Genomic DNA, 57671 nt, shown 5'->3' on the forward strand with positions numbered 1-57671 from the left:
TCAAGCTGGAACTGCCTGCCTCGGGCGGTCTGTACCGCTTCGCCAACGTGACCTATCGCGGGGTGCAGATCGGCAAGGTGACGGCGGTCGACGTGTCCCGCACACACGCGACCGCGACCTTGTCGCTGGACACCTCACCGAAGATCCCCGCGGATCTCGTGGCTGAGGTGCGCAGCGTGTCCGCGGTCGGTGAACAGTACGTCGAACTGCTGCCGCGCACCGACTCGCCGCCGTACCTGCAGGACGGGTCGGTTATCTCGGTGGGGGACACCAGCATCGGCCAACCGGTCAGCCCGATGCTCGATCAGGTCAGCGCGCTGCTCAACAGCATCCCGAAAGACAGTTTGAGCACCCTGATCGACGAGTCGTTCGACGCGTTCGGCGGCGCGGGCTACGAGATGGGCTCGCTGGTCGACTCGTCGTCGACGATCGCGGCCGAGCTCAGGTCGGTGGCGCAGCCATCCGCGATCCTCGTCGAGGATTCGCGGCCCCTGCTGGACGCGCAAGCTCAGAGCACCGACGCGTTGCAGGTGTGGGCGCGAAGTCTGGCCGGTGTCACCGGCCAGGTGGTGAACAACGACGCGCAGATCCGCGCGCTGTTGCAGCAGGGGCCCGATGCGGCCGACGAGGTCTCACAGTTATTCGACCAGATCAAGCCGACCCTGCCGGTGCTGCTGGCCAACCTCACGACCTTCGGCCAGGTCGCGGTCACCTACCGGCCTTCCCTCGAACAGGTTCTCGTGTTGCTGCCACCGTTTGTGGCCAACACGTTGGCCTCATCGCCCGAGAACAACCCGACCGGTATCCCGTTGGGCGACTTCCGCATCCAGATCGCCGACCCCAACCCGTGCACGGTCGGGTTCCTACCGCCGTCGTCCTGGCGCAGCCCCGCAGACACCACCACGCTCGACACCCCGGACGGCATCTACTGCAAGCTGCCACAGGACTCGCCGATCGTCGTCCGGGGTGCGCGCAACGCGCCGTGCATGGGCGTGCCCGGTAAGCGCGCGCCCACGGTGGAGATCTGCTACAGCGACGAGCCTTATCGACCGCTCGCGATGCGCGAGCACACCCTGGGCCCGGCGCCGATCGACCCGAACCTCATCGCGCAGGGCGTTCCGCCCGATGACCGGGTGACGTTTCAGGAGAACATTCACGCTCCGATCGAGGGCACGCCGCCACCGCAGGGTCCGCCGCCGGCCGCGGTTCCCGCGGCGCCGAACTCCTTCGGCACCACGGGTTCCGAGCCAGCCCCGTCGGTGGCGATTGCCCATTACGACCCGCAGACCGGCCAGTTCGCCACCCCAGACGGCACGGTCGGCCGGCAGACCGACCTCGTCGACCCGCCGAAGAATTGGCAAGACCTGGTGTACAAGGCGCCACGATGAGGGGCCGGATGGTGATGAGTGTGGCGGCAGCGGTGGTGCTGTGTGCCGCCGGCACGGCAACTCCCGCACACGCCCATGACGACGTCGCGCTCAACGGCACCTACACCGCGTTCTCCGACGGCCGGTGGGCGAATACGAACGACTCGCGCCACGACGAGAAGAGCGTGCACCAGACGTGGACCATCACGTCGACGTGTACGACCTTCCAGGACTGTACTGGCCGGGTGGTCAGCGACCACGGGTGGAGCGGCGATCTGGTCTATCTGAGCGGGCGCTGGAAAGTCACCCACACCATCGAGAACTGGGAGCCCTGCATCGACGGCACGGCATACCCGGGACAGCAGAGCTTCATCTTCTGGGTCGACTACCCGAAGGTTCCCGGTCAGTACGTGGGCTGGGACAGGACCGAAGGGCCAAGTGGCGCCTGTGGTTTCAACAAGGTGCTCGACATCGAGATGCCGTTCACGCTCACCCGCGTGGATTGAACGCGTGCTGCGGGATCGTCAACGGCAGGTCGACCGCGCTGAGTAGTCCCGGCTGTGCGGCAACGACATACGGTACGGCGTTGACCACCCGCATCGCGGTGGCGACCATCGCGCCCGCGCCGGAGGTCATGTGCTCGATCGCGGCCTTTTTGCGGTCGCGGATCGTGGGCGTGAGCGTGCACTCGATGTCCGGTTGGCCGGTGATCACCACGCGGTAGGAGAGGTCGCCGTTTCCCTGCGGCCAGTCGGGGGCGACGTCGGGCGCCAGCCTGGTCACGTGCTCGATGACGATCGCCTCGACCCCGTCGACGATGCCGATGGCCCGCATCCGCAAGGCCCCGCACGTGCCGGCCTCGACGGTACCCATCGCAACCTCCAGCGTGCGGTTGGTCACCTGGCGGTCGAACTCCTCCCGCACCTCGGTGACCTCGGCGCCGAGCGCGTCGGCCATCATGCGGATCTGTCCCTGCCACTCGCCGGCGATCGCACCCGGCAACGCGATCCACGGTTCGTATTCGAGAGGTCGGCCGAAACCCATTGCATCGCTCATGATGTCGGCCACCCCGTAGTCGTCGTAAAGGGCGATCTCGTTGGCGTAGATTTTCTCGATCTGGCTCGACTGCGTCGACAGGACCAGCGGCAGGTAGTCGGCGGCGAACCCGGGTTCGATACCCGACGCGTACAGCGACACCTGACCTTCCTTCGCCGCGGCCGCGAGTTGATCGCGCCACTCGGCCGGTTCGTAAGCGCGGGGGTTGATCAGGTGGGTGGTGCTGGTCGTCACGACGTTGATGCCCGCGGACAGCAGTTTCACATAATCCGGGATCGCCAACGCGTCGCGCTCGGGTCCACTCGCCGCATAGATGACGCAGTCGGGCTCGAGCGCGATCAACGCATCGGCGTCGGTGGTGGCCTTGAGCCCGATCGGATCCCCGTTGGTCAGTTCGCCGGCGTCCCTACCGTCCTTGTCGGGCGAGTGCACCCACACGCCGACGAGCTCCAGATTGGGCCGTCGCTCGATCGCGCGGATGGCGATCGCGCCGATTCCGCCCGTCGACCAGACCACCACGCGGTACTTACCGTCTGTCATCACTCCTCCTTCGTGGGAGCGTCGAGGGGCTGCTGCGTACGAATATAGAGGTTTAGAATAGTATCCACTATTAAATCGAAAAGCAGAACAAAATTTAGGTTATAGTCGGTCGGCGTGACCACCCCCTGCCGGACGCGACGCTGATGTTCACGCTGCGGTTCGACATGCGGGCACCCCAGGCGGGCGCACCCGCCGCGGACCTCTATGCGGCGGCCATCGACATGTGTGCGTGGGCGGAGACGCGCGGAGCGGTGACCGATGATGTCGACGCGGCCTGGGCAGAGCTCGGCCCGTACCTGCTGCACGACGCGCTGACCGCGGCGTCCCGCCCGACATCGCCTGGCCCTACCACCAACGCGCCGTGGTCGCGTGCGAATGTGTGTGAACGACAGGAGGACTCGTGACATCACCGCTGCGAACCGTGGTCTGGTCCACCGGAGGCGTCGGATCGATTGCGATCGACGCGATCCGGCGCCGACCCGATCTCGAGCTCGTCGGGGTCTGGGTGCATTCCGACGAGAAGATCGGTAGGGACGCAGGGGAGTTGGCCGGAGGGGACCCGCTCGGGGTGGCCGCGACCAACGACGCCGACGCGCTCATCGCCATGGCGCCCGACTGTGTCGTGTACGCCGCCAGCGGGCCCGAACGTGATGCCGGCGCGGTGCCGGACTACCTCAAGCTGCTCGAGGCCGGGATCAACGTCGTGTCGACGACGTCGACGACCCTGATCTATCCGCCCGCGTACTACTCGCCCGACTGGCGCGACCAGTTGGAGAAGGCGGCCGCGGCGGGCAACGCCTCGTTCTACGCATCCGGCATCTTCCCGGGGTTCGGCTCGGACCAACTCGCGCTGCTTCTCGCGACCCAGTCGAAGACGATCCGGTGTCTGAAGGTCACCGAGGTCGCGCTCAACGACCACTATCCGGTGGCCGATGTGATGATGAACGGGATGGGCTTCGGCCACCCGCTCGACTTCGAACCGCTGATGAAGACGCCGGGTTTCATCGAAATGGCCTGGCAGGCCCCGATTCATTTGATGGCGGCGGGCCTGGGGGTCGAGGTCGAAGAGGTACGCGGCGCTTTCGACCGGCGTCTCACCGACCGCGACATCGAGGTCGCGTTCGGGACGATCAAGGCCGGCACATGCGGTGCGGTGAGCACCCGAGCCGCGGGTGTGGTCAACGGCCGAGAAGCCATCGTCGTCGAGCACATCATCCGCATGGCGCGCGACGTGGCGCCGGATTGGCAGGCATCGGAGTTCGACGCCACCTACCGCGTCGACATCGAAGGCGATCCCGACATCCACTGCGCGATGAACATGGGCGCCGCCGAAGGGCACGGCGCGGGCCACGCCGCGATGACCGCTACGGCGATGCGGGTGGTCAATGCGATCCCCTATGTGGTGGATGCCCCTGCCGGCCTGCTGAGCTCGCTGGACCTGCCGAACACGCTGCCGCGTCACGCATTCGACTGATCGGAGACTGTGGTGTTCTCGATCCGGTTCGATATGCGCGCACCTGAGTTCGGCGCCCCGAGCAGGGACCTCTATGCGGCGGCGATCGACATGTCGGCGTGGGCCGAGCAGCACGGCTGCCTGGCCGCGGTGCTGTGCGAGCATCACGGGTCCGAGGACGGCTATCTGCCCGCGCCGCTGATGCTGGCGTCGGCCATCGCGGCGCGGACCGAGCGGCTGATGCTCAACGTGGTGGTGATCCTGCCGTTCTACGACCCGGTTCGGTTGGCCGAAGACATCGCGGTGCTCGACATCATCAGCAACGGCCGGGCCTCATATGTGTTCGGGCTCGGCTACCGACCGGAGGAGTTCGAGCATTTCGGCATCGACCGGTCGCGCCGAGGCGCCTTGGCCGACGAGAAGCTGGCTCTGCTGCGCAGCCTGCTCACCGGTCGGGCCGTCGTTCACGACAACCGGCGCATTCTGGTGTCGCCGCCGCCGCACACTCCCGGCGGGCCGGCGCTGATGTGGGGCGGTGCGAGCCTGGCGGCGGCGCGCCGTGCCGGGCGCTACGGTCTTGGGCTGCTGGCGAACGGCAGCGTCACCGGTATGCAGGAAGCCTACGAAGCCGCGTGCCGCGAATACGGGCACGAACCCGCCGGGACGCTGCTTCCGCCGCCCGACACCCCGACGGTCACCTTCGTCGCCGATGATGTCGACGCCGCGTGGGATCAGATCGGCGAGCACCTGCTCCACGACGCCCAGATGTATGCCGAGTGGAACCCCGGTAACGACACCTCGGCTGGGATCTCGGCCGCTGACGATGTCGCACAACTGCGCAGCGACTTCACCTCGCACCGGATCATCGACGTTGCCGAGGCCACCGAAATCCTGTGTAACGGTGGACTCCTCAACCTCTCGCCGCTGTGTGGCGGCATACCGCCCGACGTCGCGTGGCCCTACCTGCAGCGCGTCGGCGAATTGGTCACGAATCGCACGACAACCAAAGGGAGCAACGAATGACCGGCGCGAGTACCGTCGACCTGTACTACGACCCCTTCGATTTCGCGATCGACGACGATCCGTACCCGGTGTGGAAGCGGATGCGCGACGAGGTGCCGCTCTATTACAACGAGAAGTACAACTTCTACGCATTGAGCCGCTACGACGATGTCGCGCAGGGGCTGCACGACTGGGACACCTACCGATCTGGCAAGGGCACCACGCTGGACGTCATCATGAGTGGCGTCGAGGTCCCGCCGGGGGTGATCCTGTTCGAGGACCCGCCACTTCATGACCTCCACCGGCGCGTGCTGTCGAGGGTGTTCACGCCTCGGCGGATGGAGGCCGTCGAGCCCCTGACGCGGCAGTTCTGTGTCCGGGCGCTCGATGCGCTGGCCGGATCCTCGCGTTTCGACGTGATCGGCGATTTCGGGGCGCTGATTCCGATGCGCACCATCGGTTACCTGCTGGGCATTCCGGAGGAGGGTCAACAGCAGATCCGTGACAACACCGATGCGTCGATCGGGCTGAAGGAGGCCAGCTTTCGGGCGGTTTCGGCGGCCACCTTCGAGAACGCCTATCAGCTGTTCGCCGACTACATCGAATGGCGGGCAGAGCACCCATCGGACGATCTGATGACGCAGCTGCTCAACGCCGAGGTCGAAGAGGACGGCAAGCTGCGACCCCTTTCGCGCATCGAGGTGTTGACCTACACCAGCATGATCGCCGGTGCCGGCAACGAGACCACCACCCGGCTGATCGGGTTCATCGCGCAGATGCTCGCCGAGCATCCCGATCAGCGGCGCGAACTCGTCGACGACTTCTCGTTGATCCCCCGGGCGATCGAGGAGGTGTTGCGCTATCAGGCGCCGTCGCCGGTGCAGGCCCGCCATGTCGCACGCGACACCGAAAGCCATGGGCAGAAGATCCCCGAGGGTTCGGTGATGTTGTTGCTCAACGGATCTGCCAACCGGGACGAGCGGCGCTACCCCGACGGCGAGAGCTTCGACATCCACCGCACCGGATCACACCTGTCGTTCGGTCAGGGCCTGCACTTCTGCCTCGGCTCGTCGCTGGCGCGGATGCAGGCCAGGGTGGCCCTCGAGGAGATGCTGAAACGGTGGCCGGAGTGGGACGTCGACTACCAGGAGGCCGCCATGGCGCACACGGCGAGCGTACGGGGCTGGGGCAAGCTGCCGATCACCGTCGGCTAGCCATCTTGCGCGCTGGGAGGGGGTGCTCCTAGCGTGCGGTGACCCCGCGCAGAAGCGTGTCGCGGACATGGATCTGCGACGCGCGGGTGCCGAGATCATGCAGCAGGTTCTCCGGAATCCACGAGACGCCGATGACGATCCGGGCCAGCATCTCGTTCGACGGACCGTCGATGGTGATCTCACCGGACCGAACCCCCGCGGCCAGCAGGGATTTCATCTGCCTGACGCGTTTGGTGAACAGCCACGCGATGTTGGGTGTGTCGGGTGGCGACTGTCGCATCCACGCGAGCTGGATCCGGAACTCGTCGCCGAAATGCGCCAGCGCGTTGGTGTGGATCCAGCTCAACGCGTCGAGCTTTTCGATCGCCGACGCCTCGGAACGCAGCACGTTGGTCCAGCCCACCTCGGCCACCTTCTCGCCGAACGACTGCATGATCGACGCCAACAGCTCCTCTTTGGAGCCGATCAAGCGGTACACCGTTCCGGTGCCCAGGCCAGCCGCCGAGGCGATATCGCGGATGGTGGTGACCTCGTAGCCTTTTCGGCCGAACTCGGCGCGTGCGACCGCGCGTACGTGTGCGGCCTTGTCGTTCGGTGCGGCGTTCTTCTCCTCGATCCACCACTTCACGGCGTCGTCGGCGGCGATGAACGCCGCAGAGCGGTCGAGATCGGCGTCGGCGGGCGGGACAGTCGCCAATCCCTCCAGCAGGATTCGGCACAACAGGGCCGCGGCCTTGTCGGCTCCCGCGCTGTGCCTGATGACATCGAGTCCGACCTGACGCATCGACTGGACGATACGGTCGGCGAGGATCGGCAGGTCGATGTCCGGCCGCAGATACCCGTTCCACCGGGCCGCCCGCAGCGTCTGCACCATCGCTTCGAGGATCGCCGCCGGGCGCTGCTGGGCCAGGGCGGCCAGTTCGGGGTTGGAAGTCGGCGCCTCGTAGAAGGTCATCTGCAGCGCCGCGCTGTGGGTCACGGCGCACTGGGCGATCGCCGCGCCCAACTCCACGATCCGGTCGAAGGCCGACAACGGCGCTGGATCGTCGAGCCGGTTAAGGGCCTGTTCGGCGATGCGATCCAGATCGTCGTGGTAACGCCGAAGCAACTCGACAAGGATCGCTTCCTTGGATTCGAAATGGTGGTAGAGGCTGCCCGGCAGAATGCCGGCGGCGTCAGCGATCTCCTGAAGTGATGTCCGCAGACCCGACGTGGCGATCAACGACGCCGCCGTCTGTAAGATTTCGGTTCTGCGGGTGCCGTCGTCGTAGGAGTGGCCGGCGTGTGCCGCGAGGTCAGGCTTCACGCGAGGACGCCCCACAACACCTCCCAGCTCAGCTCCAGTGCAACGGTTTGGTCGGACCGACCCAAAGTTTGGTCAAGGTTACCAGAGCGGGACCGCCGCAACCGTGCTCGCAACCGCGAATGCGCCGGTAGACGCGCTGCCCAACGCGGTCATGGTCCGATAGGGGCGCGGGTGACGGTCAGAGGGCGATCGTAGGAGGTGTCGGTGCGGTCGTGGGCGACGGTCATGATGTCGGCCAGAAACCCCATGGTCTCGTCGGTGATCAACGACGTCGACTCCGTATGCCACTCGACGATGCACACTCTGGCGACGATGGCCCAGCGGTCGTCGCGTCGCTCCAGCCGGTCGACGTAGCGGCCCCCGTTGACGGTCAAATGGTTCGACGGCTCGCGGTCGGTGCCGACGAACAGATAGTACGTTTCGGCGTGCGCCTGATCGCCCGCGATATCCGCGGTGTGGTTCAACAGGTAGTGCTGATAGCGGGTCTGCGTCCCGTGGTATGCGAACGCCCAATCGATGAACTCGTCGACCGGGCCCACGAAACCGATGTGTTCGTCGACCGCGTCGTCGTGGTAGGCCGAGCGCAGCAGGTCGCGGTCGCGGCGATCCATCCCGCGCGCGTAGCGCTGCATGCAGTCGAGGATGTCCGCGCGATCGCAGAGCTCCCGCAGTCTGGCGTTCACAACGGCGGCCCCGCCCAGGTGTCCACGGCGACCACTTCGGTTATCGGCCGCCGCGGCGCCGGACCGAACGTGACTCCGGGCCGCAGCCGAGCGACCGGCAACAGGCAGCCCTGCACGTAACTGTCGGGTATGGCCAACATCTCTCGGACCGCCTCCTCGTGAGCCAGGTGCAGCGTCGTCACGCAGGTTCCGTATCCGCGGGTGTGCAGGGCCAGCGCGAAGTTCCACACAGCAGGAAAGACCGAGCCGTACAGCGTCGCTTGAAAGAACGACTCGTCGCCGTCGATGCGGGGCAGATACGGTTCATAGCAGGGGATTACGAGCAGCGGAACCTTCGCCATGTTCTCCACCAGCCATTCGGTGGACGACATGATCTTGGCGCCCGGCATGTCGGCGGGCAGCAGGTCGGCGATCAACTGACCGCCGACCCTCTGCAGATAAGCGTCGCGGTAGAGCTCGGCGAGCCGAGCGCGGAGCCGCTCATCGGCGACGACGATCCAACGCCAGCTCTGTTGGTTGGACCCGTTGGCGGCCTGCATCCCGATCCGCAGGCACTCCTCGACAGCGGGCAGATCCACCGGCGCGTCGAGGTCGAGCGATCGTCGCGCCGACCGGGTGGTCGTCAGGAGCCGGTCGATGTCCATGGCGCGCTCCTTGTGCTCGGCGTTCGCGCCGATACCATAATCCGGAACAGATTTTTGGTCAATGATGCCAAACGCGTCAAACTCCCACCTGGTGGGCCGCTTCGGTGAAGAGTGACGTTCATCCGGTGACGCCGAGCCGCCGGGTCACCGCGAAGACCTCGTCGTAGATCGACCCGGGGATCGTGAACGGTTCTGTGGCCGCCACTTCCGCGAGGTGTGCGGCGATATCGTCGGCGGTCGGGTCGGCATCCGGATCGCCACCGCGGGGCGCCAGCCAACCCTCGCCCAACCCGACGAAGACCCTGGCGAATCGCCCCGCACAGGCCGAAAAGTTCTGATGGCTGAACTCGCAGGCTCGGCTGGCCAGGTACACCACGATCGGCGCGACCAGTTCCGGGCGAATCGCCGCGAAGAACCCGTTGTCCTCGAGGGCTTTCGGATCGCCGAGCGTCTCGGTGACCATCCTGGACAGCCCGAAGGGCAGCACGGTGTTGGCTCGGATCCCGTGCGGGTGGCCCTCGAGCGCAATCACATTGGTCAAGCCGACGATGCCCGCTTTGGCGGCGGCGTAATGCGCCTCCAGGTGCTGGCCGAACATTCCCGCCGACGAGGCGATGAACACGAACCGGCCATACCCCTGGGCCTTCATCACTCGGTATGCGGGCTGAGCAAGGTAGAAGGCGCCGTCGAGGTGGACCGAGAGCATGCGCCGCCAGTCCTCGGGCGTCAATTCGTCGAACGCGATCGCGTTGAAGATTCCGGCATTGCTGATCACGACGTCGAGCCGGCCGAACGCATCAACAGCGGTCCGCACGATCGCCGCACCGCCGGCGGGACTGTCGACCGAGTGATGGGATGCGACGGCCACACCGCCCGCGGCCGTGATTTCGTCGACCACCCGGTCGGCGACCGCGGTGTCCTCCCCGTCGCCGCCCATGCTCCCGCCGAGGTCGTTGACCACGACGGACGCACCGCGCCTTGCCAACTCGAGCGCGTAGACGCGCCCGAGGCCGCGACCCGCCCCCGTCACCACGGCGACTTGGCCGGTGAAATCGATCATCGCGCCTCCGGTCATTGACTGCGGTGCCGCCGGACTTTACGTTGGAACAGATATTTGGTCAACGAAACGGGGTGGCAGGGAACGTGCCCGCCGACAGCGCAGCCGGCGAAGACGCCGGTGACCCCAAGCGCCTGGCGTTGCTGGCCTCCGCGCTTGCGGGCCGCACAGTGGCCGTCGCGCCGACAGCCCCGGGCGAGGCGGCCTGGACCGACGGCATCACGGTGTACATCGACCCCACGGCGAGTGCGCCCAGCCAACTCCAGTCGGTGGCGGTGCAGGCGTCGCTGCTGGCCAGCGGCGGCCTGGAGCCCGACGTGGTGCGCAGGCTCGTCCGGCGTCCCGCACTGGCCCGGCGGTATCTCGCGGTCGAAGGCCAGCGGGCACTGTCGTCGAACGACGATCTACTGCCGTTCGGTGTGCGTTCACTGCTCGACCTCGACATGGCGGTGCGGGCCGATTCGGCGGCCGGGTCGCTCAAGGTCGCTGGAACTCAGCGTGACATCGCTGATCCGCCCGCAGACTTCGGCGTGATCAGGGCCCAGAAGCTATTGGCGACGCGCGCCGCTGTCGCACAGGCGGAGTCGGTCAGCGGGCACGCCGCGCGCCGTGAGACGAACAAAGCGCTTGCCAACCTCGATGATGACGGTGACGACAGCGCCGACGCCGAAGACGTGTTCGACCCGTTCTCGAGCCCTGTCGGCGGCGGCGGGGCACTCGGCAAGCTGCTGAAGCGGATGACGCGAAGCGTGCGCAGACTCTCCGACGGTGGCACACCGGGCGCCGATACGCCAACCCATCGCTCCCGCAAGGGTATTCGCGGAGCCGGTGCGGTGACCTCCACGGCGGCCGGTGCCGCGGACGCCGACGGCGTGCAACGCGCCGAGGGACGCACCTATCCCGAGTGGGACGTCGGCCGCCGCTGCTACCGGCCGGACTGGTGCACGGTGCAGGAAATCGATCCCCCGATCGAAAAGGGGCCCGTGCTGGCGCGGCCGGACGTGCACGCGCTGAGGCGACCGCTGACCCGGCTCGGCATCGGACTGGACCGATGCCACCGGCAGACCCAAGGCGATGATATCGACGTCGACGCCGCGGTGGAGGCGCGCGTGGAAACGCTGGCGGGTTCGACGCCCGACGAGGCCGTATACCTCGACAGCTTGCGCAGACGCCGTGATCTGGCGGTGCTGATCCTGCTCGATGTCTCGGGTTCCGCCTCGGAGGCGGGAACTTTCGGGCAGACCGTGCACGAGCAGCAGCGCGCGGCCGCCGCTGCGCTGACGATTGCGCTGCACGAACTCGGAGACCGTGTGGCGCTGTACGCGTTTCAGTCGCAGGGACGTTCAGCCGTGCACCTGGTGCCGGTCAAGCGGTTTGAGGACCACTTCGACGCGATGGTGATGCGGCGCCTGAGCAGTCTGACCCCGGGCGCCTACTCGCGGCTCGGCGCGGCCATCCGCCACGGCACGGCGGTGATGACGGAGAAGGCGGGCACCTCCCGCCGCCTGCTCGTCGTGCTGTCCGACGGTCTGGCCTACGACCACGGCTACGAACGGTTGTACGGGGCGGCCGATGTGCGACGGGCGCTGGGGGAGGCCCGGCGGGAAGGCATCGGCTGCCTGTGCCTGACGATCGGCGCCGCCACCGATTCCGGTGAACTGGCCAGAGTGTTCGGCAGCGCTGCGCATGCGTCCATCCCGAAACCCACGCAGCTGGCCGATGTGGTCGGCCCGTTGTTCCGCGCGGCGTTACGCACTGCCGACCTGCGTCGGCGCGTCGACCACCGCAAAAGCTTGAACCAAACATCTGTTCCGCGTTAGGGTCCGTGGAACGCGAGTGAGAGCGAAGGGAAAGCATGCAGGTGAAGCCGCCGCGCCCGTACTACGTGCCCGTCGCCAACGAGGAACAGGTGTTCAAGGCGGCCTACCAGCAGGGTCTCTCGATTGCCCTGAAGGGTCCGACCGGATGCGGTAAGACGCGCTTCGTCGAGGCGATGGCACACGATCTGGACCGGCCACTGGTCACCGTCTCCTGCCACGACGACCTGACCACCGCCGATCTCGTCGGCCGGTTCCTGCTGCGCGGCGGCGACACCGAGTGGGTCGACGGGCCATTGACCCGCGCAGTCCGCGACGGCGCGATCTGCTATCTGGACGAGGTCGTCGAGGCCCGCCAGGACACCACCGTCGTGCTGCATCCGCTGGCAGATCACCGGCGGCAACTGCCGATCGAGCGACTGGGCGTCACGCTGGACGCGGCACCGGGCTTCTGCCTGGTCGTCTCGTACAACCCGGGCTATCAAAGCGTGCTCAAAGATCTCAAAGACTCGACGCGCCAACGGATGGTCGCGATCGAATTCGGCTTCCCGACACCCGATGTGGAAGAGAAGATCGTGGCCAACGAAGCGGCGATCGACCATGACCGCGCCGCCGAGCTCGTACGGCTCGGACAGGCGATCCGACGGCTGGAGACCGGGGGACTCCGCGAGGTCGCCTCCACGCGAGTGCTGATCGCGGCAGGCCGGCTGATCTCCGAGGGGCTCACGCCACGGGATGCGGCGCGGGCGGCGATCGCCGGCCCGCTCACCGACGACCCGAGCGTGACCCGCGGCTTGATCGAGATGATCGACGCCTACCTGCTCGACCGGTCGCCGAACGATTGACCCTGGTGGCCGCCATCGCTACTGTCTGAACAAATATTAGGTCGAACGTCGACGGAGGTTGCATGTCCTACGAGAGCACCGCGGAACCGATCAAGTTCGGGTACCTCATGGACTTCAAGCTGCCCGAGGCGTATCCGCAGGAGATGAAGGAAGACCTGTCCAATCCCTTCGAGCTGGTATTCGCCGACGCGGTAGAGAACGGTGTGATCGACCGGCCGATCCAGATCATCTACAAGGAGGTCGAGGGGCTTCCGAAGGGTTCGGTCAAGGCCGTGATCGACGCGTACGGGGAACTGGTCGACGAGGGCTGTCTCGCGGTGTTCGGCCCGCACATCACCGACAACTGCGTGCCCACGCGGGAGGCCATCGAGGAACGGTTCCGGGTTCCCGCCCTCAGCGTCACCGGAAGCGACGCCTGGTTGGGCGAGTGGACCTTCTCGTTTCCGCAAGGGTCGCTGACCGACGAACCGATCTTCTGGGCGGACCTGTTGGCCAAGGGCGGCCACACCGAGGTGGGTGTGCTCATGGAGCAGTCGCTGGTCGGCGAGACCTATGTGAAGAACTTCCGGAGCGCATGTCGCCGCAAGGGAATTCGGATCGTCGCCGAGGCGGCGATCGCGCAGACGGCACAGGACGTCTCGGGAGCGGTGCGCACCCTGCACGAAGCCAAGGCGCAGGCCGTCGTGCACGCCGGTTTCGGCTTCGGCATCGTCTTCGTCAACCCAGCCCTCGAAGAGCTCGGTTGGGATCCGCCCAGGTTCACCAGCACGGCCTTCCAGAACGCGTGGGTCAACCCGATCATGTGGAACGCGTTCATGGGATGGACCGGCGTCGACCAGTACGACGAGGGCAACCCCGTTGGTCAGCGGTTCCTCGACAGGTACCAGGAGAAGTTCGGCCGCCGGCCGGAATACTGTGTGCCCGTGGTGAACTGCGACGTCGCCACGACACTGCTGCGGGCATGCGCGGATGCCCACCCGCTGAGCCCGCGAGGCGTGAAGGAAGCGCTGGAACGCGTCAAGATGCTGCCCGCTGCCGCCGGGGCGCCGGGCACCCGCGTGTCCTTTGGTAATTGGACGCGCCGCGCCTGGATGGGCGCCGGATATCTGGTCGCCCGACGATTGGACGCCGACGGGGTCAACAGCCATCTCGTCGACCGCTTCGGTGAGGAGTGAAAGCCGATGACCACTGAAACCCCGAAGGCCGAAACCACCACCCAGCCGGCCGACGAGCAGCCGAACCGCTCCTGGGTCGGGCCGGCGATCTCGGTGGCCGCCCTGCTGGCCGTGGCGGTGTTCTTCGGCGTCAACGCCCGCAAAGGTCCCGGATCCCCCCGGATCGCCAACCCGGACGTCGAGGGCGCGCCGCGGCCGGTGGAGGTGCTGTTCGGGTGGAGCACGTCGACCTGGGTGGTGATACTCGAGACCTTCACCATCGTCACGATGGTTGTCATCATCACCCTGTGGGTGGTGCACTGGCGGCGCAATCCCCACAACCCCACGCTGTTGATGGCTCTGGTGACCTCGCTGATCGTGTGGCAGGACCCGATCATGAACTGGTCGCCGTTCGCGGTCTACAACCCGGAACTGGCGCACCTGCCCGAAGACTGGCCGCTGGTGTCGTTGTCTCCGACGGTCGAGCCGTTCGTGGTGCTCGGCTACGTGATGTTCTATCTCGGACCCTACTTTCCGGCCATCTGGATTCTGCGCAAACTGCAGGCGCGCAGGCCAGTTGACTCGTTCGTGTGGCGTCACCCGCTGATCAGCTTGGCGGCCATCATCTTTCCGATCGGCGTGATCGTCGACGCGGCGCTCGAGATCACCCTGGTTCGTACCGGCATGTACATCTATTCGCAGGTGCCGCCGTGGGCGTCGGTGTTCACGGGCGAACCCCATCAGTTCCCGCTGATCTGGGAAGTGGTGGCGGTGACGTTCGTGATGATCCCCGCCGGTGTGCTGCTCTACCGCGACGACACGGGCAAATCCGTCGCCGAGAAACTCGCTCAGCGTGCCCGGATCTTCCCCACGAAGCCCAGACTGGGCACGTTCATCGTGATGTTCGTGATCCTCAACATCGCCTACTTCTGCTACGGCGGGCTGTTCGCGGTCGTGAAGGCCACCAAGATCTCCACCTCGGTGGCCTGCCCGTGGCCGTATCCGGAGGTCAAGGTCTATGACCCGCAAGGATTTTACGAGGCGAACGGTCAAGAGGGCCCGTACTCGGTCGGGATCATGTCGACCTGGATGAGCGGCCAACCCGACGGGCGCCCGGACGTTGAACTGGGCTCCAAGAGTGACCGGTGCGCACCGGAAAACCAAAGTGGGTGATGGGGGCTTGCGCAGCGTAGTCATCACGGGCGCCTCCCGGGGCCTCGGGCTGGCGTCCGCATCGCACCTGTACCGGCAGGGCTGGCGCGTCGTCGCGGCCATGCGGTCCATCGACGCCGGGATGCAACGCCTGCGTGAGGCGACGGGTGCGGCGCCGGACGATCCGAACCTGATCGGCGTGACCCTCGACCTCACCGATGCCGCATCGATCACCGCCGCCGCGAAGGCGGTCGACGAGGCCGTCGGCGCACCGTACGCGCTGGTGCACAACGCCGGGATCTCCGCGGCCGGGATGGTCGAAGAGACCCCGGTCAGCTTGTGGGAACAGATGTTCGCGACCAACATCTTCGGGCCGGTTGCGTTCACCAAGGCGCTGCTGCCGTCCATGCGTGAGGCCGGCCGCGGCCGCATCGTGCTGGTGTCCAGTCAGGGCGGTGTGCGCGGAATGCCCGCGACCGCACCGTATTCGGCCGTCAAAGGCGCGTTGGAGCGCTGGGGTGAGTCGATGGCGGCCGAGGTGGCGCCGTTCGGCATCGGGGTGACGATCCTGGTGACCGGCACCTACGACACCGAGATCATCACCGACGCGGGAACCACCGACTGCCGCGATCTCGACGGGCCATACGCCCCGCATCACGCCACGATGGACAAGCGCGGGCGGGCCGCGATGCGGATGGCCGCACGATCGCCGGAGAAGTTCGCGGCGGGCCTGGCCAAGGCGCTCGACAGCTCGAAACCGTTCGTCAAGAAATCGGTGGGGCCCGACGCACGGATGTTGTTGATCGCCAACCGGGTAGTGCCGCCTGCGGCACTGCACCAGATGATCCGGCTGATGATGGGCATCCCGCGCTTCGGCGCGCTCCGAGGAAGTAGAGACCATGGCTGACGTTCGTTTCGAATCGAAGATGATGATCGACGGCAAGCTCGTCGACGGTGAGGCCGGCACCTTCACCAACATCAACCCGGCGACCGAAGAGGTGCTCGGCGAGGTGGCCGACGCGTCGAAGGCCGATATGCACCGGGCCATCGACGCCGCGCGCCGCGCCTTCGACGACACCGACTGGGCGACCAACCATGCGTTGCGCCAACGGTGTCTGCTGCAATTGCAGGAGGCGCTGGAATCGGAGCAGGAGGAGCTGCGCGAGGAGCTCATCCTCGAGGTCGGTTGCCCGCGCGCGATCACCCACGGGCCGCAGCTGGATGCACCGTTGTCCGATGCGTTGCGGTACCCGGCTCGGCTGATCGACGAATATCCGTGGGAGACTTCGCTGGGCGATGCGATGGTGTCGGTCACCGGGGTGAACACCACCCGCAAAGTCTGGCGGGAGCCCGTCGGTGTGGTCGGGGCGATCGTGCCGTGGAACTTTCCGTTTGAGGTCTCTATTCAGAAGATCGGTCAGGCGCTCGGCACCGGAAACACCGTCGTGCTCAAACCGGCGCCGAACACGCCGTACAACGCCACCCGGTTGGGCCGGCTCATCGCCGAGAACACCGACATCCCACCGGGCGTCGTGAACGTCGTCACCGCCTCGGACCACTTCGTCGGCGAGGAACTCACGCTGTCGCCGAAGGTCGACCTGATCTCGTTCACCGGATCCACCGTCGTCGGGCAGCGGATCATGGAAAAGGGTGCCGCGACGATGAAGCGGCTGTTTCTCGAGCTCGGCGGCAAATCGGCGACCATCGTGCTCGAGGACGCGGACTTCGCGGTCGGTTGCATGATGGGCATCGCGCCGTGCATGCACGCGGGTCAGGGCTGCGCCAACCCGACCCGGCTGCTGTTGCCGCGTTCACGCTACGACGAAGGCGTGGAGATCCTGAAGGGCATCTATGAGGGTGTCGCGCCCGGCGATCCGCAGGACCCCGGAACCCTTTGCGGCCCCGTCATTTCCGATAAGCAACGCAGCCGCATCCGCGGATACATCGACAACGGTGTCGAGGAAGGCGCGACACTGCTGGTCGGAGGAGCCGAGGCCCCCGACGGTATGGACAGGGGATTCTTCGTCAAGCCGACGCTCTTCACCGACGTCGACAACTCGATGACCATCGCGCAGGAGGAGATCTTCGGTCCCGTGCTTGCCGTGATCCCGTTCGACGACGAGGACGACGCGGTGCGCATCGCCAACGACAGCCCGTACGGTCTGGCCGGCAACGTCATGGCCGGAATTCTGGACCGCGCGCTTTCGGTGGCCAAACGACTACGGGCCGGCTTCATCGGTTTGAACGGTACCGCCGGCTATGGCGCCGACACCCCGTTCGGCGGATACAAGGCCAGCGGCATCGGGCGCCAGAACGGTGTCGCCGGGTTCGACCAGTACACCGAGATCAAGTCCGTCGCCTACCCCGCCGGCTGAGGAGGACACGATGCAGCAGTTGTTTGAAGACCTCGAGGACTTCGGCGAGTTCGACGACTTCGTATCCGGGGACGTGCGTGACCCCTATACCGAATTGGCCAGGCTGCGCCGCGAAGAGCCCATTCAGAAGATCGAGATCCCCGGCATACCAGGGCAAGAGGGTAAGCCCATCGTCATGGTGTACCGCTACGAGGAAGCCCAGCAGATGCTGCGCGACAACGAGACGTTTTCCTCGGCGATCATCGTCCAGGCCTTCGGTGATGTGTTCGGCAAGCATGTGATGCTCGGTATGGACGAACCCGTGCACGGCAGGCATCGCGCGCTGGTCGCAAAGGCGTTCTCGCAGAAGGCGTTGGCCCGCTGGGAAGACACGTTGGTGACCAAGATCGGCAACTCGCTGATCGACCGTTTCGCCGACCGGGGCAGCGCCGACCTGGCTAGGGAGTTCACCTTTCCGTATCCCACGCTGATCATCGCGGGGCTGCTCGGCTTGCCGCAAGAGGATTATGCGCAGTTTCAGAAGTGGTCGATCTCGCTGCTCTCGTTCACCGTCAACCCCGAGCGTGGCCGCCAAGCCTCCGAAGCGCTCGCCGAGTACTTCGCCCCGATCCTCGCCGCGCGTCGCGCACAGCCTCGTGACGATCTGATCAGCGGCCTGGCGGCGGCCGAGATCGACGGGGAGAAGCTGTCCGACGAGGAGATCTACTCGTTTCTGCGGCTACTCCTTCCCGCCGGCGTCGAAACCACCTACCGGGCACTGGGAAACCTACTGTTCGGCCTGCTGAGCAACCCCGAACAACTCGAGGCCCTGCGCGCCGACCGGTCGTTGATACCGCAGGCGATCGAGGAAGCCGTGCGCTGGGAGCCCCCGCTGATCATGATCACGCGGGTGGCCAGCCGCGACACGGAACTCGGTGGTGTGCAGATCCCCGAGGGCTCCTCGGTGATGCCGGTGCTGGGCGCGGCCAACCGGCAGGAGGAACGCTTCGACCATCCCGATCGGTTCGACATCTTCCGCGAAGCCAAAGCCAACATCGGCTGGGGCTACGGCGTACACGTCTGCCTCGGCATGCATCTGGCCCGGCTGGAGATGCGGGTGGCGCTCAACCTGCTGCTGGACCGCCTGCCCAACCTGCGGATGGACCCTGCTGCCGACGACCCCTACATCCGCGGTCAGGCGTTCCGGTCACCGACCTCGGTGCCGATCGTCTTCGACGCGAACCCGCACCCTGGCGAGCAGTCGTGAAAACCCCCTATACAGCGCATTATTGGGGGTTTTCACGTCTGCTCGCGGGTAACCAGGAGATCTGAATGACCGAACTGCGCTTCGACGACAAGGTGGTTGTCGTCACCGGCGCCGGCCGGGGCATCGGCCGCAGCCACGCACTGCTGCTGGCCGCCAGGGGCGCCCGCGTCGTCGTCGCCGACAACGGAGCCGAGATCGATGGGAGCGCGAGTTCGCCGGGACCGGCCGACGACGTCGTCGCCGAGATCGCGCAGTCCGGCGGCAAAGCGGTGGCATGCAGCGCCTCGGTCGCCGAGGAGGCCGGGGCGGCGGCGATCGTTTCGACCGCGCTCGGCGCATTCGGCCGGATCGACGCGGTGATCAACAACGCCGGCATCCACGACCCGGATCTGTTCGAGACGCTACCGACCGAGCGGATCCGCGCGATGCTCGACGTTCATTTCTTCGGAACGCTTTTCCTGTCGCGGGCGGCGTGGCCGCACCTGCGCGACGCGGGCCGCGGCCGCATCGTCAACACCGTTTCGGAGGCCATGCTCGGCGGCATCCCGGAACTGACCAGCTACGGGGCGGCCAAGGGCGCGATCTGGGGACTGACCCGCAACCTGGCCACCGAAGGCGCCGCCCACGGCATCGGCGTCAACGCGCTGGCGCCGCGCGCCTACACGCGGATGTCGGCATCGCAGGGGCAGCAGCTGGCCGAGCAGTTCAGCCTGTCCGAGGACGCGATGGCCGAGATCAACGCCGGCATGCCACCTGAACTGTGCTCTCCCGCAGCGGTGTTCCTGGCTCACGAGTCGTGTGAGCTCACCGGCGAAGTGCTGATGGCCGGGATGGGCGGTGTGTCGCGGCTGGCGGTCGTGCGCACCCAGGGCATTTGGAAGTCGTCGCTGAGCGCCGAGGACATCGCCGACAACCTCGACCAGATCATGAACGTCAACGACGCCTACGTGACCGAAGCAACCAGGAGTGTTTTGTGACCGATTTCGAGACCGTCGACTTCTTCACCGACGAAACCCTCGTCCCCGACCCGTACCCCTACTTCGACTATCTGCGATCCAAATGCCCTGTGGTGCAGGCGACACCGTTCAACGTCTTGGCCGTCACCGGATATGAAGAGGCGCTGGCGGTGTACAAGGACCTGAGCTTCTCGTCCTGCGTCTCGGTGGCCGGACCGTTCTCCGGGATGCCGTTCGGCCCGGGCGAGTCTGACGACGTCTCGGAATTGATCGAGCAACACCGTGGCGCGGTGCCGATGGCTGAACACATCACGTCGCAGGATCCGCCGCTGCACACCCGCACGCGGGGTCTGTTGAACAAACTCATCACGCCCAAGCGCCTGAAGGAGAACGAAGACTTCATGTGGCGGTTGGCCGACCAGCAACTCGACACCTTCCTCGAGAAGGGCAGCTGCGAGTTCTTGGCCGCTTACGCCAAACCGTTCTCGCTGCTGGTCATCGCCGATCTCCTCGGTGTGCCCATCGAGGACCACGAGGAGTTCAAGGAGGTCTTCGCGCTGGAAACGGTCGGCGAATTGGGTAAGGAGGCGCCGACGTCGCACAACCCGCTGGAGTGGCTCAACGACAAGTTCTACTCCTACATCGAGGACCGCAGGCGTGCGCCGCGTCAGGATGTGCTGACGGAACTGGCGCAGGCCAAGCATGAAGACGGGTCGACCCCTGAGATCGAGGACGTCATGAACCTCTCGACGTTCCTGTTCGCCGCCGGCACCGAGACGACGACGAAGCTGGTCAGTTCGGCCGTGTGGTTCATGGGCGACAATCCGGGATTCGAGAAGCAACTGCGCGAGGACCGCAGCAAGATCCCGGCGTTCCTCGAGGAGACTCTGCGGATGGAAAGCCCGGTCAAGTCCCACTTCCGGATGGCACGCACCAACACAAGGATCGGTGACGTCGACGTGCCCGCGGGCACCACAGTCATGTTGCTTCCCGGCGCGTGCAACCGCGACGAACGCAAGTTCGCCGACCCCGACACGTTCCGGGTGGACCGCCCGAATGTGCGGGAGCAGATCGCGTTCATCCGCGGCGTCCATTCCTGTCCCGGTGCGCCGTTGGCACGCGCCGAGGGGCGGATCTCGTTGAACAGGATCCTCGACCGGATGACCGACATCACGATCTCCACCGAGCACCACGGCCCGCCGGATGACCGCAACTTCACCTACGAGCCGACGTTCATCATGCGCGGGCTCAGTGAACTGCACATCACGTTCACGCCGACCGGCTAGATCTGCCGCGTAAATACCCGCGAGCAGACGCAAACTCGCACAAAAGCACCGCGAAAACTGCGACTCAGTGTCTGCTCGGCAGAAGAAAGGGAACAGCACATGACCGGAAAGCTCGACGGCAAGGTCGCTTTCATCACGGGCGCGGCGCGCGGTCAAGGGCGCGCGCACTCCATCGCGATGGCCAAGGAAGGCGCGGACATCATCGCGGTCGACATCTGCCGCGACATCCCGTCCAACCCCTATCCGCTCGCGACACCCGAGGATCTCGCCGAGACCGAACGGTCGATCAAGGAACTCGGCAGGCGCGTCGTCGCGCGGGTGGCCGACGTGCGCGAACGCCACGAACTGCGTGAGGCGATCGAAGTGGGCGTGGCGGATCTCGGCAGGATCGACATCGTCGTCGCCAACGCCGGCATCCTGCCGATGGCCATGGGCAACCCCGATCCGATGGGGTTCGTCGATGCCTCCGACGTCGACCTTCTGGGCGTGATGAACACGGTGGCGGTGGCGATTCCGCATCTGCCCGACGGCGCGTCGATCATCGTCACCGGCTCGACCGCGGGCATGATCCGCGGCACCACCACCAGCCCCGACATGGGTCCCGGCGGCGCCGGGTACGGATGGAGCAAGCGCATCGTGATGGAGTATGTCGACGAGATATGTCTTCATTTGGCGCCCAGGATGATTCGCGTCAACGCCATTCACCCGACCAACTGCAACACCCACCTGTTGCAGAACGAGGGCATGTACGGCGTGTTCCGGCCCGACCTGAAGGCCGAGGGCAAGACGCCTACCCGCGAGGACGCCGAACCGCTCTTCACGCTTTTTCAGGCGATGCCGATCCCGTACATCGAACCCGAGGACATGGCCAACCTCGGGGTGTTCCTGGCCAGCGACGACAGCCGCTACATCACCGGACAGCACATCCGCGTCGACGCCGGCTCACTGCTGAAGTGGCCCAACGGGCCCGGCGGCTAGGGCCGGTGCAAAAAGCCGTGCAGGATTGCTTGCACGAGCTCGTCGACGATCACCTCCCGCGAGGGCGGCCGGTTGCCGAAGAAGGTCGAACGCAGCGCCACCATGCCGACGATCATCGCGACCGTCGAATGGGCGGGCAGATCCGGTTGGCCCGAACGCATTCCGCGTAGTTGCATCCCCTCCGCGCTGATCTGGCCGAGCAGCGTGAGGGCGCGTCGGATGTCGGCGATACCCGCGCTTTCGATCTCGTCGTCGCTGAGCCCGTCGGAGGCGACCAGCGTCAGCAACAGGCCCCGGTGTTCGACGAGAACGTCGTAGAGTTCGCCGACGAACTGCCGGCTCAGTTCCTCTTCGGTGGTCTTGTCGGCTTTGACCGCCTGCCACGTCTTGCCGAAGTCGTCGACGAAATTCGTGAACGGCAGCACCAGCGCCTCGCGGAACAGCCCGGCCTTGGAGCCGAAGTGGCGGAACAACAGGTACTCGGTGACACCGGCGGCTTCGGCGATCTCACGCGTCGTCGTCGCGCGGTAGTCGCGACGGGCCAACAACTCGCGGGCCGCGTCGAGCAGGAGCCTGCGGGCCTCGCCCCGGGGGCGCCTGGGGGCGTGTTTCTTGGCTGAACGCCGCTGGGACACGGATTCTCACTTTCTGGACCGCGCGGGAAAGCGGCTGACGACATCAACGATAACCGTCCTTGACCAAACCTAAGTAATAGTGTCCACTATTACGCATGGGTCAACTCATCATGCTCGGAACACTGTTCGGGCTGATCATCCTGATTTTCGGGCTGGTGATCTACTTTGATCCCGAAGCCCGCGGCAACGCCAACGAGGACCGCCGGTGAACACCGAGCTGACGCCGGCGCTGATCGCCGGTCTGACGTTCGCCTACGTCGGCGGCGTCCTGTTTCTTGCCTACGGCGTGTTCTTGAGCATCCGGCGCGGCCGCCTGCACCCGCTGCTGTTGGTCTCCATCTCCGCCATATCGTTCTCGTGGATCGAGGCGCCCTACGACTGGGCGGTATACGCCCAGTTCCCGCCGGCGCTGCCACGCATGCCTTCGTGGTGGCCGCTGAACATGACGTGGGGCGGCGGGCTGCCGTCGGCGGTACCCATCGGGTACATCGCCTATTTCGTGCTGCCCGCGGTGATCGGCGCGGCGCTGGGCCGGCGCCTCGTCCGCCGGACCGGGTGGCGCGCACCGCAAACCCTGTTGGTCGTCGGGCTTGTCGTCGGGTTCTGCTGGGCGCTGTTGTTCAACGGGTTCTTCGGCCCGCGGATGGGTGTCTTCTACTACGGCTACATCATTCCCGGGCTCGGACTGTTCGAGGGCAGCAAGTTTCAGTACCCCCTCTACGACGCGCTCGCGATGGGCGTGCAGATGATGGTCTTCACCTATCTGCTCGGCCGGACCGACTCCGAAGGCCGCAACGTCATCGACATGTTGGCGGACAAGGTGTCCAAGACCCGGGTCCAATCGACGATCGTGTCGATCATCGCGGCCGTCCTGGTCGGACACGCCGTCTACGGCGCCGTTTTCGCCCCGCACCTGGTGACCAAGCTCGCCGGGTACGTGACGTCTGGACCGTCGGAACAGCTGTTCCCCGGCATCCCGAACCAGCCGAGATAGCCCGAGATAGCCGGGGCCGTCGGGGTTTTCGCGCGACGGGCTCTGACGCGGTGTAGCGCCCGGCGGGTCGGCTCGATCGCGAAACTTGCAATCGAAAAGATCCGGGTCGGGGAGATGTCAAATAGCGCCCTGCCCAAGTGCGCAGCGCCGTAATCTCCGGTAGGTGGATCCTTTCAGGTGCGAAAGGAGGACCCCGTGATGAGTTTGTTCCGGCGTTATCTGTTTCTAGGAGTGGCTTTGTCGGCGCTGTCCGCCACGCTTTTCGCGGGTGCACCCGCTGCGTACGCCGACTGCACGAATGCCGGTGCGGCGACGGTGTGTGCGCAGGGGACGGTGCGCGGCGGCGGTCCTGATGCCCCGGTGGCGGGTCCGGTCTATCCGGGCTATTGCGCCGACCCGTGGTACTGCAGCGACGACTGGGGCCTCGACGTGATCATCGACCCGAGTCCACCCCGTCCTCCCATCGACATCGGACGTCCGGGGCGGCCCGGCGGCGGTGGCGGTACCGGACCGCGTTGAGCTTTCCAAGGTTGTCTCGCCTTCGATCGGACAAGGAGTCACCCATGTTGTGTCGCAGTGTGATTGGTGCAGGGCTTATCGCCGGCGCGATGGTTTTCGGTACCGCGGCCACGGCCGTTGCCCATCCACCGAACTGCACGGCCGCCGATCTGGCCGGCGTCATGGCCGGTGTCTCGGCGGGCACCTCTACGTATCTGTTCACCCATCCGGAGGTGAACGCGTTCTTCACCGGTCTCAAGGGCAAGCCCAGGGATCAGATGGCGGAGGAGATCACGGCGTACCTGGACGCTAATCCACAGGTGCGCGACGAGCTTCGGGCCGTGCGCAAGGCCGCCGCGGACTTCCGCGACCGCTGCAACGCGCCGCTACCCGACATGCCGATGGGATAGCTGACAGACTGAACGGGTGAGCACCCCTCCGAAGTGCTGGCTCACCGACATGGACGGTGTGCTGGTCCGCGAAGAGCAGGCGTTGCCCGGCGCGGCCGAGTTCCTGCAGCGCCTGATGGAACGCGAGCGGCCCTTTCTGGTGCTGACCAACAACTCGATCTTCACGCCGCGTGACCTGTCGGCGCGGCTGTTGCGCTCGGGTCTGACGGTGCCGGAGGAGGCGATCTGGACGTCGGCGCTGGCCACCGCCGCGTTCCTCAACGACCAGCTGCCCGGCGGGTCGGCCTACGTGATCGGTGAGGCGGGTCTGACCACGGCGCTGCACGAGGTCGGCTACACGCTCACCGACATCGAACCCGACTTCGTCGTGCTCGGCGAGACCCGCACGTACTCGTTTACCGCGATCACCAGGGCCATCCGGTTGATCCTGGCCGGCTCGCGGTTCATCGCCACCAACCCCGATGTGACCGGGCCCTCGGCGGAGGGGCCGCTGCCGGCCACCGGATCCGTCGCGGCGATGATCACCAAGGCCACCGGCCGCGAGCCGTACTTCGTCGGCAAGCCGAACCCGATGATGTTTCGCAGCGCGCTGAACCGGATCGCGGCGCACTCCGAGAGCACCGTGATGGTCGGCGACCGGATGGACACCGACGTCGTCGCCGGGATCGAAGCCGGGTTGGAGACCATCCTGGTCCTCACCGGATCGACCTCACCCGACGAAGTCGAGCGCTACCCGTTCCGGCCGAGCCGGGTACTGCCGTCGATCGCCGAGGCCATCGAGTTGATTTAGCACTTGATAACTTGGCCGGGTGACTTCTCCTGCTGATGCCGCGCGCCCGCTTGCCGGCGTGCGCGTCGTCGAGATCTCCAGCTTCGTCGCGGTGCCGCTGGCCGGAATGACGCTTGCCCAACTCGGTGCCGAGGTGGTTCGCGTCGACCCGATCGGCGGTGCGGCCGACTACCGCCGGTGGCCGGTCACCGGCGACGGTGAGAGCATCTACTGGGCGGGTCTGAACAAGGGCAAGCGCTCGATGGCCGCCGATATGCGCTCGCAGGACGGGCAGCGGTTGGTGCAGCGGCTGATCGCCGACAGCGGCATCCTCTTGACGAATGTCGCGGGTCGCGAGTGGCATTCGTACGACACGCTGGCCGCGCTGCGCCCCGACCTGATCCACGTCGAGGTGTCCGGGCGCGCCGACGGCGGCACCGGCGTGGACTACACCGTCAACGCCGGCATCGGGTTTCCGTTGGCCACAGGCCCGGCCGACCTCGCCACCCCGGTCAACCACGTGCTGCCGGCTTGGGATGTGTCCTGCGGCATCTACGCGGCGCTGGCCGTCGTCACCGCGCTGCGCCACCGCGACGCGACCGGACAAGGTCAGCGGATCAGCATCCCGTTGGAGAACGTCGCGTTGGCGACGGCGGGGAACCTGAGCTTCTTCACCGAGGCCATGGTCAACGGCACCAGCCGCCAGCGGATCGGCAACTCGGTGTACGGCCAGTACGGCCAGGACTTTTCGAGCAGCGACGGGGTGTCGTTCATGGTGGTTGCGCTCACCGCACGCCACTTCCGCGATCTGACCGAATTGACCGGTACCACGAAAGCCGTTGCTGCGCTGGCTGATACACTGGGTGCAGACTTCAGCGACGAGGGGCAGCGCTATGAGCATCGCGATGCGCTCACGGGGTTGTTCGGCGAGTGGTTCGCCTCGCACACCGCCGAGGAGATCACCGCGGCGCTGTCGGCGTCGTCGGTGCTGTGGGACCGGTATCGCAGCTTCGCCGAAGCCGTCACCGAGGAGAAGGTGACGGCCAACCCGTTGTTCACGTCGCTTAATCAGCCCCGGATCGGGGAGTATCTCGCGCCCGGGTTGCCGATCTCGATCGACGGCAATTATCGGCCCGCGGTCGCCGCGCCGGCTCTCGGCGACGATACCGCCGCGGTGCTCACCGAGTGGTTGGCGATGAGCGCGGACGAGGTGTCGCGCATGGTCGAATCAGGCACGGTGGCAACTGGATACCCCCGATGAGCAAGCTGCTCGAGTTGCTTGACGTGCGGCCGGGGGAGGGCGCCGATTCGTGGATCGGGCCCGCGAGCGGACCGGCCGGCAAACGCGCGTACGGCGGGCAGTTCGTCGCGCAGAGCCTGGCGGCGGCGTGTCGCACCGTCGATGCCGACCGGCTGCCCACCAACATGCACCTGCAGTTCCTGCGCGGCGGGGAAGCCGGCGACGACGTCGACTGCCGTGTGACGCGGGTGTTCGACGGCCGTACCGCCTCGGCGCGCCGGGTCGAATCGCATCAGCATGGTCGGTTGTTGACGGCGGCGACGGTTTCGTTCGCGACGGAACTGCCTGGCCCGCAACACGGTCAACGGCCGTCGTCGCAGAATCCCGAGGCGCTGCCGCGCACGGGGCCCGCCGGACCCGCGCCGTCGATGCCGCTGGACGAACTCGACATCAGGATCGCCGACGAGGGCGCGGGCGACGAGTTTGTGCGTCGGTTGTGGTGGCGTACAACGGTTTCTGTGCCCGACGATCCGCTGCTGCACACGCTGCTCGCGGTCTACGTCACCGACGTGTACATGATCGACCCGGCGCTGCAGGTGCACGGATATTCGATGCGGGCGCGCACCCATCGAAGCGGCACAACGGATTCCTCGATCTGGTTTCACCGCTCGGTGCGCGCCGATCAGTGGAACCTACTCGAGACGACGTCACCGGCGGCGGCGCGCGGACGTGGTGTCGTCGTCGGAAGTCTGATCCGCGCCGACGGCGCCATCGCGGCGACGCTGGCTCAGGAAGGCCTCATCGCCCAGCGGGGCTAATTGCGCATGGCGCCGAGATCGACGTTTTGGCGGGTTTTACTCGCACTTTTCCGCCCAAACGTCCTTTTCGGCACCAAGGAGAGCAGATACGTGAGCAGTACGCCGGCCGCCAGCGACGCGACCACGCCGAGCACCGGATGGCCGGGGAACAACGGATACACCTGGTAGTGCACCAGATACGTGTACAGCGAGGCCTCCGCGAGGACGCCCGCGACCGTCGTCAGCGCGACCGGGCAGCGGATCGTCGGCAGCCAGATGAGCAACACCAACCCGCCCAGCACCATCGTCTCGCGCAGTGTGCTACCGAAATACCCGTGCAACGCCACAGCCAGTACCGCGGTCACCACGGCCCGCTGCAGCGTCGACGACGCCTTCGCCGCCGCCCAGCCGACCGCGAAGAACCAGAACGCCAGCACCGTGAACCACGCCTCACGGCCCAGGCCCAGACCGAGCACGTCGTAGCGCAGCGCCAGCCCGACCACCAGGAACGCGATCGCCACGGCGAACGGTCGTTGCCGCTCCAGCCGGTCCAGTCCGGGCAGCCAGAACAACAACAGCAGCGCGACCAGCGTCCACACCAGCACCTCGACAAACCACAGCCGCCCCGCGGTCATGCTGTCGTGCGGACCGAGAATCTTGTTGGCCAGCAGCAGGTTTGTCCACGTGTAGTGGTCGCTGAACAGCAGCACGACGGCCACCCACAGCACCGACGGCACCGCGATCCATCCGATGGTGTTGCGCAGGTGCCGGACCCGGTCGGCGTGTGGCACCGAGGTCATGCAGAACCGGCCGAAGTTGTATCCCGCGACCCCGAGCAATACGTGCGCGCCGCCCCACAGCTCGAAGAGCCCCGCGTGCGAGCCCACGATGAGCACGATCGCCAGCGCCCGCAACGCGACGCTGGTCTCCAGCGTCGGCGCCCACCAGCGCCGCCGGCCGGTGACCGGGCGCGCCATGGTTTCCAGTTCGCGTAGCGGACGCTGATGCCAGTCGGTGGGCAGGTGCCCGAGCATCCGCTCGAGACGCACTGACATCGCCACGTAGGACAGCGAGTTGCCGCCGAGATCGACGAACGAGGCGTCGGAGTCGATCGCGGCCGGATCCTGCTGCAGCACATCGGCGAAAAGCACCCGCAGGTCGTCGGTTCCGGGCTGCCCGGTACCGCGCGCCAGCCGTCGCACCGTCTCATAGTCGGGCTTGCCCGACGGCAACAACGGCAACTCGTCGACGTGCACCGTCCGCACCGAGGCGGCGGGCACCCCGGCGCCTTCGGCGACGACGCGCTGCACGTCGTCGATGTCGTGACGTCCGGCCGCGGCGACAACGAGGTGATCGTCGTCGCACGTGCAGAACGCCGTCACACCGCGTGCGCGCAGTGTGGATTCGAGCCGCTGCAGATCGATGCGCAGACCGTAGATCTTGACGAAACGGCTGGTGCGGCCGATCACCTCGAACAGGCCGTCGGGAGTGCGGCGGGCGACATCGCCGGTGTGCAGCGTGTCGACGGTGTTGCCCAGTGACAGATCCTCGGGTCCTCGTGCGTACCCCATCATGACGTTGTCACCGCGATACACGAGTTCGCCGACGCTTTCTTCAGGCCAGTCGTCGAGCGGTTCCAGGGCCAACGACCCTCCGGGTATCGGCCGGCCGATCGCGGTAGGCCGTGACAACGCCAGGTGCGGAGGGAGGTAGGCCATCCGGGCGGTGGCCTCGGTCGCGCCGTACATCACGAACAGCGCCCAGCCGCGGCGCTGGGCCAGCGCGGCGACCCGCTTGACCCGATCCGGCGGCATCCGACCGCCGGCCTGGGTGACGTAGCGAAGCGTCGGCAGCTCCATGGTGTCGAAGCCGATGCGTTCAAGCAGCTCGAAGGTATACGGAACCCCCGCGAACGAGGTGCCGCCGCAGCGGCGGAACAGGTCCCAGAACTGCTCATCCATGACGGAGCGCTCGGTCAGGATCAACGCGGCGCCGCGCAGCAGATGGCTGTGGATCACCGAAAGCCCGTAACAGTACGACATCGGCAGTGTGGTCGCAGCCCGGTCGGTTTCGCTGATGTGCAGGTATTCGGCGATGGCGGTCGCATTGGAGATCAGGTTGGTGTGCGACAGCCGGACCAGTTTGGGAGATCCGGTGCTTCCGGACGTGGAAAGCAGGAGGGCGAGATCGTCGTGCAGGTGATGGCGCGAAGCCCTTCGCCGGTGGTGGACCTCGCCGGCTACGACGACGTCGGGATCGTAGGTCTGCACCATGGTCGAATGATCGCGTCCGGCGGGAACGGGAAGTACCACATGCCCACGAGCAAGAACCGCGAGGTAATGCACCAAAGTGCGGATGTCGTTGCGGGTTTCGAGCAAAACCAGGCCACGGGTATCGCCGAACTCAGGTGCCGCGTCGGCGACGTGCTCAGCGAGCTGCGCATAGGTCAACTGCTGCGTGTCGGTGAGCACCGCGACGTTGTCGCCGTGGCTACGCAGAACGTCGACGAGTCGGCGCATCACAGGACGATCCCCTCGCCGGTGATCTCGATATGCACCTTGGCGTCGACGGGGGGAGCGTTGAGGCTGTCCTGACGCACCACGACCGGTTCGGCGTCGCCCGCGGGGTCGATCGTCAAAAGCACGTCGTGGCCCAGGAACTCGGTGCCGATCACAGTGCCGACGCTCCGGAACTGTTCGGTATCTGAAACCGCCGTCACCACAAGCTGTTCCGGGCGCAGCAGCAATGTCGCCGACCCGTCGTCGGCTCGCACCGGAACCCGCCCGATTGCGCACTCGGCGACACCGGAGCTGACCGTGCACGGCAGTGAGACGCAATCGCCGAGGAACGCCGCGGTGAAGTGGTCGGCGGGTTGGCGATACACCTGCTGCGGCGGGCCGACCTGCGTGAACCTGCCGTCGCGCATCACGGCGATCTGGTCGGCGATCGAGAGCGCTTCCTCCTGGTCGTGAGTGACCAGCAGCGTCGTCACCCCGGCGTCGGCGAGCAGCTTTGCCACCGCCTTGCGGGTGGATGCGCGCAGGCCGGTGTCCAACGAGCTGAACGGCTCGTCGAGCAGCATCAGCGCCGGTTCGCGCGCCAACGCCCGCGCCAGCGCCACCCGCTGCTGTTGGCCGCCGGACAGCTCATGCGGGCGTCGGGATGCATAGGATGGGTCCAGCGCGACCGTCTGCAGCAACTCGGCCACCCGGGTGTGGCCCTGCTTGCGGGACAGCCCGTACGCGATGTTCTGCCCGACGGTCAGATGCGGAAACAGCGCACCGTCCTGGGCGACATAGCCGACCGCCCGGCGGTGCGGCGCCACCGAGCGCTGCGGGCCGGCGACCTGACGGCCCCCGATGTTGATCGTGCCCGCGTCGGGGTTCTCGAAGCCGGCGATGAGCCGCAGCAGCGTGGTCTTTCCGCACCCCGACGATCCGACGACGGCGGTGGTTGAACCCGGCTGCACCTCGAGGTCGATGTGGTGCAGCACGGTGCGGCCGTTGAAAGACTTTGCCAATTGGTGGATTGCGACAGTGGAGGTCACAGCGCGGCCGCCTTCGCCGACTGCCGCAGCAGGATGAGCGTCACCGGTATCGCCAGCACCACCAACACCAGCGCGTACGGCGCGGCCGCCGCGTAGTCCAGTTCGCTGGACAACGACCAGAACCGCATCGACAGCGTGTTGGTGCCCGTCGGCGCGAGCAGAAGGGTGGCGGTCAGTTCGGTGGCGACGGCGACGAACACCAGTGCGGCTCCGGCGGCTGCGGCGGGTGCGGTCAGGCGCAGCGTGACGCGCAAGAACGTGGCGGTCGGCGAACTGCCGAGCGAGCGGGAGGCCTCCTCGAGGCTGGGCGGCACCTGAGCCAGCCCGGCGCGGACGTTGACCAGCGCACGCGGCATGAACAGCAGCACATAGGCGAACACGATCAGCGCCACGCTCTGATAGAGAACGGGTGCAACGGAAATGGTGACGGTGACCAGCGCCAGCGCGGTGACGATGCCGGGCAACGAGCTGGCCACGTAGTTGGCACCTTCGGCTGCGCGGGCGAGAAATCCGCTGGACCGCACCGCCACCCACGCCACGGGGAACGCGAGCACGGTCGTCAGCGCCGCCGCCGCCGCGGCCAGGCCGATGGTCTGGCTCAACGATGTGAAGATGTCCCCGAAGTCCCACACCTCAACGCCGCCGATCCACAGCCAGCGCAGGATGGTCCACGCCGGCACACCGATCGAAAGGACAGCCAACGCGATCAGCGCCGCAAAGGCAGGTATCGTGCTGCTGCGCAAGCGGATTGGAGTCGCCGCCCGGGGTGCGCCGGAGCCGATCCTGGCGAAGCGGGCATTGCCGCGGGCCGCGGCCTCGGCGACCAGCATTGCAAGGCAGAGCAACACGAGGACACCGGCGAGCATGCTGCCCGCCGCGCCGTCGAACGTCACCTGGAATTGCTGGAAGATCGCCACGGTGAAGGTGTCGAAGCGCACCATCGCGAAAGCGCCGTACTCGGCGAGCAGATGTACACCGATCAACAGCCCGCCGCCGAGGATCGCCAGGCGCAGCTGCGGCAGCACCACGCGGAAGAACACCGCCACCGAATCCGATCCCAGCGCTCGGGCCGATTCCTCCACCGCCGGATCGAGCCGACGCAAGGTCGCCGCGACGGGCAGGTACATGAACGGGAAATAGGACAGCGTGGTGATCAACACCCCCGCCCACAGCCCGTGCAGTGAGGGCACCACGCCGATCCACGCGTAGCTGTTCACGAATGCCGGAACAGCGAGCGGAGCAACGAAAAGCGGGCGCCACAAAGCCCGGCCGGGCAGGTCGGTGCGTTCCACCAGCCAGGCCACCCCGACCCCGATCAGCACGCAGAGTGGCACCGTGACGGCCACCAGCGCGACGGTGTTGTAGAGAAGCTCGCCGACACGGGGCCGCACCACCAGTTCGTAGGCGCGGTCCCACCCGATCGAGGTGGCGCCCCACACCACATAGCCCAGCGGAATCGCCGTCGCGGCAACCAGAATCGCGACGGTTGTCGAAACCAGGGGACCCGGCCGGGTGACGATGTCCGACCGTGAGGCCGGTGCGGCGGGAGGTGCGACGGTGGGGACGGCCACCTACAGCAATCCAGCCTTCGTCATCAGCTCGGTCACCTTCTGCGCGTCCAGGGACGACGGGTCGACATCGGGCGCCTGAAGCGAATCCAGCGGGGGCAACGCGGGATTCGCGGGCACACCGCTGGCGACCGGGTACTCGAACGAGGTGCCCTTCTCGAGGACTTCCTGGCCGGCCCTGCTGGTGATGAACCGCATGAACTGCTGCGCCTGGTCCTGTTTGTCGCTGGAGGCCAGCACGCCGCCGCCCGACAGGCTGACGAAGGCGCCCGGGTCTTGGTTCTTGAAGTAGTGCAGCGCGGTGTTGCCGCTGATCTCCTTGGTTTTGGCTTGATCGCGGTACCAGTAGTAGTGGTAGATGATGCCGCCGTCGACCTCGCCGGCGTTCACCGCTTTGAGGGTGTCGATGTTGTTGTTGTAAGCCACCGCGTTGGCCTTCATCGCGTCGAGCCACTGCGCGGTGGCAGCTTCACCCTCGAGCGCCAGCAGCGCGGCGACGATGGCCTGGAAATCGGCCTTGGTCGGCGGGGCGCCCCAGCGGCCCTGCCACTCGGGCTGCTGCAGGTCGAGCATGGACTGCGGCAGCTGATCGGGCTGCAGGCGGTCGGTGTTGTAGGCGAACACGGTGCTGCGCGCGGCCACCCCGGTCCACCTGCCGGTCTCCGGACGGTATTGCGGTGGAACCTGATCAAGCGTGTCGGCGTTGAGTTCGGCGAACAGCCCCGCCCGCTCTACTGCCGCCATGGCGGGGGAGTTCTCGGTGAGGAAGACGTCGGCAGGTGACGCGTCGCCCTCGGCCACCAGTTGGTTGCCAAGTTCGGTGTCACCGCCCTGGCGGTAGGACACCTTGATGCCGGTTTCCTCGGTGAACGCGTCGATCCATTCCTTGGCCAGCGACTCGTGCTGGGCGTTGTAGATCAACAGTTCGTCGCTGTCGCTCGTGCTGGTGCAGGCGGTCGCACCGGCCGCGAGGGCGAGCGTTGACGCGAGCGCAGCGATCCGGCTCCAACGTGGTCGCATCCAGGGGTCCTTTCCCGGTTTCGTGCAGGTCAGATTGCAGCATCTTTTAGCTGAGGTTTACCTAATGAAGATACCCTTTCGGGTTTTCAGCTGGTTGGCTCTCCGCGGATGAGCCGAGGTGAAGTGCCAGTAGTCACATCCGGCCGGACCGGGCGCGGACGAAGTTGTAGACGCCGAACGCGGCGATACCGGCTGCGGCCAGGATGAGAAGAAACTTGCCGAACGGCGCCTGCCCGAGGGTCTTGACCGCTGCGTCGAGGCCGGTGGCCTTGGCGGGATCGGCCTGCAGCGTCGCCACGATCACCAGCACTCCCGCGCCCGCGAGCACCAGCCCCTTGGCCGCGTAGCCGATGATGCCGACGGCGGTCACCCCTGAGCCGCCTGAGCTGTGCAGGTCTTTGAAGAAGTGCTTCGTCACGCCCTTGTAGACGTGGTAGCCCCCGACCGCCAGCAATCCGAGCCCGACCGCGATGAGGACCGCTTTGCCCCAACCGGACTGCATCATCTGTGCGCTCAGTCCGGCGTTCTGCTGGGTGCTCTGCTGTCCGCTGCCAATCGCGAAGCGGGCCGCCGAGAACGCGATCGCGAAGTTGACGACGGCCAGCCCGAGCGATTTCACCCGCTTCCACGCCGGGGTGTCGTCCTGCAAGCGGCCCGAACCTTCACCGGGCCGCGGCCCGACGATCGCCTCGGCGACGCGCCACAGGCCCAGCGCGAACAACCCCACGGCGACGACCCACAACAGCACCGCGCCACCGGTCTGTTGCGCCAGCGTCGCCAGCGCCCCGGACTGGTCGGCGTTACCGCCGGAACCCAGCGCGATGCGAAGAATCAGATAGCCGACAAGCAGGTGCAGTATGCCGCTGACCGCGAAGCCGGCGCGGGCGGTGTACTCGAACGCATCACTGTCGGTGGCTCTGTCGGCGACACCGTGTAACGACTTGTCGGTCATGCCGGCGTGTACCCGCTTTTTGACGGCAGCGAAACAGGGTGTGCCCGAATTGTGGATGAGTCTGCGGTTGGGGATAACTCGAGCCACCACACCGCGGATTGTCGGTGTCGAACCGCACGGTGAAGCCATGATTTCATTCACCCGCGCCGAGATCGGCGCACTCGGAGAACAACTCGCGGTCGATCACCTGCGCTCGCTGGGGCTGCGGGTGCTCGACCGCAATTGGCGCTGCCGGTATGGCGAGCTGGACGTGATCGCCGCCGATGACGCCGCGCGCATCGCGATCTTCGTGGAGGTGAAGACCCGCACCACCGACCGATTCGGCGGTGTCGCAGAGGCGGTGACCCCGAAGAAGGTGCAGCGGCTGCGCCGACTCGTCGGCCTGTGGCTGGCCGCGCACGACGGTCGGTGGTCGCAGGTGCGCATCGATGTCGTCGGGGTGCGGATCGGTCGGCGGCGAACACCGGAGATCACGCATCTTCAGGGGGTGGGGTGATGGCGCTGGGCCGAGCGTTCTCCGTGGCTATCCGCGGGCTGGACGGACAGACCGTGGAGATCGAGGCGCACATCACCTCGGGTCTGCCCGGCGTGCATTTGGTCGGGCTCGCGGACGCGGCGCTGAAGGAATCGCGCAACCGGGTCCGTGCGGCGATCACCAACTGCGGCAATGACTGGCCGATGGCGCGGCTCACGTTGGCGCTCTCGCCGGCGACATTGCCGAAGGTGGGTTCGGTCTACGATTTGGCTCTCGCGCTGGCAGTGATCGCTGCGGCGAAGAAGGCCGAGTGGCCCCGGCTGGAGAAGACGGTGTTGCTGGGTGAACTCGCGCTCGACGGCCGGGTGCGTCCGGTCAATGGGGTGCTGCCCGCGGTCATGGCCGCCAAACGTGAGGGTTGGCCGACGGTCGTGGTGCCGGTCGACAACCTCGCCGAGGCCAGCCTGGTCGAGGGCATCGAGGTATGGGGTGCACGGACGCTGCGCGAGCTTCAGCTGTGGATCGCAGGAAAGGCGCCGTTGGCGGGCAGAATCGCTGCGCCGCGCGCCGTTTCGGCACCGTCAGTGGACCTCGCCGACGTGGTTGGCCAGACCCAGGCACGGTTCGCGGTCGAAGTCGCCGCCGCCGGCGGCCATCACCTGATGCTGACCGGCCCACCAGGCATCGGTAAAACCATGCTGGCACAACGGCTTCCGGGGTTGCTGCCGACGTTGTCGGAAAGCGAGTCGCTAGAAGTGACGGCGATCCACTCGGTGGCCGGCATGCTTTCGGGTGACACACCGCTGATCACTCAGCCGCCGTTCATCGCCCCGCATCACACGTCGAGTGTCGCTGCGATGGTCGGTGGCGGTTCGGGACTGGCACGACCCGGAGCGGTCAGCCGCGCGCACCGAGGTGTGCTGTTTCTCGACGAGTGCGCGGAGATCGGCGTCAGCGTGCTCGAAGCGCTGCGAACGCCGCTGGAAGACGGTGAGATTCGGCTGGCCCGTCGCGACGGTGTGGCGCGCTACCCGGCGCGGTTCCTGTTGGTGCTGGCGGCCAACCCGTGCCCGTGTGCACCGGCCAATCCCAACGACTGCATCTGTCGCGGCGGCGACAAGCGTCGGTATCTGGGCAAGCTTTCCGGCCCGTTGATCGACCGGGTTGACCTGCGCGTCGAGATGCATCCGGTGCGCGCGGGGGAACTCGTTGAGCAGGACGGCGAATCCACGGCCGTGGTCCGTGAACGTGTCGTGGCCGCGCGCAACGCCGCCGAGGAGCGGTGGCGTGCCTACGGCATCCGGACCAACGCCGAAGTCAGCGGATCGTTACTGCGGCGCAGGTTCCGGCTGCCCCGAGCCACGATGAAGCCGCTGTACCAGGCGATGGATCGCGGTCAACTCAGCGCACGCGGCATGGACCGCACTATGCGGGTCGCGTGGTCCCTTTGTGACCTGGCCGGCCGGACCTCCCCGGACTTGGAGGACGTCACCACGGCCTTGAGTTTCCGGCAGGGCGGAGGTGTGCGATGAGTGACGACGAGGCGCGCGCGTGGGCGTACCTATCCCGGGTGGCCGAACCGCCGTGCCCGGCGCTGAAAGCACTCGTGGCGCGGGTCGGCGCCGTCGAGGCCGCCGATCGGGTGCGTCGCGGGCAAGCCGGTGATGCGGTGAACGAAGGGGTCGACGCCCGTCGTCACATCGACTCGGCAGCACGGGATTTAGAGTTGCTCGCGGCGATGGGCGGTCGGTTGATCACCCCGGAGCACGACGAGTGGCCGGTACTGGCGTTCACCGGTTTCGGGGGGATCGAAGGTCGGCTGCGTGCGCAGGCTCACCCGCCGATGGTGCTGTGGGTGGTCGGATCCGCGCGGCTGGACGAGGTGGCGGCCCGCTCCGCCGCGGTGGTCGGCACCAGGGCGGCCACCGCATACGGTGAGTTCGCCGCGGCTGAGCTGGCCGGGGGCCTGTCGACGCGGGATGTGGCGGTGGTGTCCGGCGGGGCATTCGGTATCGACGGCGCGGCGCACCGGTCGGCGCTGGCGGCCGACGGGTTGACCGTTGCAGTGTTGGCCGGCGGCATCGATGTGCCGTATCCGGCGGGACACAGCGCACTGCTGCGGCGCATTGCCGAGGACGGAGCGCTCGTCACCGAATATCCGCCGGGGGTGCGCCCGGCGCGACACCGGTTCCTCACCCGCAACCGGCTGGTGGCCGCGCTGGCCGGGGCCACCGTGGTCGTCGAGGCCGGCGCCCGCAGCGGTGCCGCCAACACCGCGGCGTGGGCCCGCGGTCTGGGCCGCGCGGTGTGCGCGGTGCCCGGCCCGATCACCTCGTCGGTATCGGTCGGCTGTCACGCCCTACTGCGCGACGGAGCCTTCCTGATCACCCGCGCCGAAGACGTCGTCGAACTGGTCGGGCGGATCGGTGAACTCGCTCCCGACGAGCCGCGGTCGGTCTCGGTCCTGGATGACCTCGACGACACCGACAAGCGCGTGTACGACGCGTTGCCTGCGCGGGCGGCGCGCAATCTCGACGAGATCGCGATGGCCGCCGGTTTGCCGGCAAGGCAGGTGTTGGGTCCGCTGGCAACCCTGGAGCTGTGCGGTTTGGTGCGCAGTCGCGACGGCCGGTGGAAACGGACACTCCGGTAGGTTGTCGAAATGCGTTGGCGGGTGAGCAGGCATGTCGGCCGGATCGCGGCGGCCGTGCTGATGCTGGTGGCGGTTTCGGTCACCGACTCGCGAATCGCGCAGGCGGAGGCGGTCGTTGCGCCGCGTGACGGGTACGGCTTCGCGGTGGGTGCGCCGATGACGTGGATGAGCGATATGGACGCTGACCGCGAACTCGACGCCGTCGCCCGAACCGGCGCGGAATGGTTGCGGGTGTTCGTCGACTGGAACCGCATCGAGCCGATGCCGGGCGCCTACGACTGGGGCTATCTGGATCACTGGGTCAACGGCGCGGTCTCGCGCGGATTGAAGGTGCTGGCGATGGTCGCCTACACCCCGGACTGGGCCAGAACGCCGGGCTCCTATTTCAGCGCCCCGCCCGTCGAGCCGGCCGTGTTCGCCAGCTTCCTGAGCACGCTGGTGAAGCGCTACGGCGACCGGGTCAGCAGTTGGGAGGTGTGGAACGAACCGAACGTGCCGATCTTCTTCGGCCACCTCGACGACCGCGCGGCGCGCTACACCGAGTTGTTGAAGGCGGCCTATCCCGCGATCAAGGCGGCGCAGCCGCACAGCACCGTGCTGGCGGCCGGAATGAGCCGCGCGTACGCTCCGGATGCGCCGCCGGCGTTCGTCGAGGCCATGTACGAGTTGGGCGCCAAAGACTTTTTCGACGCGATGGCCATGCATCCCTACGTCTATCCCGCCGGGTTGGCCGTCGACGACCACAACGGTTGGTCCGACGTCGAACGGGTACGCCAACTCATGATCGACAACGGCGACGGCCGGAAGAAGATCTGGATGACCGAGATCGGTGCGCCAACCGCCGCGGCCACCGCCGGTGGTGTCAGCCAGCAGGAGCAGGCCCAGCAGATCACCGACGTGTTGGCCAAGGCAGCACGTACCGACTACAGCGGCCCGGTGTTCATCTACTCGATCCGCGACATCGACACCGCCGACGTCGCAGACGACCAGGACAACTTCGGGGCTCTGCTCACATCGGACTGGCAACCCAAGGCAGCGGCCGAGGTGCTGACAAGGTAGAACGCCGCCGGTTGCACCGCGCTCGTATAGTCGGCCGCGTCGGCTGAGGATCGGCTGCGGCCGTGGATTTGGAGGTTTACGTGGCAGGGCGTCCGATACACACCTTCCAGGTGGTGCGTACCGAGGAGTTGACACCGCACCTGATCCGTGTGGTGCTCGGCGGTTCAGGCCCGGGCACCGGCTTCGACACCTTCACGCCCAACGGCTTCACCGACGCCTACGTCAAGATCGCGTTCTTCGCCGATGACCCCAGTGCGGAAGACGTCGCTGCGTTGCCGCAGCCGCTGACCATGGACAGTTTCCGGACCTTGCCGCCCGAACGGCAGCCGACGGTGCGCACCTACACCGTGCGACATGTCGACGCCGAGCGTCAGGAGATCTGGATCGACTTCGTCGTGCACGGCGAGCACGGTGTGGCCGGGCCGTGGGCGGTCGCCGCCCAGCCGGGCCAACCCGTCTACCTGATGGGACCCAGCGGCGCCTACGCACCCGACCCGGCGGCGGACTGGTACCTGTTCGCCGGCGACGAGGCCGCCATCCCCGCGATCAGCGCTGCGCTAGAAGCGTTGCCCGACAACGCGATTGGCAAAGCGTTCATCGAGGTGGCCGGCCCTGAGGACGAGCTTCCGTTGAAAAAGCCCGACGGGGTCGATCTGACCTGGATCTATCGCGGCGGCCGCGCTGACCTGGTGCCCGAAGACATGGCCGGCGACAACGCGCCGCTCATCGCGTCGGTCAAGGCGACGCCGTGGCTGTCCGGGCAGGTACAGGTCTTCATCCATGGTGAGGCGCAGGCGGTGATGCATAACCTGCGGCCCTACATCCGCAAGGAGCGCGGTGTCGAAGCCAAGTGGGCGTCGTCGATCTCCGGCTACTGGCGCCGTGGCCGCACCGAGGAGACGTTTCGCCAGTGGAAGGCCGAACTGGCCAAGGAAGAGGAACAGGCCAACGCGTGACCATAGGCCTGGCACCCTAGCCCCATGGCGTTCAGCGACTACCAACTCGAGATCTACTTCCAGGGCCTGTCCGGTGTGCTGCCGACGCTGCCGATGGCGTTCGCGGAGCTGGAAGCCAAGGCCGAGGCCGCGATGTCGCCGGGGATATGGTCCTATGTCGCCGGCGGCGCGGGCGACGAACGCACCCAGCGCGTCAACGTCACGGCGTTCGACCAGTGGGGATTGATGCCGCGGATGTTCGTGGGCGCCAACGACCGCGACCTGTCGATGGAGTTGTTCGGCCTGACGCTGGCGTCGCCGGCGCTGTTAGCGCCGGTCGGCGTCATCGGGCTCTGTGCCCAGGACGGACACGGTGACCTGGCCACCGCCCGGGCCGCCGCACGCACCGGCGTGCCGATGATCGCGTCGACGATGTCGGCGGACCCGATGGAACAGGTGGCTGCCGAATTGGGCGACACCCCAGGTTTTTTCCAGCTCTACACGCCCACCGACCGGGAGCTGGCCGCCAGCTTCGTGCACCGCGCCGAAGCAGCGGGGTTCAAGGGCATCGTCGTCACGCTGGACACCTGGATCCCCGGCTGGCGACCCCGAGATCTGACCACGTCGAACTTCCCGTTCCTGCGCGGGCTGTGTCTGGCCAACTACACCTCAGATCCGGTGTTCCGGGCGAGCCTGGCGCACCCGCCCGAGGAGGACCCGCAGGGCGCCGTGCTGCGCTGGGCGCAGATCTTCGGCAATCCGCTGACGTGGGAGGACCTGCCGTGGCTGCGGTCGCTGACCGATCTGCCGCTTCTCGTCAAGGGCATCTGCCATCCCGACGACGCGCGGCGCGCCAAGGACGGCGGGGTGGACGCCATCTACTGCTCCAACCACGGCGGTCGGCAGGCCAACGGTGGGATTCCCGCCATCGACTGTCTGCCCGCGGTGGTCGACGCCTCCGATGGCCTGCCGGTGATCTTCGACTCCGGAATCCGTAGCGGCACCGACATCGTCAAGGCGCTGGCGTTGGGTGCTGACGCCGTCGCGATCGGCAGGCCCTACGTCTACGGGCTCGCGCTCGGCGGTGTGGCCGGGATCGTGCACGTCCTGCGGTCGCTGTTGGCCGAGGCTGATGTGACGATGGCCGTCGACGGCTACCGTTCGCTCAAAGAACTGACCCTCGAGGCGATGCGGCGCGTCACCTGACACGTGACCTCCCGTCTGCGACGGTAGGGACGTGGAGGCGATGCTCGAGGAGTTCGACGAGTACCTTGCGCTGCAATGCGGGCGCTCGGAGCACACCCGGCGCGCTTACCTGGGCGATCTACGGTCGTTGTTCGCATTCGTCGCCCACCAGACATCCGACGCTGGAGTCGAGGCGCTGACGCTGCCGCTGTTGCGTTCCTGGCTGGCCGAACAAGCCGCCGCCGGTTCGGCCCGTACGACGCTGGCGCGGCGCACCTCATCGGTCAAGACGTTCACCGCGTGGGCGCTGCGCCGTGGGCTGATCGCCGCCGATCCGGCGGCCCGGCTGCAGGCGCCCAAAGCCCGTCGCACCCTGCCCTCGGTGCTGCGTCAGGACCAGGCGCTCGACGCGATGGACGCTGCGAAGTCGGGTGCGCAGCAAGGTGATCCGCTCGCGCTGCGGGACCGGTTGATCGTGGAGTTGTTGTACGCCACCGGTATTCGGGTTAGCGAGCTGTGCGGGCTGGACCTCGATGACGTCGACACGTCGCGGCGGCTGCTGCGCGTGCTGGGCAAGGGCAACAAACAGCGCACCGTGCCGTTCGGTCAGCCCGCGCAGACGGCGCTCGCGGCGTGGCTGGCCGACGGGCGCCCCGCACTGGCCACCGCCCAATCCGGTCCAGCGCTGCTGCTGGGTGCGCGGGGGCGGCGGCTAGACCCGCGGCAGGCACGCACCGTCGTGCACCAGACCGTCGCGGCCGTCGACGGCGCCCCCGACATCGGTCCGCACGGCCTACGGCACAGCGCCGCCACCCATCTGCTCGAAGGCGGCGCCGATCTGCGGGTCGTGCAGGAACTGCTCGGCCATTCGACGCTGGCGACCACGCAGCTCTACACCCATGTCACCGTCGCGCGGCTGCGCGCCGTGCACGACCAGGCCCACCCCCGCGCATAATTGCGATTTCGGCGCGCTTACGCTCCCTCAGCGGCCGTTAGCGCGCCGAAATCGCTTGTCAGCGTAGCTGTTTGATCACCTCGGCGATATCCGGCATCGCCGACGGCCGGCCCGCGAACTCGTCGAACACCGTCCAGTAGCTCACCCCGAACCTATGTTGACGTTCGACGAGCGCCTCGGCCATCTGGTCATGCGTGCCGAACAATACGAACGGGGAGTCCAGCAGCAGTTGCGGCGAAACCCCGCCGAAGGCTCTCGCCAACTCGGCCGCCGACGCCTCGCGGTCGTCGGTGACGCCCACGAATTGGATGAGCGCGTTGAGTTCGACGGCGTCGAACCGGTCGCCGGCGGCCTCGCGCACCACGGCGATCCGGTTCTGCAGGCCCGCGTCGTCGAAGTGCGTCAACTCCACTTCGGTGGCGTCTCGGTTGTGGCGAAACCCGGCCAGCCCGACGATGTCGGCCACGCGGCCGGCCAACTGCAGCACCCGAGTTCCGTTGCCGCCTACCAGTATCGGCACGTCCACACAGGGCGGTGCGACCAGCGAACCGGGCTCCGCGTGCACCCGGTAATGGGCGCCGTCGACATCGACGGCGGCGCCGGCGAGCAGCGGCCGGATCACCGCCACCGATTCGACGAGCCGCTCGACGCGGGTGCGTCCCCCATCGAACGGAATGCCTGCGGCGTCGTACTCGGATTTCATGTGTCCGGCGCCCAGCCCGAGCTCGAACCGGCCGCCCGAAACCGCGGCGACGGTGGCGGTTTCCCGCGCGACATCGACGGGGTGACGAAGGTCGTTGTTGAGCACCAGCGTGCCGGTGTGCAGACGGGTGGTGGCAACCGCGGCCGCGGCCGCCCCGGCGAACGGCGACAGCGACGCGACGAGATGGTCGGGGATCGTCAGCACATCGAAGCCGGCGTGTTCGACGGAGACGGCGAACTCGGTGAGGTCCGCACCGCGCGGCAGTGCGGTGTGCAGACCGAAGCGAAGCGGGCGGTTGCGGTGCGCGTCGGAGGCGACGGTCATGGTCCCGACGCTAGGCCGACGCCGGCTCCGGCGCGAATGTGCGCGAACTTCGGCTAATCCACGGCGTGTCGCCATCAGACGCGCACGCTCACGGAAATGAGGCTCACGGAAATGAGGAGGTGAGGAGGTGGGGAGCTAGCCCAACACCGGTTTGAGGCGGATCGGGGTGGTGGCGACCAGGCCCAGGGGGTCGACGTAGTCCGCGCGCGATGCCGGCCCCCACATCGCGCCCCAGTGCAGGCACGCCGACGCGGGGCAGCCGGGATGGCCCGCCTGCAGCACACCGATCGCGGCGCCGGCGTCGACACGCTGCCCGGCGCGCACCACCGGATCGACCGGTTCGTAGCTGGTCCGCAGCCCGCCGGGATGCGCGATCGACACCAGCGGCCGACCGGCCAGCTCACCGGCGAACACCACGGTGCCCGCGGCGCCGGCGTATACGGTCTGACTCCTCGACCCGGCAAGGTCGACACCGCGATGGCCGCGCTGCCAGTTCGGCGACGGGGCGTCGAACATCCGCACCACCGCGGGGCGCGGCTGCAGCGGCCACCCCAACCGTTGGCCCTGCGCTCCTGCCGGCGCCGCCCACACCAGCGTGGCCACCGCCAGCGCGATCCATCGCATACGCCCAGCTCAGCAGGCACTGGGCCAACGGCGCCAGGCCCCGGCGGCGATCTGTGGATCGGCAGGTCGCTGTGGAAAAAGCACCCCTTCGCACGGTGTAAACTGCTAACCGCAGCTCGCACGAGCGGGCTGACTTCGCGTGTCTGCGCCACGACCCGTTCTTCAAGGTCGTACCCCGGATGCCGTCGGTCCCGTCCCCACGGGTCTGGCATTCGAGCAGTCACCAGGGCTCGGCGTCACCCGACGTCGGGCGACAACCGACGAAAAAGGAATAGCCGACATGGCTGTTGTAACCATGAAGCAGCTGCTTGACAGCGGCACCCACTTCGGGCACCAGACCCGTCGCTGGAATCCCAAGATGAAGCGGTTCATCTTCACCGACCGCAACGGCATCTACATCATCGACCTGCAGCAGACGCTGACCTACATCGACAAGGCGTACGAGTTCGTCAAGGAGACCGTCGCCCACGGCGGAACGATCATGTTCGTCGGCACCAAGAAGCAGGCGCAGGAGTCGATCGCTGAAGAAGCCACCCGCGTCGGCATGCCGTACGTGAACCAGCGCTGGCTGGGCGGCATGCTCACGAACTTTCAGACCGTGCACAAGCGGCTGCAGCGCCTCAAGGAACTCGAGGCGATGGAGCAGACCGGTGGCTTCGAGGGTCGCACCAAGAAGGAAATCCTGATGCTGACCCGCGAGAAGAACAAGCTCGAGCGCAGCCTCGGCGGTATCCGGGACATGCAGAAGGTGCCTTCGGCGGTCTGGATCGTCGACACCAACAAGGAGCACCTCGCCGTCGCCGAGGCCCGCAAGCTCAACATCCCGATCATCGCGATCCTCGACACCAACTGCGATCCCGACCTCGTCGACTACCCGATCCCGGGCAACGACGACGCGATCCGCTCGGCCGCGCTGCTGACCAGGGTCATCGCCGCTGCGGTCGCCGAGGGGCTGCAGGCCCGCGCCGGGGTCGGCCGTGACGGCGACAAGCCGGACGCTGCCGGTGCCGAGCCGCTCGCCGAGTGGGAGCAGGAACTGCTGGCGAGCGCGACGGCACCGGCCACGGCGCCAGCGACCGCGTCCCCGACGGCCGCCGGCGCCGAGCCCGGCACGCCGGAGGCGAACGTACAGACCGAACCAAAACCTACGGAGAGCTGAGATGGCTAACTACACCGCTGCCGACGTCAAGCGACTGCGGGAGGTGACCGGCGCCGGCATGCTCGACAGCAAGAACGCGCTGGTCGAGGCCGACGGCGATTTCGACAAGGCCGTCGAGCTGCTGCGCATCAAGGGCGCCAAGGACGTCGGCAAGCGCGCCGAGCGCGCGACGGCCGAGGGTCTGGTGGCCGCCAAGGACGGCGCGCTGATCGAGCTGAACTGCGAGACCGACTTTGTCGCGAAGAACGCCGAGTTCCAGTCCGTCGCCGAGCAGATCGTCGCGGCGGCCGCGGCGGCCAAGGCCGATGACGTCGACGCGCTCAAGGCAGCCAAAATCGGTGACACGTCGGTGGAGCAAGTCATCGCCGACCTGTCGGCCAAGATCGGCGAGAAGCTCGAACTGCGTCGGGTCGTCTACTTCGACGGCACCGTCGAGACCTACCTGCACAAGCGCGCCGCCGACCTGCCGCCGGCGGTCGGAGTGCTGGTGGAATACACCGGCTCCGACACGAGCGCCGCCCACGCGGTCGCGCTGCAGATCGCCGCGCTGAAGGCCAAGTACCTGACGCGCGACTATGTGCCCGAGGACGTGGTGGCCAACGAGCGCCGCATCGCCGAGGAGACCGCCCGAAACGAGGGCAAGCCCGAGCAGGCCCTGCCCAAGATCGTCGAGGGCCGCGTGACCGGCTTCTACAAGGACGTCGTGCTGCTCGATCAGCCGTCGGTGTCCGACAACAAGAAGACCGTCAAGGCGCTGCTCGACGAGGCGGGCGTGACCATTACCCGGTTCGCGCGCTTCGAGGTCGGCCAGTCCTGACAGACGGATGCGCACAAAGGCCCGCAGAAGCTGCGGGCCTTTTGCGTTTCATATCCCGTTCTGCGTGCTAGTGGCGAGATTGCGGCTAGGGCTGTGACCGAAGTCCACGACCCTGGGTGCAATCTCGACGAGAGGAAGCGTGCGGCGATAGTCCGCTTCACGCGGCGGTACGAGTTGGTACCGTCACTGCATGGAACGTATTCACGCCTTCGGTGACGACGCCCTCGGTGAGCTCGACGCCGTTGCCCTCGTCGAGGCACTGCAGGCGGGCACGGTGTCGGCGGCCGAACTCGTCGAGGCCGCCATCGCCCGCACGGAGAAAGTCAACCCGACGTTGAACGGGTTGGCCTACGAGGCGTTTGACCGTGCCCGCGACCGCGCGAACGCGCCGCACCCCTACGGCGGCTACTTCGACGGCGTGCCGTCCTACCTCAAGGACAACGTCGCCGTGACAGGCATGCCGACGATGAGCGGCACCGACGCGTGGGATCCGCGGCCCGAACCTGCCGACGGCGATTTCGCGAAGGCGTATCTGGCGACAGGGCTTGTGCCGCTTGGCAAGACACAGCTGTCGGAGTTCGGGTTCAGCGCATCGGCCGAGCATCCGCGGATCGGACCGGTGCGCAACCCGTGGAACCCCGAACACACCTCCGGTGCGTCGTCGTCGGGCTCGGGTGCGTTCGTCGCCGCGGGCGTGATGCCGATCGGACACGCCAACGACGGTGGCGGTTCCATCCGAATTCCGGCCGCCTGCAACGGTTTGGTCGGCCTCAAGCCGTCGCGCGGACGGCTGCCGCTGGACGCGGACGTGCGGCGGATGCCGTTGCGCATCGTGGCCAACGGAGTGGTCACCCGCTCGGTCCGCGACACCGCCGCGTTCTACCGGGAGATGGAACGCGTCTACGCCAACCCGAAACTGCCGCCTATCGGCGACGTCACCGACCCCGGCAAACAGCGGCTGCGGGTCGCGGTGTGCACGCAGTCGATCTCGCGCGACGCCAGCCCCGAAATTCGCGAACTCACCCTCAAGACCGCGGCACTGCTCGAGGAGTTGGGGCACAAGGTCACGACGATCGACAACCCGGTGCCGGCGCAGTTCATGGACGACTTCCTGCTGTACTGGTCATTTCTGTCGTTTGCGCTGGTGCGCAGTGGTCGGCACGCGTTCGGCCCGAGCTTCGACCGCAACCGGTTGGACAACCTGACCCTGGGCCTGGACCGGCACGCCGCGCGCAACCTGCACCGGTTGCCACTGGCGATTGCCCGGCTCTCGCGGGTGCGGCGGATCACCGCGCGGCTGACCAGCACCTACGACGTGGTGTTGACGCCGACGCTGGCCGATGTGACGCCGCGGCTGGGCCATCTCGATCCGACCGCTGAGTACCGGCAGATCATCGACCGGCTGGTCGAGTGGGTGGCCTTCACTCCGTTGCAGAACGCCACCGGCGAGCCGGCCATCTCGCTGCCGCTGGCCGAATCGGCATCCGGGCTGCCGGTCGGCATGATGTTCAGCGCCCCGTTGGGGCAGGAGGCGCGGCTGCTGCGGCTGGCCTACGAACTCGAAGAGGTTCGGCCCTGGCGGCGCATACAGGACTGACTCCACCACGAGCAGCAGACGCAAAGTCGCACGAGACAGGCCGCGGTAGTGCGATTTCACGTCTGCTCGGCGGGAAAGGCGCTCGGCGGGAAAGACGGGGGATGTCAGCCGGCGAGTTCGCGGCAGAACTGCTCGGTCGCGCGGATCAGCGCTGCGTGCCCGTCGCGCAGCGCTTGCTGCAACGGCGTGCCCTCGGCGGTGATCGCCACCAGCCGGTCGACGCCGTAGTCCAATAACACCGCGGCGTCCGGAGCGACGCGGCCCGCGAAGATCACCACCCGGGCGCCGGCCTTCACCGCCAGCTGCGCAACTCCGAAAGGCGTTTTGCCCATAACGGTTTGGGCGTCGACGCTGCCTTCACCGGTGAACACCCAGTCGGCGTCGCGCAGCGCCTGCTCGAGGCCGACGGTACGCGCGACCTCCTCGGCGCCGGGGTAGATTTCGGCGCCGAGGTATTCGGCGAGGGCGAACCCCAGACCACCCGCGGCGCCCGCACCCGCTCGTTGTGGCTGCACGTGACCCAGCGTCGTCGCCGTGACGGCGGCGAGCCGCGACAGCGCCGTACCCAGCCGTGCGACATCGGCTGGGCCCGCGCCCTTTTGGGGTCCGAACACCGCGCTGGCGCCCGTCGGCCCCAGCAGGGGAGCGGTGACATCGGAGGCCACGCGGATCCGCGCGTCGCGCAACCGCTGATCCAGACCGGAGACATCGATGCGCTCCAGCCGTTCCAGCGCAGCGCCGCCCGGCTCGAGCGGGCTGCCGTCCGCGTCGGTCAGCACCGCGCCTAGCGCGACGAGCATGCCTGCACCGCCGTCGTTGGTGGCCGACCCGCCCAGCCCGATGAGGATGTCCTCGGCGCCGCGGTCGAGCGCGGACCGGATAAGCTCACCGACGCCGAAGGTGCTGGCGCGCAGAATATCTCGCTGATCGGGCGGAATCAGCTCCAAACCCGCAGCGGCGGCGATCTCGATCACCGCCAGCTGCCGCAGCGGCACGTACCCGTAGCCGGCGGTGACGGGGCGGCCCAGCGCGTCGGCGACCGTCGCCTCGACGCGTTGGCCGTGCAGCGCGTCGATGACGGCATCTACGGTGCCTTCGCCTCCGTCGGCCATGGGCACCCCGAGGCACTCGGCATCGGGGAACACCGCGTGCACGCCGGCGCGCATCGCGGCCACCGCCTGCGACGCCGACATCGACTCCTTGAACGAGTCAGGGGCCAAAACGATCTTCATCGCAGCCATTCTCACCCGCCGCCGCGCCGGTTCGCAGGCCTAGTCGGTGCCCAGCGCCACCAGGATGCGCTTGAACTCGCGACGTTGGGTGGCGGTCAGGTTGACCATCAGCCGTTTCTCCGCCTCGCGCACGCCGGGATCGGTGCGGGTCAGCACGTCGCGGCCGTCGGCGGTGAGCTCGGCCGGCAGCGATCGGCCCGACGGGACACTGGCCGGCCGGGTCACCAGTCCGCGCTCCTCCAACGCCCGCAGCACCATGTTCATCGCCTGCGGGGACACATTCATGAGTCGGGCGAGCTCGGCGTTGGACCGGCCCGGGTACTTCGACAGCATCCGCATGCAGATGTACTGCGGAAAGGCCAGGCCGAGCGGGTCGAGGACGGTCGTCGTCACCTCCGCGCGCAACGCGTTGGCCACCCGAGACAGCAGATAGCCCAACGGCTGGTCTTCGAGCATCTCGCCGGCCGAGCCGGCATCGCCGAGCGACGTCATATCAAGCATATTGACATATATCAATGTGGTTGATATACCGAAGTGCATGACGGGACCGACGGGCACGGTTCACCACCGTCGGGCTGGACCAGTCCACCACCGCGATCGAACGGGCCAGGGCGGGGGCAGCCGAGCGCGGCCTGACCAACGCCACGTTCGAGGTCGCTGACATCACCGACTTCACGGGATACGACGGCCGGTTCGGGACGATCGTCGACTCGACGCTGTTTCACTCGATGCCCGTCGAGTTGCGCGAGGGCTACCAGCGTTCGATCGTGCGGGCCGCCGCCCCCGGCGCCTCCTACTTCGTGTTGGTGTTCGACCGGGCGGGGATGCCCGACGGTCCAGCCAACCCCGTCACCGAGACGAGTTGCGTGCCGTCGTCGCCAAATACTGGACGATCGACGAGATCCGGCCGGCGCGCATCCACGGCGTCTTCCCGGAGGGCTCCGAGGAGTTCTTCCCGGCCCTCGACCTCCGCGAGGAACCGAAAGGCCGCAGATCCGTGCCGGCCTGGTTACTCTCGGCTCACCTGGGCTAGCCCCCAACGACCCCGCAGCGCCGGGGCGGCCGTCATGAGGCAGGATGAGGGAAACCCAGCGAGGACCTCGAAGGAGTCGGATGGCGGACCCCGTCGACAGTGCCGCCGGTGAGGCGGCATCGGAGCTCACGGGCCCCAACGGGGCCGGCCCCCTCATCCGGCCGAAGTACACGCGGGTGCTGCTCAAGCTCGGTGGCGAGATGTTCGGCGGCGGGGAAGTGGGTCTGGACCCCGACGTCGTGCACCTGGTGGCCCGACAGATCGCCGAGGTGGTCCGCAGCGGCGTGCAGGTGGCCGTCGTCATCGGCGGAGGCAATTTCTTCCGAGGCGCACAACTGCAGCAGCGCGGTATGGAGCGTACCCGCAGCGATTACATGGGGATGCTCGGCACCGTGATGAACAGCCTTGCCCTGCAAGACTTTCTGGAGAAGGAAGGCATCGCGACCCGGGTGCAGACCGCGATCACCATGGGGCAGGTCGCCGAGCCCTACATCCCGTTACGGGCGGTGCGTCACCTGGAAAAGGGCCGCGTGGTGATTTTCGGCGCCGGCATGGGGCTGCCGTACTTCTCCACCGACACCACCGCGGCGCAGCGGGCCCTGGAGATCGGCGCCGAGGTGGTGCTGATGGCCAAGGCGGTCGACGGGGTCTTCACCGCCGACCCGCGACTGCACCCCGAGGCCGAACTGCTCACCGCGATTACCCACCGCGAGGTCATCGACCGCGGCCTCAAGGTCGCCGACGCCACCGCGTTCAGCCTCTGTATGGACAACGGCATGCCGATCCTGGTGTTCAACCTTCTCGAAGACGGCAATATCGCCCGGGCCGTCGCAGGTGAGAAGATCGGAACACTGGTCACTACCTGACGGTCGGCTGTGCACCTCAAGAAGCAGGAACAGGAGAAGCACCGTGATCGACGAAACGCTCTTCGACGCCGAAGAGAAGATGGAAAAGGCGGTGGCGGTGGCGCGCGATGACTTGGCGTCGATCCGCACCGGCCGGGCCAACCCCGGCATGTTCGCGCGCGTCAACGTCGACTACTACGGTGCGCCCACGCCCATCACGCAGCTGTCGAGCATCAACGTGCCCGAGGCACGGATGGTGGTGATCAAGCCGTACGAGATGAACCAGCTGCGCAATATCGAGGATGCGATCCGCAACTCCGACCTCGGCGTCAACCCCACCAACGATGGCAACATCATCCGCGTCGCCATCCCGCAGCTCACCGAGGAACGCCGCCGCGACCTGGTCAAACAGGCCAAGGCCAAGGGTGAGGAAGCGCGGGTGGCGGTGCGCAACATCCGTCGTAAGGCGATGGAGGAACTGCACCGCATCAAAAAGGACGGCGAGGCCGGCGAGGACGAGGTCTCGCGCGCCGAAAAGGACCTCGACAAGACCACCCACCAGTACACGGCCCAGGTCGACGAACTGGTCAAGCACAAAGAGGGCGAATTGCTGGAGGTCTAGTGGCCCGAAAGCAAGCAAGTCCCGTGGCAGACACCGACGCCGGCCCCACCGAACCCCCCGCGAAGAAGTCACGGGCGGGTCGCAACCTGCCCGCGGCAATCGGGGTCGGCGTGCTGCTCGGCGCCATGGCGATCGGCACGCTGCTGTTCTGGCCAATCGGGTGGCTGCCGATCCTGGCAATCTTCATCCCGATCGCCTCCTACGAGGTGATAAGCCGGCTCCGGGAGGGCGGCTACGACATTCCGGCTGTTCCGCTGCTGCTCGGCGGCCAGGCAATGATCTGGCTGAGCTGGCCGTTCGGCACGGCAGGGGTACTGGGCGCCTACGGTGGGACGATCGTCGCCTGCATGGTGTGGCGGCTCGTCGGGCACGGGCTGCGACGGCAGCCGGTCAACTACCTGCGCGATATCGCGGCCGCGGTGCTGTTGACGACGTGGGTGCCGTTGTTCGCCAGCTTCAGCGCGCTGCTGATCTTCCAGGACCACGGCGGGGGCCGAGTGTTCACCGTGATCGCGACGGTGGTGTTCGCCGACATCGGCGGATACGCGGCCGGGGTGTTGTTCGGCAAGCACCTGATGGCTCCGGCGATCAGCCCGAAGAAGTCCTGGGAGGGGCTGGGCGGGTCGCTGCTGTTCGGAGTCGCGGCCGCCGTGGTTTCGGTGACGTTCCTGATGGACAAGCCCGCATGGGTCGGGGTGCCGCTGGGGCTGATGCTCGTCATCACCGGTGTGCTCGGCGACCTGGTGGAGTCGCAGGTCAAACGCGATCTCGGCATCAAGGACATGGGCGCGCTGCTGCCGGGCCACGGCGGCATCATGGACCGCATCGACGCGATGCTGCCGTCGGCCGTGGCGGGCTGGATCGTCTTGACGCTGCTGGCATAGGCCCTATCAGTCGAGGGTGATGACCACCTTCACGTCATCCGGTTGGGCGGTGAACGCGTCGACGGCCCGGCGCAGCGGGACCCGCCGGGTGATCAGGCTGGCCAACCAGTCCTCGTCGGCTTTGGCCAACGCTGCGGCGGCCTGGCGGTAGTGGCGCAGGTTGGCGTTGACCGACCCGACCACCGCGTCGTTCTCCAGCACCAACTCGCGGTTGACGGCGCCGGCGTCGATCTTCAGCCGTCGCCCGGCAGGGGAGACTCCCGTCAGGCAGACGACGCCGTAAGCCGATGTGTTCGCGATGGCCCCGAAGATCACCGATCCGGCTCCGGTCGCCTCGATCACCACGTCCGGCTGCAGTTTGGTGGCGACGTCGTCGATGTCGTCGTGGTGGTAGGTGGCGCCCAGTGCCGCGGCGATCCCCGGCTTGGGCCCCTCGGTGACGCGGTCGAGGATGTGGGTGTCGAGGCCCTGCTGCACCGAGAGCAGCGCGGCCAGTAGCCCGATCGGTCCGGCGCCGGTGACCAGCACCCGCTCGGGTTCGAAGTATGCCCGTTGACCCACGCGCCATACCTGTTCCCACGCCTTGGCCACCACGGTGGTCGGTTCCATGAGCACCCCGACATCACGAAGGCTCTTATCGATGGCCACCGCGTAATCGGCTTCGACACACCATCTTTGGCTGCCATAGCCGTCGAGCCCCTTGATGCCGCGCTCGGTGTAGCGGCCGTTGCGGCACATGTCGAACTCGCCGCGGGCGCAGGCCGGGCATGGCACCGGGTCGGGCCTGCGCACCACGCCGACCACGAGGTCGCCGGGAGCGAAAGGGGTGCCCGGCGGTGCGGCGGCCACCCGGCCGAGAGACTCGTGTCCGAGCACCAGTGAATCGCGTCCGGGTGGCGCCGAGCCGTGCTGCGCGTCGACGATCTCGTTGTCGGTGCCGCACACCCCCATGGCCAGGCCGTCGACGAGGAGTTCGCCCGGGCCGGGGCTCGGGTCGTCGACCTCCTCGACGGCGAGGGTGTCGGTCTTGCCGGGCCGCACGGTCAATGCCTGCATAGGGGCCAGGCTTGCCGCTGCGCGCCGATGGCAAACAGGTGCGGTTTGTCCGCGACCACCGCGGCGGTCGGCGCAGGAAGTCCGGCGCACGGAGGTGGAATACTGGGCAGAGCCCATGTCTACTCCGTTGCCGTTGGTCTTCGATCCGCCGCGCCGCGCCATGCCGCCGCGGCATTTCGCCGACCTCGACGAGGCGGGTCGTGCGGCGGCCGTCGGTGAACTCGGATTGCCCGCGTTTCGGGCCAAACAGGTGGCCAACCAGTACTACGGCAGGCTGATCGCCGACCCCCGCCAGATGACCGATCTGCCCGCCGCGATGCGTGAGCAGGTCGCCGATGCGCTGTTTCCGACGCTGTTGACCGCGGTACGCGAGATCGAGACCGACGCGGGGGAGACGCGCAAGATGCTGTGGCGCGGGGGTGACGGCACCACGTTCGAGTCGGTGCTGATGCGCTATCCCGACCGCAACACCGTGTGCATCTCGTCGCAGGCGGGCTGCGGTATGGCGTGCCCGTTCTGCGCGACGGGCCAGGGCGGGTTGAAGCGCAACCTGTCGACGGCCGAGATCCTCGAGCAGGTCCGCGCCGCGGCGGCCGAGTTGCGGGACCGCGGTAGTCCGATTGCGGGCTCCGCCCGCGGTGGCGGCCGGTTATCCAACATCGTGTTCATGGGCATGGGGGAGCCGCTGGCCAACTACAACCGGGTGCTGTCCGCGGTGCGGCGGATCATCGCACCGGCTCCCAACGGGTTCGGCATCTCGGCGCGGTCAGTCACCGTGTCCACGGTCGGGTTGGCACCGGCGATCCGCAAGCTCGCCGATGAACGGCTCAACGTGACGCTGGCGCTGTCGTTGCACGCCCCCGACGACGAGTTGCGCGACACGCTGGTGCCGGTGAACAACCGCTGGAAGGTGTCCGAAGCACTTGATGCGGCACGGTATTACGCCGATGTGACGGGTCGTCGGGTGTCGATCGAGTACGCGCTGATCCGCGATGTCAACGACCAGCCGTGGCGCGCCGATCTTTTGGGTAAGCGGCTGCATGCTGCGCTCGGGCCGCTGGTGCATGTGAACGTCATTCCGCTGAACCCGACGCCGGGCAGCGAATGGGACGCCAGCCCCAAGCCCGTCGAGCGGGAGTTCGTGCGGCGCGTGCGCGAGCGGGGTGTGTCGTGCACGGTGCGGGACACCCGCGGGCGCGAAATCGCCGCCGCGTGCGGACAATTGGCGGCGCAGAGCTGACTTTCTTTCCGCGAGATGTACGTTAGCGTGGTCGGTACTCGAACTTTCGCTCGCTAACGTACGTCTCGCGGTGTTATCCGCCCGGGCCGTTGACGAACCAGACGTTCTCCTCGCGCAGGTGTCGGCTGCGCCACCCATCCGGCGTGCGGACGAGTTCATGGTGGTAGTAGCCGCCGCAGCTGCTCATCTGGTCCATACCGGGTAGTTGCATGGGGTTGTAGAACATCGCCCGCACTGTCGCGGTGTCGCCGTCGATATCGCTTTCGATGTTGGTGATGTAGTGCATGCTCCACGGCAGCACCCCGAAATTGGCCGCGAACCAGTCGACGACCTGGTCGCGGGTGCCGACCACCGCGCCCGCCGACGAGTAGTCGATGTGGGCGTCGTCGGTGAACAGCGACCGGTACAGCTCCCAGTCCTTGGTGTCGACGGCGCGGGCGTACTTGTACAGCAGTTGGGCGATCGCGGCGCCGTCACCCACTCCGGCCTGATTCACGGCACCGCCGTGTCTGGCATGCCGATTGTCTTGGCTTCCAAGTACTCCTTATAGCCTTCCTCGCCGTTGCGGTAGCCCAGACCGCTCTGCTTCGTGCCGCCGAACGGGCTGGTGATGCCGAAGTGGCTCTTGCCGTTGATCGTCACGTTGCCCGTCCGCATCCGGCACGCCACCTCGAACGCCCGGTCCACATCGCCGCCGGAGACCTCACCGGACAACCCGTAGATCGTGTTGTTGGCGATCGCGACGGCCTCATCGTCGGTGTCATACGGCGTCACGGTCAGCACCGGGCCGAAGATCTCCTCCTGGGCCACCTGCGAATCAGGGTCGACGTCGGCCAGCAGCGTGGCCTGCGTGTAGTAGCCCGTCGGCAGGTTCTCCGGGATACCGCCGCCGGTGACCAGCCGCGCCCCGGAGTCCACACCCGACTTGATCAGGCCCAGCACCTTTTGGCGCTGGGTTTCGCTGATCTGCGGGCCCTGCATGTTGCCCGGCGTCCACGGGTCCCCGACCGGGAAGCCCTCCATCATCGTCTTGAGGATCTCGATGCCCTCATCATATCGACTGCGCGGCAACAGGATCCGGCTGGGCAGAATGCAACTCTGCCCGGACATCACACACGCCATCATCGCCGCCATCGACAGCGCCGAGTTGAAGTCGGCGTCGTCGAGCACAATGTGCGCCGATTTACCACCCAGCTCCAGCAGCGCCTTCTTCACCGTCGAGGCGCCCGCCGCCAGAATCGCGCGGCCGGTCGCGGTCGAACCGGTGAAGGTGATCATGTCCACCCGCGGATCAGCCGACAGCGCCGCGCCCACCTCGTTGGCATTGGAGACCACGACATTGAACACCCCGGCGGGTATGTCGGTCTCCTCGGCGATGATGCGGCCCAGTTCGCTGCCCGACCACGGGGTCAGCTGGGCGGGCTTGAGCACCACGGTGTTGCCGGCCATCAACGCCGGGATGGTCTCGGCGATGTTGAGGTAGAACGGCACGTTCCACGGGGTGATCGCGCCGACCACACCCACCGGCTCGTAGTGGATCTTGCGCCGCGCGGGCCCCAGCTGGGTGGGATGCACGCCGGTGTCGACCAGGTACTCGAAGGCCTTGCCGTGCTCGGCCCAGTGCTTGACTTCCTCGATCGGGCTTTCGATCTGGCTGCCCGACACCGTGACGGGACAACCCACCTCGGTGATCAGGATGCGCCGCAGCCGTTCCTTGTCCTGGTCCAACGCGGCATGCAACTGGGTCAGGCAGTGATAGCGGAAATCCAGATCGCGCGACCAGGTGCCTTCATCGAAGGCCCGCCGCGCAGCACCGACCGCGCGTTCCATATCGGCCACCGTGCCGTCGGTGGCTTGACCGGCCACCTCCTCGCTGGCCGGATGGATGACATCGAACATCGCCCCGCTACTGGTGAACTGCAGCTCACCGTCGATCAACATCCGCTCTTCGCCGGCCAGCACGCCGGTCTCAGTCTGCACCTCGGTCATGCGGGCAACTTTACATTTTTTCCCGCAACTGTCACCACTTCGGCGGAGCCGAACAACCGGTCTGTCGGCGGAGCCGAAGTCAGTTCTGTGGCTTGATGCCGGCGGCGTGGCGAAGTTGGGCGAGGAACTGGTCGTCGTCGTCGCTGCGCACGATGAAGTGCGAGATGGCGACCCGAATGACAGTGGCCGCCTTGATCGCTCGGTTCGAACCGCTCATCAGCCGCTCCAGCCGTGCCCGCATCACCGGGATGACGTCGGTCAGTTGCGGGATGACCACCTCGGGTTCGATGTCGACCATCCGCACCCCCGAGTAGGAGTGCTGGTAATCGACGATGAACCGCAGCGCGGCGTCGAGTTTCTCGGTGCCCCGCAGGCCGGCGGTCGCCGCGCTGACACCGTTGTCGAACACCTCGCTCTCGTAGGCGCCGAACGCGTCGAGCAGCTCGGACTTGGAGGAAAACCATCGGTAAAGCGTCGGCCGCGACACGCCGGCCTGCAGCGCGACCTCCGAGAGGCTCAGCTTGGTTTGGCCACTTCGGGCGAGCACCTCAGCGGTGGCGACCAGGATCCGGTTTCGAGTCGACGTGTCTTCGACAACGCCGGCGGCAGCGGATGGAGAATCGTTCACGGAGAAGTCTCTCAATCGTCTGGGTTCCGTCGATCGTAGGCCTTTTGTCACAGTGAACTTGTCAGTTGAGCGACCGTGTCCAGATCGTCGAGCGCGGCCACCGCGCGGCGTAACCCCTCCACGGCGATGTCTTCGGCCTGCATACCGCCCAGTCCCGCGGTGATCAACGCCGCGACGTAGGCGTACAGCGCGCCTTGGCGGTAGCGGACCCACAGGTCGTCGTAATCGAGGTGCGGGCCGCCGTGCGCGGCCAGCTCCTTGCGGTACACGTGGAGCAGGTCGCGCTGGTGGGCGCGGCGGTCGGTCGGTGTCATGCTCGTGACCAGGGTGTAGGCGAGTTCGCGTCCGGGGTGCCCACGCCGGACAGCCTGCCAGTCCAGTAGCCCGGCCTGGCCGTTGCGGAAGTAGAGGTTGCCGGGGTGGGCGTCGCCGTGCATGACGGTGTGCGGCGGTCGGTCGATCAGCCGGGCGACCGCACGGTAGTTGTCGTCGATGAACCGGCCGCGCTCCACGGGAATGTCGGTGCGTTCGGCGATGCGCCGCGCCGACGTCTTCAGCAGGGCACCGGTGAGCAGCGCGGCGCTGTCAGCTGACGCGGTGTACGTCCACGACGGAACCCGCTCCCAAAACGTGGCGTGCAGGCGCGCCAGCAGTTCGACGATCAGCGCGGCCTGATCGCGGTGCAGGGGATGCAACGTGTCGGGGAACCGGCATTCGTCGCCCGGCAGGTCCTCCAGCACCAGCACATAGCGCCCGGTCAGCGGGTCGAATGCCGATCCGTAGGAGCGGGGCACGCCGGTCAGCCGGGCGGAAAGCTCACGGTAGAAACGGGTTTCGGTCTCGGCGAGCCGGCCCAGCTCGCCCATCAGCCGGGTCGCGGCCGGTTCGGCGGACATCTTGACGAAGACCGAGGCCGGGATTTCCGCACCGGTCAGCGCGAGGCGCGCGCGCGACGACGTTCCAGCGTCGCCGCCGAGCACCGACACCGAGGTGACGGTGCGACCCATGATCCGGGTCAGCGTCGCGGCGTCGAGATCGTCGATCGCGCGCGGAACCGAGCGGAACCGGCCGACGACGGCGTCGGTGGCGATACGT

The 57671-nt window shown here is 67.2% G+C and carries 54 protein-coding genes and 3 pseudogenes (2 of these 57 cut by a window edge); 37 read left to right on the plus strand and 20 right to left on the minus strand.

Features of this window, described 5'->3' with window-relative positions:
• Both ABQF13_RS01130 and ABQF13_RS01135 read left to right on the plus strand, forming a co-directional pair.
• Nucleotides 1–1388, plus strand: partial view of an MCE family protein gene (locus tag ABQF13_RS01130; RefSeq protein ID WP_448391363.1) — the 3' portion only. It extends 124 nt beyond the left edge of the window; only the last 1388 of its 1512 coding nucleotides appear in the window; its start codon lies off the left edge, out of view; the stop codon is at nt 1386–1388.
• Nucleotides 1385–1873: an Rv2253/PknI dimerization domain-containing protein gene (locus tag ABQF13_RS01135; RefSeq protein ID WP_448390820.1), complete on the plus strand. Its 489-nt coding sequence runs from the start codon at nt 1385–1387 to the stop codon at nt 1871–1873. Before ABQF13_RS01130 ends, ABQF13_RS01135 begins: the two co-directional genes overlap by 4 nt.
• Here ABQF13_RS01135 and ABQF13_RS01140 read toward each other — a convergent pair.
• Nucleotides 1857–2963 carry an NAD(P)H-dependent amine dehydrogenase family protein gene (locus ABQF13_RS01140; RefSeq protein ID WP_448390821.1) on the minus strand — a complete coding sequence of 369 codons (1107 nt, stop codon included), beginning with the start codon at nt 2961–2963 and terminating at the stop codon, nt 1857–1859. The genes ABQF13_RS01135 and ABQF13_RS01140 overlap by 17 nt on opposite strands.
• Nucleotides 2964–3106: 143 nt before the next feature.
• Here ABQF13_RS01140 and ABQF13_RS01145 point away from each other — a divergent pair.
• From ABQF13_RS01145 to ABQF13_RS01160, 4 genes and pseudogenes are all read left to right on the plus strand, one after another.
• Nucleotides 3107–3217, plus strand: a pseudogene (locus ABQF13_RS01145) (LLM class flavin-dependent oxidoreductase); the annotation flags it as partial.
• A gap of 146 nt (nt 3218–3363) precedes the next feature.
• Nucleotides 3364–4437 (plus strand): NAD(P)H-dependent amine dehydrogenase family protein, encoded by a 1074-nt coding sequence (locus tag ABQF13_RS01150; protein WP_448390823.1) that lies wholly within the window; start codon nt 3364–3366, stop codon nt 4435–4437.
• A gap of 12 nt (nt 4438–4449) precedes the next feature.
• Nucleotides 4450–5439: an LLM class flavin-dependent oxidoreductase gene (locus ABQF13_RS01155; protein ID WP_448390824.1), complete on the plus strand. Its 990-nt coding sequence runs from the start codon at nt 4450–4452 to the stop codon at nt 5437–5439.
• Nucleotides 5436–6632, plus strand: coding sequence for a cytochrome P450 (locus ABQF13_RS01160; protein WP_448390825.1), 1197 nt, complete (start codon nt 5436–5438; stop codon nt 6630–6632). Before ABQF13_RS01155 ends, ABQF13_RS01160 begins: the two co-directional genes overlap by 4 nt.
• Nucleotides 6633–6660: 28 nt before the next feature.
• Here ABQF13_RS01160 and ABQF13_RS01165 read toward each other — a convergent pair whose 3' ends face one another.
• From ABQF13_RS01165 to ABQF13_RS01180, 4 genes are all read right to left on the minus strand, one after another.
• Nucleotides 6661–7938, minus strand: coding sequence for a TetR/AcrR family transcriptional regulator (locus ABQF13_RS01165; RefSeq protein WP_448390826.1), 1278 nt, complete (start codon nt 7936–7938; stop codon nt 6661–6663).
• Nucleotides 7939–8087: 149 nt separating this feature from the next.
• Nucleotides 8088–8621: a nuclear transport factor 2 family protein gene (locus ABQF13_RS01170; protein ID WP_448390827.1), complete on the minus strand. Its 534-nt coding sequence runs from the start codon at nt 8619–8621 to the stop codon at nt 8088–8090.
• A complete protein-coding gene (locus ABQF13_RS01175) occupies nt 8618–9265 on the minus strand; it encodes a nitroreductase family protein (protein ID WP_448390829.1) in 648 nt (215 codons plus the stop codon). Before ABQF13_RS01175 ends, ABQF13_RS01170 begins: the two co-directional genes overlap by 4 nt.
• 118 nt (nt 9266–9383) lie before the next feature.
• Entirely contained in the window at nt 9384–10325 is a 942-nt protein-coding gene (locus ABQF13_RS01180) for an SDR family NAD(P)-dependent oxidoreductase (protein WP_448390830.1), read from the minus strand.
• 71 nt (nt 10326–10396) lie between these two features.
• Between ABQF13_RS01180 and ABQF13_RS01185 the strand changes: the two genes are divergently transcribed.
• From ABQF13_RS01185 to ABQF13_RS01230, 10 genes are all read left to right on the plus strand, one after another.
• Nucleotides 10397–12142: a nitric oxide reductase activation protein NorD gene (locus ABQF13_RS01185; protein ID WP_448390831.1), complete on the plus strand. Its 1746-nt coding sequence runs from the start codon at nt 10397–10399 to the stop codon at nt 12140–12142.
• 35 nt (nt 12143–12177) lie between these two features.
• Entirely contained in the window at nt 12178–12984 is an 807-nt protein-coding gene (locus ABQF13_RS01190) for a CbbQ/NirQ/NorQ/GpvN family protein (protein ID WP_448390832.1), read from the plus strand.
• Between the two features lie 62 nt (nt 12985–13046).
• Nucleotides 13047–14159, plus strand: a complete 1113-nt coding sequence (locus tag ABQF13_RS01195; RefSeq protein ID WP_448390833.1) for an ABC transporter substrate-binding protein — start codon at nt 13047–13049, stop codon at nt 14157–14159.
• A 6-nt stretch (nt 14160–14165) separates the two neighbouring features.
• Entirely contained in the window at nt 14166–15311 is a 1146-nt protein-coding gene (locus tag ABQF13_RS01200) for a spirocyclase AveC family protein (RefSeq protein WP_448390834.1), read from the plus strand.
• A gap of 7 nt (nt 15312–15318) precedes the next feature.
• A complete protein-coding gene (locus ABQF13_RS01205; protein ID WP_448390835.1) occupies nt 15319–16197 on the plus strand; it encodes an SDR family oxidoreductase in 879 nt (292 codons plus the stop codon).
• Entirely contained in the window at nt 16190–17665 is a 1476-nt protein-coding gene (locus tag ABQF13_RS01210; protein ID WP_448390837.1) for an aldehyde dehydrogenase family protein, read from the plus strand. The genes ABQF13_RS01205 and ABQF13_RS01210 overlap by 8 nt, the downstream gene beginning before the upstream one ends.
• Nucleotides 17666–17675: 10 nt before the next feature.
• Nucleotides 17676–18911 (plus strand): cytochrome P450, encoded by a 1236-nt coding sequence (locus ABQF13_RS01215; protein WP_448390838.1) that lies wholly within the window; start codon nt 17676–17678, stop codon nt 18909–18911.
• Between the two features lie 65 nt (nt 18912–18976).
• Nucleotides 18977–19888 carry an SDR family NAD(P)-dependent oxidoreductase gene (locus ABQF13_RS01220; RefSeq protein WP_448390839.1) on the plus strand — a complete coding sequence of 304 codons (912 nt, stop codon included), beginning with the start codon at nt 18977–18979 and terminating at the stop codon, nt 19886–19888.
• Nucleotides 19885–21153, plus strand: a complete 1269-nt coding sequence (locus ABQF13_RS01225) for a cytochrome P450 (RefSeq protein WP_448390840.1) — start codon at nt 19885–19887, stop codon at nt 21151–21153. Before ABQF13_RS01220 ends, ABQF13_RS01225 begins: the two co-directional genes overlap by 4 nt.
• Before the next feature lie 99 nt (nt 21154–21252).
• Nucleotides 21253–22131 (plus strand): mycofactocin-coupled SDR family oxidoreductase, encoded by an 879-nt coding sequence (locus tag ABQF13_RS01230; RefSeq protein ID WP_448390841.1) that lies wholly within the window; start codon nt 21253–21255, stop codon nt 22129–22131.
• Here ABQF13_RS01230 and ABQF13_RS01235 read toward each other — a convergent pair.
• The gene (locus tag ABQF13_RS01235) at nt 22128–22766 is read right to left on the minus strand and encodes a TetR/AcrR family transcriptional regulator (RefSeq protein ID WP_448390843.1); all 639 of its coding nucleotides are present in this window, start codon (nt 22764–22766) and stop codon (nt 22128–22130) included. The two genes, ABQF13_RS01230 and ABQF13_RS01235, sit on opposite strands and share 4 nt — an antisense overlap.
• 205 nt (nt 22767–22971) lie before the next feature.
• Here ABQF13_RS01235 and ABQF13_RS01240 point away from each other — a divergent pair, with 205 nt between their 5' ends.
• The 6 genes from ABQF13_RS01240 (at nt 22972) to ABQF13_RS01265 (ending at nt 27495) form a co-directional block, all read left to right on the plus strand.
• Nucleotides 22972–23760, plus strand: a complete 789-nt coding sequence (locus tag ABQF13_RS01240) for a spirocyclase AveC family protein (RefSeq protein WP_448390844.1) — start codon at nt 22972–22974, stop codon at nt 23758–23760.
• 198 nt (nt 23761–23958) lie between these two features.
• Nucleotides 23959–24279, plus strand: a complete 321-nt coding sequence (locus tag ABQF13_RS01245; RefSeq protein ID WP_448391364.1) for a hypothetical protein — start codon at nt 23959–23961, stop codon at nt 24277–24279.
• Between the two features lie 44 nt (nt 24280–24323).
• The gene (locus tag ABQF13_RS01250) at nt 24324–24668 is read left to right on the plus strand and encodes a heme-binding protein (protein WP_448390845.1); all 345 of its coding nucleotides are present in this window, start codon (nt 24324–24326) and stop codon (nt 24666–24668) included.
• A gap of 49 nt (nt 24669–24717) precedes the next feature.
• The gene (locus ABQF13_RS01255; RefSeq protein ID WP_448391365.1) at nt 24718–25458 is read left to right on the plus strand and encodes an HAD-IIA family hydrolase; all 741 of its coding nucleotides are present in this window, start codon (nt 24718–24720) and stop codon (nt 25456–25458) included.
• Between the two features lie 19 nt (nt 25459–25477).
• A complete protein-coding gene (locus ABQF13_RS01260; protein WP_448390846.1) occupies nt 25478–26698 on the plus strand; it encodes a CoA transferase in 1221 nt (406 codons plus the stop codon).
• On the plus strand, nt 26695–27495 hold the full coding sequence (locus tag ABQF13_RS01265; RefSeq protein WP_448390847.1) for an acyl-CoA thioesterase: 801 nt from the start codon (nt 26695–26697) through the stop codon (nt 27493–27495). Before ABQF13_RS01260 ends, ABQF13_RS01265 begins: the two co-directional genes overlap by 4 nt.
• 47 nt (nt 27496–27542) lie before the next feature.
• Here the strand turns inward: ABQF13_RS01265 and ABQF13_RS01270 are convergent.
• The 5 genes and pseudogenes from ABQF13_RS01270 to ABQF13_RS01290 all read right to left on the minus strand — a co-directional run.
• Nucleotides 27543–29993 (minus strand): annotated as a pseudogene (locus ABQF13_RS01270) (AMP-binding protein); the annotation flags it as partial.
• Nucleotides 29993–31021 (minus strand): ABC transporter ATP-binding protein, encoded by a 1029-nt coding sequence (locus ABQF13_RS01275; RefSeq protein ID WP_448390848.1) that lies wholly within the window; start codon nt 31019–31021, stop codon nt 29993–29995. The pseudogene ABQF13_RS01270 and the gene ABQF13_RS01275, both read right to left, overlap by 1 nt.
• Nucleotides 31018–32592: an ABC transporter permease gene (locus tag ABQF13_RS01280; RefSeq protein WP_448390849.1), complete on the minus strand. Its 1575-nt coding sequence runs from the start codon at nt 32590–32592 to the stop codon at nt 31018–31020. The genes ABQF13_RS01275 and ABQF13_RS01280 overlap by 4 nt, the downstream gene beginning before the upstream one ends.
• Nucleotides 32593–33609, minus strand: a complete 1017-nt coding sequence (locus tag ABQF13_RS01285; RefSeq protein WP_448390850.1) for an iron ABC transporter substrate-binding protein — start codon at nt 33607–33609, stop codon at nt 32593–32595. It lies immediately after the preceding gene.
• A gap of 133 nt (nt 33610–33742) precedes the next feature.
• The gene (locus ABQF13_RS01290; RefSeq protein WP_448391366.1) at nt 33743–34561 is read right to left on the minus strand and encodes a DUF1206 domain-containing protein; all 819 of its coding nucleotides are present in this window, start codon (nt 34559–34561) and stop codon (nt 33743–33745) included.
• A 127-nt stretch (nt 34562–34688) separates the two neighbouring features.
• Between ABQF13_RS01290 and ABQF13_RS01295 the strand changes: the two genes are divergently transcribed.
• From ABQF13_RS01295 to ABQF13_RS01325, 7 genes are all read left to right on the plus strand, one after another.
• Nucleotides 34689–35057, plus strand: coding sequence for a YraN family protein (locus ABQF13_RS01295; RefSeq protein WP_448390852.1), 369 nt, complete (start codon nt 34689–34691; stop codon nt 35055–35057).
• Nucleotides 35057–36568 carry a YifB family Mg chelatase-like AAA ATPase gene (locus ABQF13_RS01300; RefSeq protein ID WP_448390853.1) on the plus strand — a complete coding sequence of 504 codons (1512 nt, stop codon included), beginning with the start codon at nt 35057–35059 and terminating at the stop codon, nt 36566–36568. The genes ABQF13_RS01295 and ABQF13_RS01300 overlap by 1 nt, the downstream gene beginning before the upstream one ends.
• Nucleotides 36565–37689 carry a DNA-processing protein DprA gene (dprA, locus tag ABQF13_RS01305; RefSeq protein ID WP_448390854.1) on the plus strand — a complete coding sequence of 375 codons (1125 nt, stop codon included), beginning with the start codon at nt 36565–36567 and terminating at the stop codon, nt 37687–37689. Before ABQF13_RS01300 ends, dprA begins: the two co-directional genes overlap by 4 nt.
• A 9-nt stretch (nt 37690–37698) precedes the next feature.
• Nucleotides 37699–38748 (plus strand): beta-galactosidase, encoded by a 1050-nt coding sequence (locus ABQF13_RS01310; RefSeq protein ID WP_448390855.1) that lies wholly within the window; start codon nt 37699–37701, stop codon nt 38746–38748.
• A gap of 80 nt (nt 38749–38828) precedes the next feature.
• Nucleotides 38829–39704, plus strand: a complete 876-nt coding sequence (locus tag ABQF13_RS01315; protein ID WP_448391367.1) for a siderophore-interacting protein — start codon at nt 38829–38831, stop codon at nt 39702–39704.
• A gap of 24 nt (nt 39705–39728) precedes the next feature.
• On the plus strand, nt 39729–40889 hold the full coding sequence (locus ABQF13_RS01320; RefSeq protein WP_448390856.1) for an alpha-hydroxy-acid oxidizing protein: 1161 nt from the start codon (nt 39729–39731) through the stop codon (nt 40887–40889).
• A 40-nt stretch (nt 40890–40929) separates the two neighbouring features.
• The gene (locus ABQF13_RS01325; RefSeq protein ID WP_448391368.1) at nt 40930–41823 is read left to right on the plus strand and encodes a tyrosine recombinase XerC; all 894 of its coding nucleotides are present in this window, start codon (nt 40930–40932) and stop codon (nt 41821–41823) included.
• Nucleotides 41824–41881: 58 nt separating this feature from the next.
• Here the strand turns inward: ABQF13_RS01325 and ABQF13_RS01330 are convergent, their stop codons facing one another.
• Nucleotides 41882–42850 (minus strand): LLM class F420-dependent oxidoreductase, encoded by a 969-nt coding sequence (locus ABQF13_RS01330; protein WP_448390857.1) that lies wholly within the window; start codon nt 42848–42850, stop codon nt 41882–41884.
• A gap of 135 nt (nt 42851–42985) precedes the next feature.
• Complete coding sequence (locus ABQF13_RS01335; protein ID WP_448390858.1) at nt 42986–43474, minus strand: M23 family metallopeptidase; 489 nt, start codon at nt 43472–43474, stop codon at nt 42986–42988.
• A gap of 280 nt (nt 43475–43754) precedes the next feature.
• On the opposite strand from ABQF13_RS01335, the gene rpsB reads away from it, so the two are divergent.
• The 3 genes from rpsB (at nt 43755) to ABQF13_RS01350 (ending at nt 47047) form a co-directional block, all read left to right on the plus strand.
• Complete coding sequence (gene rpsB, locus ABQF13_RS01340; RefSeq protein ID WP_448390859.1) at nt 43755–44633, plus strand: 30S ribosomal protein S2; 879 nt, start codon at nt 43755–43757, stop codon at nt 44631–44633.
• Between the two features lies 1 nt (nt 44634).
• The gene (gene tsf, locus ABQF13_RS01345; protein WP_448390860.1) at nt 44635–45450 is read left to right on the plus strand and encodes a translation elongation factor Ts; all 816 of its coding nucleotides are present in this window, start codon (nt 44635–44637) and stop codon (nt 45448–45450) included.
• A 190-nt stretch (nt 45451–45640) separates the two neighbouring features.
• Nucleotides 45641–47047, plus strand: a complete 1407-nt coding sequence (locus ABQF13_RS01350; protein ID WP_448390861.1) for an amidase — start codon at nt 45641–45643, stop codon at nt 47045–47047.
• Between the two features lie 104 nt (nt 47048–47151).
• Here the strand turns inward: ABQF13_RS01350 and ABQF13_RS01355 are convergent, their stop codons facing one another.
• Together ABQF13_RS01355 and ABQF13_RS01360 are read right to left on the minus strand one after the other, a co-directional pair.
• Nucleotides 47152–48279 (minus strand): glycerate kinase, encoded by a 1128-nt coding sequence (locus tag ABQF13_RS01355; protein WP_448390863.1) that lies wholly within the window; start codon nt 48277–48279, stop codon nt 47152–47154.
• Nucleotides 48280–48318: 39 nt separating this feature from the next.
• A complete protein-coding gene (locus ABQF13_RS01360) occupies nt 48319–48771 on the minus strand; it encodes a MarR family winged helix-turn-helix transcriptional regulator (RefSeq protein WP_448390864.1) in 453 nt (150 codons plus the stop codon).
• Between the two features lie 68 nt (nt 48772–48839).
• On the opposite strand from ABQF13_RS01360, the pseudogene ABQF13_RS01365 reads away from it, so the two are divergent.
• The 4 genes and pseudogenes from ABQF13_RS01365 to ABQF13_RS01380 form a co-directional block, all read left to right on the plus strand.
• Nucleotides 48840–49312 (plus strand): annotated as a pseudogene (locus ABQF13_RS01365) (class I SAM-dependent methyltransferase); the annotation flags it as partial.
• Between the two features lie 80 nt (nt 49313–49392).
• Nucleotides 49393–50178, plus strand: a complete 786-nt coding sequence (gene pyrH / locus ABQF13_RS01370) for a UMP kinase (protein WP_448390866.1) — start codon at nt 49393–49395, stop codon at nt 50176–50178.
• A gap of 43 nt (nt 50179–50221) precedes the next feature.
• Nucleotides 50222–50779 carry a ribosome recycling factor gene (gene frr / locus ABQF13_RS01375; RefSeq protein WP_448390867.1) on the plus strand — a complete coding sequence of 186 codons (558 nt, stop codon included), beginning with the start codon at nt 50222–50224 and terminating at the stop codon, nt 50777–50779.
• Nucleotides 50779–51663, plus strand: coding sequence for a phosphatidate cytidylyltransferase (locus tag ABQF13_RS01380; RefSeq protein ID WP_448390868.1), 885 nt, complete (start codon nt 50779–50781; stop codon nt 51661–51663). The genes frr and ABQF13_RS01380 overlap by 1 nt, the downstream gene beginning before the upstream one ends.
• Before the next feature lie 6 nt (nt 51664–51669).
• Here the strand turns inward: ABQF13_RS01380 and ABQF13_RS01385 are convergent, their stop codons facing one another.
• Entirely contained in the window at nt 51670–52719 is a 1050-nt protein-coding gene (locus ABQF13_RS01385) for a glucose 1-dehydrogenase (protein WP_448390869.1), read from the minus strand.
• Between the two features lie 115 nt (nt 52720–52834).
• Here ABQF13_RS01385 and rlmN point away from each other — a divergent pair, with 115 nt between their 5' ends.
• Entirely contained in the window at nt 52835–53959 is a 1125-nt protein-coding gene (gene rlmN, locus ABQF13_RS01390) for a dual-specificity RNA methyltransferase RlmN (RefSeq protein ID WP_448390871.1), read from the plus strand.
• A 73-nt stretch (nt 53960–54032) separates the two neighbouring features.
• On the opposite strand, the gene ABQF13_RS01395 is transcribed toward rlmN, so the two are convergent.
• From ABQF13_RS01395 to ABQF13_RS01410, 4 genes are all read right to left on the minus strand, one after another.
• On the minus strand, nt 54033–54455 hold the full coding sequence (locus ABQF13_RS01395) for a nuclear transport factor 2 family protein (protein ID WP_448390872.1): 423 nt from the start codon (nt 54453–54455) through the stop codon (nt 54033–54035).
• Nucleotides 54452–55948, minus strand: coding sequence for an aldehyde dehydrogenase family protein (locus ABQF13_RS01400; protein ID WP_448390873.1), 1497 nt, complete (start codon nt 55946–55948; stop codon nt 54452–54454). The genes ABQF13_RS01395 and ABQF13_RS01400 overlap by 4 nt, the downstream gene beginning before the upstream one ends.
• A 79-nt stretch (nt 55949–56027) precedes the next feature.
• The gene (locus ABQF13_RS01405) at nt 56028–56576 is read right to left on the minus strand and encodes a TetR/AcrR family transcriptional regulator (protein WP_448390874.1); all 549 of its coding nucleotides are present in this window, start codon (nt 56574–56576) and stop codon (nt 56028–56030) included.
• A gap of 47 nt (nt 56577–56623) precedes the next feature.
• Nucleotides 56624–57671: the 3' portion of a phosphotransferase gene (locus tag ABQF13_RS01410; protein WP_448390875.1), read on the minus strand. It continues 56 nt past the right edge of the window; the window shows 1048 of its 1104 coding nt (coding positions 57–1104); its start codon lies beyond the right edge, outside the window — the gene reads right to left on this strand; it ends in the stop codon at nt 56624–56626.

It is taken from the genome of Mycolicibacterium sp. XJ879, from assembly GCF_053483935.1.

Coding starts and splice junctions, on each gene's coding strand:
- ABQF13_RS01135 (WP_448390820.1), top strand. CDS start 1,385: ATGAGGGGCCGGATGGTGATGAGTGTGGCGGCAGCGGTGGTGCTGTGT.
- ABQF13_RS01140 (WP_448390821.1), bottom strand. CDS start 2,963: ATGACAGACGGTAAGTACCGCGTGGTGGTCTGGTCGACGGGCGGAATC.
- ABQF13_RS01160 (WP_448390825.1), top strand. CDS start 5,436: ATGACCGGCGCGAGTACCGTCGACCTGTACTACGACCCCTTCGATTTC.
- ABQF13_RS01175 (WP_448390829.1), bottom strand. CDS start 9,265: ATGGACATCGACCGGCTCCTGACGACCACCCGGTCGGCGCGACGATCG.
- ABQF13_RS01180 (WP_448390830.1), bottom strand. CDS start 10,325: ATGATCGATTTCACCGGCCAAGTCGCCGTGGTGACGGGGGCGGGTCGC.
- ABQF13_RS01190 (WP_448390832.1), top strand. CDS start 12,178: ATGCAGGTGAAGCCGCCGCGCCCGTACTACGTGCCCGTCGCCAACGAG.
- ABQF13_RS01195 (WP_448390833.1), top strand. CDS start 13,047: ATGTCCTACGAGAGCACCGCGGAACCGATCAAGTTCGGGTACCTCATG.
- ABQF13_RS01200 (WP_448390834.1), top strand. CDS start 14,166: ATGACCACTGAAACCCCGAAGGCCGAAACCACCACCCAGCCGGCCGAC.
- ABQF13_RS01210 (WP_448390837.1), top strand. CDS start 16,190: ATGGCTGACGTTCGTTTCGAATCGAAGATGATGATCGACGGCAAGCTC.
- ABQF13_RS01215 (WP_448390838.1), top strand. CDS start 17,676: ATGCAGCAGTTGTTTGAAGACCTCGAGGACTTCGGCGAGTTCGACGAC.
- ABQF13_RS01220 (WP_448390839.1), top strand. CDS start 18,977: ATGACCGAACTGCGCTTCGACGACAAGGTGGTTGTCGTCACCGGCGCC.
- ABQF13_RS01230 (WP_448390841.1), top strand. CDS start 21,253: ATGACCGGAAAGCTCGACGGCAAGGTCGCTTTCATCACGGGCGCGGCG.
- ABQF13_RS01245 (WP_448391364.1), top strand. CDS start 23,959: ATGAGTTTGTTCCGGCGTTATCTGTTTCTAGGAGTGGCTTTGTCGGCG.
- ABQF13_RS01250 (WP_448390845.1), top strand. CDS start 24,324: ATGTTGTGTCGCAGTGTGATTGGTGCAGGGCTTATCGCCGGCGCGATG.
- ABQF13_RS01255 (WP_448391365.1), top strand. CDS start 24,718: ATGGACGGTGTGCTGGTCCGCGAAGAGCAGGCGTTGCCCGGCGCGGCC.
- ABQF13_RS01265 (WP_448390847.1), top strand. CDS start 26,695: ATGAGCAAGCTGCTCGAGTTGCTTGACGTGCGGCCGGGGGAGGGCGCC.
- ABQF13_RS01285 (WP_448390850.1), bottom strand. CDS start 33,609: ATGCGACCACGTTGGAGCCGGATCGCTGCGCTCGCGTCAACGCTCGCC.
- ABQF13_RS01290 (WP_448391366.1), bottom strand. CDS start 34,561: ATGACCGACAAGTCGTTACACGGTGTCGCCGACAGAGCCACCGACAGT.
- ABQF13_RS01295 (WP_448390852.1), top strand. CDS start 34,689: ATGATTTCATTCACCCGCGCCGAGATCGGCGCACTCGGAGAACAACTC.
- ABQF13_RS01300 (WP_448390853.1), top strand. CDS start 35,057: ATGGCGCTGGGCCGAGCGTTCTCCGTGGCTATCCGCGGGCTGGACGGA.
- dprA (WP_448390854.1), top strand. CDS start 36,565: ATGAGTGACGACGAGGCGCGCGCGTGGGCGTACCTATCCCGGGTGGCC.
- ABQF13_RS01310 (WP_448390855.1), top strand. CDS start 37,699: ATGCGTTGGCGGGTGAGCAGGCATGTCGGCCGGATCGCGGCGGCCGTG.
- ABQF13_RS01320 (WP_448390856.1), top strand. CDS start 39,729: ATGGCGTTCAGCGACTACCAACTCGAGATCTACTTCCAGGGCCTGTCC.
- ABQF13_RS01325 (WP_448391368.1), top strand. CDS start 40,930: ATGCTCGAGGAGTTCGACGAGTACCTTGCGCTGCAATGCGGGCGCTCG.
- ABQF13_RS01330 (WP_448390857.1), bottom strand. CDS start 42,850: ATGACCGTCGCCTCCGACGCGCACCGCAACCGCCCGCTTCGCTTCGGT.
- ABQF13_RS01335 (WP_448390858.1), bottom strand. CDS start 43,474: ATGCGATGGATCGCGCTGGCGGTGGCCACGCTGGTGTGGGCGGCGCCG.
- rpsB (WP_448390859.1), top strand. CDS start 43,755: ATGGCTGTTGTAACCATGAAGCAGCTGCTTGACAGCGGCACCCACTTC.
- tsf (WP_448390860.1), top strand. CDS start 44,635: ATGGCTAACTACACCGCTGCCGACGTCAAGCGACTGCGGGAGGTGACC.
- ABQF13_RS01350 (WP_448390861.1), top strand. CDS start 45,641: ATGGAACGTATTCACGCCTTCGGTGACGACGCCCTCGGTGAGCTCGAC.
- ABQF13_RS01355 (WP_448390863.1), bottom strand. CDS start 48,279: ATGAAGATCGTTTTGGCCCCTGACTCGTTCAAGGAGTCGATGTCGGCG.
- ABQF13_RS01360 (WP_448390864.1), bottom strand. CDS start 48,771: ATGACGTCGCTCGGCGATGCCGGCTCGGCCGGCGAGATGCTCGAAGAC.
- pyrH (WP_448390866.1), top strand. CDS start 49,393: ATGGCGGACCCCGTCGACAGTGCCGCCGGTGAGGCGGCATCGGAGCTC.
- ABQF13_RS01385 (WP_448390869.1), bottom strand. CDS start 52,719: ATGCAGGCATTGACCGTGCGGCCCGGCAAGACCGACACCCTCGCCGTC.
- rlmN (WP_448390871.1), top strand. CDS start 52,835: ATGTCTACTCCGTTGCCGTTGGTCTTCGATCCGCCGCGCCGCGCCATG.
- ABQF13_RS01400 (WP_448390873.1), bottom strand. CDS start 55,948: ATGACCGAGGTGCAGACTGAGACCGGCGTGCTGGCCGGCGAAGAGCGG.